Source organism: Escherichia sp. MOD1-EC6162 (assembly GCF_002965125.1).
In the GTDB taxonomy this organism is placed as follows: domain Bacteria; phylum Pseudomonadota; class Gammaproteobacteria; order Enterobacterales; family Enterobacteriaceae; genus Escherichia; species Escherichia marmotae.
The window spans coordinates 1-57671 of record NZ_PTSB01000020.1 but is presented as its reverse complement, the minus strand read 5'-3'; the positions used below and the strand labels follow the sequence as shown (position 1 = coordinate 57671).

Below are 57671 nucleotides of genomic sequence, written 5' to 3'. Positions count from 1 at the left end.
CTGATGGAATATTTGCAGCGCATTCCACAACCTGGCGAAGAAGTACAGGTAGGGGATTATTTGCTCAAAACGTTGCAGGTGGAGAGCCATCGCGTGCAGAAGGTGCAGATTATTCCGCTGCATAAGGAAGATAATTTGGAGTATGAGGTGTGAGGGCATGTAGGCCTGATAAGACGCGTAAAGCGTCGCATCAGGCGTTTCATTCAACCGGGAGAGTATGTGACATTGAAGGCTGTTCCGTTCACTTTATGTTCCTCGCTACTTTGGAACGCTCAAGCCGGTGAACGTGCCAGGGTGGCTCAATCGCCACCACCCTGGCAACCCGGGCTCCCGGCGGTAAATCGCCGCTGGCGCGGTCCCCTCATCTTATTCCTTTCGGCTATCGGGTACGGGCGCGAGGTAACATCCCTGTAAAACGCGCCCTCAGCCCACATCCATGTGGGCTGCCCCGGCCTACAGGAAACGATTCGGCGATTTACAGCCGGACCAACACCCTCGCTGAAATACCTTACTTTTACTGATGATTCATCTTTGCTGAAAGTAATCTACGTGATTGCCTGATAAGACGCTTTACGCGTCTTATCAGGCCTACAAATTATGTCATCTGGAAACTTACATCTTCTCCAGCAACTTCTTCACATCTTTACCATTGCGGGAGTCTTTATTGCGCTCAGCCCAGTCGTTCAGGCGACGTTTGGCTTCGTCCTGTAGCTGTTTACGCAGCAACTGATCCACTTGCAGACTGTAATTGAGTTGCTGCCAGTTGCCATAAACCCGCAGCGGAACCGGTGTTTCTTTGAAGAATTCAACCAGCTTGCTTTCTCCGTTCCAGCCGCCAACGACACGAATATCAAACTGGGTGTCACAGGTTTGCTCTGCCAGATTCAACGTGCCAGCCCCTGTCAGCGCCAGCACTGGCGATTCACCCTGCATGTCGTTTAACGTCACGACGCCATTATTTAGCGTCAAATCCGTCGTAAAACGGTCAAGCCGTGTCACATTATCGAAGTTTTCAGCAGCCTTCACATCACCGCCGTTACGTTCTACCGCCTGCTGGATCATCTGCTGGAAGTTCATCCCTTCCATGCGCGTGTCGGCCATTTCAACATGCGCCTTCCCTTGCCAATTATGGCGGAAATCTTCCGCATCAATGTCAGCACCGGAGAAATCACCGGCCAGCGACATTTTGCCGGTCAACGAAATCGGATAGTTAAACGCCTTCAGAATAGTGCCAATCTCAACGTTTTCCAGCCGGGGTTGAAAGGATATCCGCGGATTTTTTACCGTCGAGTCCAGCGTACCCGGCAGCGAAACTTGCCCACCGTTGAGTTTGCCTTGCAGTTGGATAATCTCCAACAAGCCCGACTTGTTGGTCATTTGCGTGGCGACATCGGTAAAATTCATTCCGCGCCAACGCACGTTATCAGCCTGCAACAATATATCGGCGGCAAAACCTTTTAACCCCTGGTAGGCTGGCTCATCAATACGCGAGGAAATAACGGGACGTGGTAACGTTGGTTGATTCTGCCCCTGCTGCGCAGCACCGATTTCACCGTTAACTGTTTCATTAAGCGGGATTAAGTTATCGAGATTAAGCTGCGGGAATTGCAGTCTTAACAACCATTCCGGCTTCTCTGTCAGCGTGACCTGCGCTTGCCCACTGAGCGTACTGTCGTTAGCGGTCAAATTGATTTGATGAAATGACAGACGTTTATGTGGCTCTTGCCACTGGGCCTGGAAACTCCCCTGCCCCTGAATACCTTGTTTTGGCAAGTCTGCGCCCTGCAACTGCCAGTTAATTTGTTCAATAGCCGCCGTTAAATCTTGCGGATAATCAGAGGCATCCACCGTGCCTTTGAGAGATAACGTGAGATCGCGCTGGTCGCGATTAACCCGCCCGGAGAACTCAAACGAGCCACGATGTTGGGGATCTTGCTCCATTTGCAGACGGATATTGCGAATCGTCACCTGCTCGTCATTTTCATGCTGGAACACCAGCACACTGTCAGCTACCTTCAGGCTGGAGATATCAAACGACCAGCCGCGATCTTCTGACAGCTCCGGCAACGTATTATCGCGCGGCGCAACGGGGGCATCTTCACTCCGCACCGCTTCTGTCTGCGGTGTCAGTTGAATGACTGCGCCTTTCAGCATCACCTGCTTAACGCTCAGTTGATGGCTCAGTAGCGGTAAAAGCGCCACATCAAGGCGCATATTATCGGCTCGTACCAGCGGCTGGCTGGCACCCTGGGCGGTAAGGGACATGCGCCCGGAGAGAATACTAAGTTGCGGCCAGACGTGCCAACGCAGTGGCCCGTCCAACTGCAATTGATAGCCGCTACGCGCAGCAACCTGCTTGACCATATAGTCGCGGAAATCATTCGGATTCACCAGCAACACTAGCGCAGATAACCCGGCCACCAGCACGACCAGGAGTATCATCAGCGTCGTCAGAAATCGTCTCATGGAATCCTCAATGGGCCTGAATTAGTCTTTATCGATTCGACTGGCGACCGCGCCCTGCTGGTTGCGATATTTCGCATCTTCACGGCGGTTGTATGGACGCGCTGCCGGGCCGGAAAGCGGCTCAAAGCTCAGCGCGCCAATTAACATCCCCGGGCGCAGCGCCAACGGCAGTTTACCGGAGTTGTAAAACTCCAGCACAATGCAGCCAGACCAGCCCGGATCGATACGGTGTGCGGTGACGTGCACCATCAGCCCTAAACGCGCCAGTGAAGAACGCCCGTCCAGCCAGCCCACCAAATCAGCAGGCAAGGTTACCGACTCCAGCGTCACCGCCAGCGCCAGCTCACCTGGATGAAGAAAAAACGCCTCGTTTTCATCGAGCACGATCTCATCGCTCATCACGCGATCAAGGGCCGCGCTCACTTCGTCTTTAGGACCGCTCAGATCGATAAACGCTGCCGTGTGGCCCCGGAAGGTACGAAATTTATTGCCCAGGCGCACATCCACCGTCGCGCCATTAATACGCTCCACCGGCGGACGTGGGTTGATCGACAAATGGCCTTCATCAAGCCAGGCTTCAATATCTCGGTCACACAGACGCATGGCATTTTCTCCTTTCGCGCATCACTCCCTTAACGCCTTTTACGTCAAGGGCATACCAGGTTATCACTGAACGGTACACAATTTACCAGGCTTATTCAAAGAACTGACTTATTTTCGCTTTCAATATATCGATCGCGATGCGGTTTTTACCGCCGCGCGGCACGATAATGTCGGCATATTGTTTGGAAGGTTCAATGAATTGCAGGAACATTGGGCGCACGGTTTTTTGATATTGCGCCATCACCGAATCCATCGAACGCCCGCGCTCGTTAACATCGCGCTTGATGCGGCGCATCAGGCAGATATCCAGCGGGGTATCAACAAAAATGGAGAAGTTGAGTTCGTCACGTAAACGCGCATCCGTCAGCAGCAAAATGCCTTCGAGAATGATGACTTTCTTCGGTTCAACCTTCACCGTTTCTTTCATACGCGTATGTTCAACATAGCTGTAAACCGGCAGGTCAATAGCCGAACCACGTTTCAGCGCTTGTAAATGCTCAAGCAGCAGACTGTGATCCATCGCACTCGGATGGTCGTAGTTGGTCTTAACGCGTTCTTCCATCGACAGATGGCTTTGATCTTTGTAGTAGCAGTCTTCCGGAATAACGCCGATGTGTTCATCACCCACTTGTTCACGTAATTCACGATAAAGGGTACTGGCAATGAGACTCTTGCCGGAAGCCGATGCGCCAGCGATACCGATAATGACGCACTGATGAGACTGATCAGTCATAAATTTAGCGACCTGATTAACCTGGATGTTAGGAAGGGGGTGCCGAAGCACCAAACGCGGCAATTATAGGGATTTCATCCGCCTGATACCAGTCGAATAGCGTTGCCGCACATTTAGAGTTAATTGTTGACGATCCATTCCCTGACGCAAATTTAATTGTTTGCTTTTAACGCAATGTGAAAGATGTTATGTCCGGTTGTGCAAATTACCGCCCATTACGTCACTTTATGAACAAACCGCATATAAAATGTAAAACTTTTGTACTAGCATAAACACAGATACTAATGCTGGCGACCTGGCCATATGGATAGAGCGGTAATGAGTAAACGATCACAACGTGTTTTAATTACCCTGCCTCATCCACTGCTTCACCTCGTCAGTTTAGGTTTAGTCTCGTTTATCTTTACCCTCTTCTCACTTGAACTTTCGCAGTTTGGTAGCCAGCTTGCGCCGCTGTGGTTTCCGACGTCCATTATGATGGTGGCGTTTTACCGCCATGCCGGGCGGATGTGGCCGGGAATCGCATTGGCCTGCTCGCTGGGAAATGTCGCCGCATCTGTACTGCTTTTTTCTACCAGTTCGCTCAATATGACCTGGACGACCATCAACATTATTGAGGCCGTCGTGGGCGCAATGCTGCTGCGTAAATTATTACCGTGGTATAACCCACTACAAAATCTGGCTGACTGGCTACGTCTGGCATTTGGCAGCGCTATCGTGCCACCTGTATTGGGCGGCGTGCTGGTTGTCTTGCTGGTTCCAGACGACGATCCACTTAAAGCATTTCTGATCTGGGTGCTTTCCGAATCAATCGGCGCACTGGCGCTAGTCCCGCTGGGATTGTTGTTTAAGCCACACTATCTATTGCGCCATCGCGACCCGCGGTTGCTGTTTGAGACGCTGTTAACGTTATCCATCACGCTGGCGTTAAGCTGGCTCTCGATGCGGTATCTGCCGTGGCCTTTTACTTTCATTATTGTGCTGCTGATGTGGAGCGCCGTGCGTTTGCCACGGATGGAAGCCTTTTTGATTTTTCTTGCCACGGTGATGATGGTGTCGCTGATGTTGGCAGCCGATCCGGCTTTACTCGCCACGCCGCGAACCTATCTGATGAGCCATATGCCGTGGCTGCCATTTTTGCTGATCCTGCTGCCCGCCAACATCATGACCATGGTGATGTATGCCTTTCGCGCTGAACGCAAGCATATTTCCGAAAGCGAAACCCGCTTTCGTAATGCGATGGAGTATTCCGCCATCGGCATGGCGTTAGTGGGTATCGAAGGGCAATGGCTGCAATCCAACAAATCGCTATGCCAGTTTCTTGGTTACAGCCAGGAAGAGCTGCGTGCCATTACCTTTCAACAACTTACCTGGCCGGAAGATCTCAATAAAGATCTGCAACACGTTGAGAAGTTGATCAGCGGTGAAATAAACACCTATTCAATGGAAAAACGCTACTACAACCGTAATGGCGACGTTGTCTGGGCGTTGCTTGCCGTCTCACTGGTACGCCACACCGATGGCACACCACTCTATTTTATTGCCCAGATTGAAGACATAAACGATCTCAAACGCACCGAACAGATCAACAAACGTCTGATGGAGCGGATAACGCTGGCTAACGAAGCCGGTGGCATTGGCATCTGGGAGTGGGAGCTGAAGCCTAACATCTTCAGTTGGGATAAGCGGATGTTCGAGCTGTATGAAATTCCGTCACATGTCAAACCGAACTGGCAGGTGTGGTACGACTGTGTGCTGCCAGAAGATCGCGGGCACGCCGAGAAAGTGATTCGCGATTCATTGCAGGCTCGTTTGCCTTTTAAACTGGAATTTCGCATTACCGTAAAAGATGGCATCCGCCATATTCGCGCCCTCGCCAATCGTGTGCTGAATAAAGAGGGCGAAGTCGAGCGCCTGCTCGGCATTAATATTGATATGACCGAAGTGAAACAGCTCAATGAGGCGCTGTTTCAGGAAAAAGAGCGCCTGCACATTACGCTGGATTCCATCGGTGAAGCCGTGGTCTGTATTGATATGGCGATGAAAATCACCTTTATGAATCCGGTTGCCGAGAAGATGAGCGGCTGGACGCAAGAAGAGGCGTTGGGTGTTCCGCTACTCACGGTGTTGCAAATTACATTTGGTGATAATGGTCCCTTAATGGAGAACATTTACAGTGCCGACACGTCGCGTTCCGCTATCGAACAAGATGTCGTTCTCCACTGCCGTAGCGGCGGCAGCTACGACGTCCATTACAGCATTACGCCGCTAAGTACCCTTGATGGCAGCAATATTGGTTCGGTGCTGGTAATTCAGGACGTCACCGAATCACGCAAAATGCTGCGCCAGCTTAGCTACAGCGCCTCCCATGATACCCTGACACATCTCGCCAACCGTGCCGGTTTTGAGAAGCAGTTGCGGATACTTTTGCAGACGGTAAGCAGTACGCATCAACGACATGCTCTGGTGTTTATCGATCTTGATCGCTTTAAAGCCGTAAATGACAGCGCCGGGCACGCGGCAGGTGATGCCCTGCTGCGAGAACTGGCATCGCTGATGTTAAACCTGTTGCGCTCCAGTGACGTGCTGGCGCGGCTCGGCGGTGATGAATTTGGTCTTTTACTACCTGACTGTAATGTTGAAAGTGCCCGCTTTATCGCGACACGCATTATCAGCACGATTAATGACTACCACTTTATGTGGGAAGGCCGTGTGCATCGGGTTGGAGCCAGCGCAGGAATTACACTGATCGATGACAGCAATCATCAGGCGGCAGATGTGATGTCGCAGGCCGATATCGCCTGTTATGCTTCAAAAAATGCGGGCCGCGGCCAGGTGACGGTTTACGAACCACAGCAAGTTACCGCACATAGCGCACAGGCAGCGATGTCACCCGATGATCCGTGGATGATGATTAAAGAGAATCATCTGCTGCTGATCGCCCACGGCGTCGCTTCTCCGCGAATTCCGGAAACGCGTAATCTGTGGCTGATTTCGCTTAAGCTCTGGAGTCGTAACGGCGAGGTTATTAACGAACTGACATTTCGCCGTAGCTTCAGTGATCCGATGTTCAATCTCGCCCTTGATCGCCGGGTATTGCATGAATTTTTCCAACAGGCAGCAAACGCAGTTGCCAGTAAAGGCTTAAGCATCGCCCTTCCCCTTTCCGTTACCGGTTTAAGCAACACCACGCTGGTGGATGAACTGCTTGAACAACTGGAAAATAGCCCACTACAACCACGGTTATTACATCTGATTATTCCGGCAGAAACCATTTTCGACCACGCAGAAAATATGCATAAACTGCGGCTGGCGGGCTGCCGGATCGTGCTCAGTCAGGTGGGACGCGACCTGCAAATCTTCAACGCACTGAACGCGAATATGGCAGATTATCTGCTACTCGACGACGAGTTATGCGCCAGCGTACAAGGCAATTTGATGGATGAAATGCTGATTTCGATCATTCAGGGTCACGCCCGGCGGCTGGGATTGAAAACCATCGCCGGGCCAGTAACACTGCCGCTGGTAATGGATACGCTTTCTGGCATCGGCGTCGATCTGATTTATGGCGAGGTGATTGCCGATGCCCAACCGCTGGATTTGCTGGTTAATAGCAGTTATTTCGCAATTAACTGAGTATTTTGCCGCCCCCATCGCCTGATGCGTCTACAATTCATCCATTTCGTCGGCCGCCCGGCGACCAGCATCATGCTTCATCTGGTTGCCAGCCTTCCGTATACCAGATATGCAACAGCGCATAAGAACGCCAGGGTTTCCAGCGTTCGGCATAACGGCGGATTTGTGCCGGCGTCATTCCCGGAAATCGCTGTTTAATTAAATAATCATCCGGTAGAAAAACATCTTTCGCTTGCCAGCCGCGCAAGGCGAAATAATTCGCCGTCCAGCGCCCGATTCCAGGAAAGGTTTGCAGCGTTTTCATCGCCTGCTCAACATCACCGGGCATTGTTATCGGTAAGGAACCATCCAGTACCGCATTTGCCAGATGGATCAACGCCTCTGCACGTTTCAGCGGCATCCCCAAGGCTTTTAGCGCCTGCGAATCGGCTGCTGCCAGCCGTTGAGGCGTGGGAAAGCAGATATAATCCGGGAAATCATCCAGACGTTCGCCATAAAGCTGCACCACTTTGGCGGTCAATTTCGCCGCCATCGCCACGCTCACCAGTTGGCCTAAAATGGCGCGCACGCCCTGTTCAAAAGCATCAACACAGCCAGGTAAACGCAATCCCGGCCGCGCCGCGCCTAACTCACCTAACGCCCCATTAACAATCTGCGGATTACATTGCAGATCAAACAGGCGGCTTATTTTCGCCAGGCACTCGGTCGCCACCGATTCTAATCCCGAACTTAAGCTCACTTGCAACGTATTATTTTCGACATCAGGAACCACCGTTATCATGCCCCGATGTTCGCCCACTGCCAGACTGCGGGCATAATAATTGTCAGCGACCGTTTCCACACCGCTCACCGCACGAGTGGCAAGAAATCCCAACATCCACGACCAGTCATACGGCGGTTGCCAGTTCAGGGTATACATTGCATCTCCTTTTTTATCCGCTTTCAGCATAAACGTTATTCAGACGCAGCGCTTTGCTTTCATATTCCGGTTGTCGCGGCGACAACATTTCGCTAAAGTCACGCCCCTTCTTCACCGGCATGGGGATTATTTCGTGTTTATTGGTTTTGATTACGGTACAGCAAACTGTTCAGTAGCGGTGATGCGTGACGGTAAACCACAGTTGCTGAAAATGGAAAATGACAGCTCGCTGCTGCCTTCAATGCTTTGCGCACCAACGCGTGAAGCTGTAAGCGAATGGCTGTACCGCCATCATGATGTTCCGGCAAACGACGATGAAACGCAGGCGCTGCTGCGTCGGGCGATTCGTTACAACCGCGAAGAAGATATCGATGTTACGGCGAAAAGCGTGCAGTTCGGTCTTTCCTCACTGGCGCAGTACATTGATGATCCGGAAGAAGTGTGGTTTGTGAAATCACCGAAATCGTTCCTCGGAGCCAGCGGTTTAAAACCGCAGCAGGTGGCGCTGTTTGAAGATCTGGTCTGCGCAATGATGTTACACATTCGCCAACAGGCACAAACGCAGTTACCTGAAGCGATTACCCAAGCGGTGATTGGCCGTCCGATTAACTTCCAGGGGCTGGGTGGCGATGAAGCTAACGCCCAGGCGCAGGGGATCCTCGAACGTGCGGCGAAGCGTGCCGGGTTCAAGGATGTGGTATTCCAGTACGAACCGGTGGCGGCCGGGCTGGATTACGAAGCGACCTTGCAGGAAGAAAAACGTGTACTGGTGGTGGATATCGGTGGCGGTACGACTGACTGTTCATTGTTGCTTATGGGCCCCCAGTGGCGTTCGCGCCTGGATCGTGAAGCCAGTCTGCTTGGTCACAGTGGCTGCCGTATTGGCGGTAACGATCTGGATATCGCACTGGCGTTTAAACACCTGATGCCACTGCTGGGCATGGGTGGCGATACAGAAAAAGGTATCGCCCTGCCGATTCTGCCGTGGTGGAATGCGGTCGCCATCAACGACGTACCTGCGCAAAGCGATTTCTACAGTAGCGCCAATGGTCGTCTGCTTAATGATTTAGTACGAGATGCCCGCGAACCGGAAAAAGTTGCCCTGTTGCAGAAAGTCTGGCGGCAACGTTTAAGTTATCGCCTGGTACGCTGCGCAGAAGAGAGCAAAATTGCGCTTTCCAGTGAAGTTGAAACTCGCGCGTCGCTGCCATTTATCCGCGACGAACTGGCTACGCTGATTAGCCAGCAAGGGTTGGAGAGCGCCCTCAACCAGCCGTTGGCGCGGATTCTGGAACAGGTGCAACTGGCGCTGGATAACGCCCAGGAAAAACCGGACGTCATCTATCTGACTGGTGGTAGCGCCCGCTCGCCGCTGATTAAAAAGGCACTGGCGGAACAGTTGCCGGGGATTCCGATTGCTGGCGGCGATGACTTTGGCTCCGTCACCGCCGGACTGGCACGCTGGGCGGAAGTGGTATTTCGTTAAATGAAGGATGGCTCAGCAACGGCTTAAATCTGCCTGCACCTGAGCCAGTTTCTCCGCCGCCTGACGTAACGGTTCCAGCAACGGCATAGTCCGTGCAGAAGCATGAAGACGGAAACGCTGCAATTCTGTCGCGCCGACAGTCAACGCCGATTCCAGTCGATGTCGTTTGGCGGCAATTTTCGCCATTACCGCCTGCCTGTCTGCTGGCGTTACCGCTTCATTCGGCCTGAACACAAATCGGCGTTCGCAGCTCGCTTTCCAGTCAATGACAGCCTGGGTCAGATGGTCGCCAAACCCTTTCACTTGCTTAACGCCGCGTCGGGTAACATCCGCCGCCGTTTCAATACCAAAGGAACGTAACGCCGCTTTACGAGCCGTGCCAACGCCTGGAATCGACGCGGTATCAATAAAAAATCCTTCGAGGAATTTGTGCTTCTGGCGTTCCCGTGCTGTGTCATGGAGTGCTGCCAACGCTTGCGTTTCTTCTTCCGGCAGACCGAGAAGCTCGCTCTTCATTTTTTCGAGCATCGTCCGTTTAGCGATAAAACCTTCCAGCCCACCTGCCTGCTGGATCTGGTTAACTAAATGGTCATAGTCCATTTTTGCGCTATTAAACGCCTCACGGCGTCGTTGGACTTCTGCTTTGTACGCTTTGCTTGCCAGACTGCCAATAATCCAGATAGCCGCCAGCACGGGAACCAAAACGATATAGCGCGGTTCCGCCTGAAGACCGCAAAGTAACAGCGATAACGCTGACAACGCGATCTCAATCAGAATGATGTATTTACTCCTTAGTACCCCAACAGGAAGCAGCCTGCCAGTAAGTTGGAAATGTCCCGGTAATGGTAACTGTAATGCTGGCGGTGGCACTGACGCCATTACCATCGCCCAGACTTTCGCCAGCACAAAATTTCCGCCGGTGGTAATGACCTCTTCACCGGGATCAATAAAATAGATAACGCCTTGATTATCGAGCGCACACCACGGGCAGTCAGTTAAATGATCCGGGTAAATATGCATTGCTGAAACGGTACATTTCTTTAACTGTTGGCGTAGAGAATCAAGTGCCGCTACCCATGTTTTTGCCGTCGGACGCGCGGTTGCCACGCCACTTTCGGTGAACGCCTGCTGAAACAGCGCTTCAATATGGGTTGGTAGAATCGATAACGGAATAGATCGTGGCGGCGGTTTTAATCCTCGTTGCTGACTGTCCGACGCGTAGGCATAACGGAAATGGGCAATATCCGTCTCCAGCGCATTACCCGCTTCAGGTATAAGCGGCACACCGGAATAAGGATGACGCCCACCAAATAAGACGTGAAAAATCAGCAACGCAAGGCCAAAATTATCGTGATTCACTGTGCGTTCAAAGCCAACAAATGACGGCAAGCTTTGCAGTTCTGGCGGCGTAAAATGCGACACGCCGACTTCGCATAAATGCAGCGTGCCATTGGCATTAATCTGAAAGGAATCACTGTCGATCAATACAACTTTGCTATCGCGGCCTACCATAAAGCTATTCTGGTTTACGTCACCCACGACATGCCCGTGCTCGTGAATCGTAGCAAAAGATGAAGCTATATTACGCGCAACATAGAGTAGAAAATCCCACGCACAATGAGGGTAACTCTGGCGACGATGTGCCGGGCTATAGATCATATGAATCGGTTCTTTACCTGAAACCTTTGGCATCATAAAACCGATGGTTTTTCCGCCGCGCCCGGCGTGAAGCGTTGCCTGCGGCCAGGCGACATAATTCAGCAACTGCGCATCAACTGTCGCCGCCATAAAGGCAAGTTTGTCCTGTTTTAAGGCGGGTGGCGGCGTGTGATAAATCTTGGCGACGCTATCGACAAACTCCTCAATATCATAAACCGCACCTTCGCCACCTTTGCCCAGTTCACGGTCTGGCGTAACGCACTCGCCAGTAGCGGTATACAAGGTTGATTTCATGGTAACCAAATAGCCAGCGCCAGCGTTTTATCATCGTTCGTGCGTTCATTTACTGCCTCACTGAACAAAAATTGCTTCAATAAATCTGGCAGTAAATCGTATTGTTCAGGCGTAGCTGATTTGAGTCCATTGAAAAATGGCGCAAAGAAAGGCCCATGGGGCACGTTATCCAGCATATTTAATGCCAGCCGTTGAATGCCATCCGTAAATGTTGCCACTTTTACCGCCCGTTCAGTGCAGGTGTAAGTTTCCAGTCTGGAAACGGCATCTTCATCGGTAACGAAGTGCGTCATATTGGCATATTCACCCACCATCGGCATGAGCGGCAGTTGCAGGCCGTGACCAAAATCCACCACCACGCCACCATCGCCAATCTGCATAATCAAGGTGCCGTTAGCCGATGAAATCAATCCCAGAAACGTGCAGGCAAAATCGCGAACCGCTAATTCTTTGGCTTCAGCCTCGGCAAAAAGTCGCTGACGAATAGACAGCACAATATCCGTGGCGAGGACGTCATTAAGCCCCAATTCCCCGCCCTGCACTTTCTGCAACATATAAGCCATCGCTTCATTGACAGCAAGCATCGCGCCTTCACCACCCAGCGACACGCTACCTGCGCCATCAGCAAGAAACACCACCAGTAATGGCTGCTGGTCTTTTAGCCAGACAACCTGCATCTGGCAGGCATCCTGGCAAGGCAAGCCTGAGCTGATGTGCGACGTTCCGACGGCAGATGCATAAACCAGGCGCCAGCTCACACTGACGTCCAACCTTTCGGTGCTTCCAGTACAACTTCCGTTCCCGGCGTGGAACGGGAAACCGAACGTAGCGAACTGGATAACCAACTAAACAATTCGCGGAATTGTAATCCTTGCAGTGTCAAAGGCTGGCGGACGCTGATTTGTGCCAGGGTCTTCATATCAGCCCCCTGAACACCAATGGTGAAAAAAGCAAACTTCTTAGCGTCTTCCCCCTGAAACACTTTGTGGGCGGCAGTCTGCCACTCATCGGTTGGCGCGCCATCGGTGATCAGGAAAATCCACGGACGATAATAGGAGATACCATTGGCACGATACTCCCGCTTACGTTCCTCAACCATATTCAAGGCTTTGGTAATGGCTGCGCCCATGGGTGTATCGCCCTGAGCAAACAGGATGGGTGGGAAAAAGTTAGCGGCGCTGGTAAATGGTTGTTCCACATACACCGGGCCGAAAGTCACAATACCCAGTTCGACTCTTTTTAATGCCAGCGGATCGGCAAGCAGTTCATCGCGAAAGGTAACCAATCCGGCGTTAAGTTCATTAATGGGTTTGCCGTTCATCGAACCAGAAACATCCAGCAGCAAAATGCAGGGGCAACGTGGTTCCGGATTACTGGCAAAATCGCTGGTGGCAAAGGTGATTTGTTCGCTCATAAGAGATCCTTTCTTAGAGAATTATTAAGGTTCGGTATCATACCGACTGCAATAATGAATTAAGAGCAGGTGAAACAACTTTCAGAATTCAGTCCAACTGCGTAGATAATTTTGCTATTCGCCTCGCAAGAACGAGGTCTTATAGATTGACAGTAAGGGGGGAGTGACATACTTTCAGGAGTGAGGGTTGAGCGGGGTTTCCCCCGCCCTGGTAGTCTTAGTAAGCCGGTAAGCTAATGACTAAGAGCACCACGATGATGATCCATTTCATCATGACCCTTTCCTTCTTTAAGGCCCCTTCTTCGGGAGGGGCTTTCCCGTTTCAGCATCCCGCTGAAATCGTCGGCTTACCTCCTTATCGCCATGCACGTAGTCTATCGCTAACCTGCAGATAAAATAGTTTCACATGTTATTACTGGATGCGCGCTCGCAAAGTGCACAACCATTCAGACGATTCGCGAAACTGTTTCATAATTCCTCCATTTTTCTCCCTGATTAGCTGGCTACACTAGTATCATTCCGCGAAACGTTTCAGGAAGAGAAACTCTTAACGATGAAAGGCAGTTATAAATCCCGTTGGGTAATCGTAATCGTGGTGGTTATCGCCGCCATAGCCGCATTCTGGTTCTGGCAAGGCCGCAATGAATCCCAGAGCGCAGCGCCAGGTGCGACGAAGCAAGCGCAGCAGCCGCCAGCCGGTGGCCGTCGTGGTATGCGCTCCGGACCGCTGGCTCCCGTGCAGGCAGCAACTGCCGTTGAACAGGCAGTTCCGCGTTATCTCACCGGGCTTGGCACCATTACCGCTGCAAACACCGTCACAGTGCGCAGTCGCGTTGACGGCCAGTTGATGGCGTTGCATTTTCAGGAAGGTCAGCAGGTAAAAGCGGGGGATTTACTGGCTGAGATTGATCCCAGCCAGTTCAAAGTTGCACTGGCCCAGGCACAAGGACAACTGGCAAAAGATAAAGCCACACTTGCCAATGCCCGCCGTGATTTGGCGCGTTATCAACAACTGGCAAAAACCAACCTCGTTTCCCGTCAGGAACTGGATGCCCAACAGGCACTGGTCAGTGAAACCGAAGGCACCATTAAGGCGGATGAAGCCAGCGTTGCCAGCGCACAACTGCAACTCGACTGGAGTCGCATTACCGCACCAGTCGATGGTCGGGTTGGCCTGAAACAGGTTGATGTCGGTAACCAAATCTCCAGCGGCGATACCACTGGCATTGTGGTGATCACCCAGACACATCCTATCGATCTGGTATTTACTCTACCGGAAAGCGATATCGCCACCGTTGTGCAGGCACAAAAATCCGGAAAACCGCTGGTTGTTGAAGCCTGGGATCGCACCAACTCGAAGAAATTAAGTGAAGGTACGCTGTTAAGTCTCGATAACCAAATCGACGCCACCACTGGCACCATCAAAGTAAAAGCACGCTTTAATAATCAGGATGATGCGCTGTTCCCCAACCAGTTTGTTAACGCCCGCATGTTAGTGGACACTGAACAAAACGCCGTGGTAATCCCAACCGCTGCACTGCAAATGGGTAACGAAGGCCACTTTGTCTGGGTGCTGAATAGCGAAAACAAAGTCAGCAAGCATCTGGTGACACCGGGCATTCAGGACAGCCAGAAAGTGGTGATCCGCGCAGGTATTTCCGCAGGCGATCGGGTAGTGACGGACGGCATTGACCGCCTGACCGAAGGGGCGAAAGTGGAAGTGGTTGAAGCGCAAGGCACAAGCACACCAGAAGAGAAAGCCACCAGCCGCGAATATGCGAAAAAAGGAGCGCGCTCCTGATGCAGGTGTTACCTCCGAGCAGCACAGGCGGCCCGTCGCGCCTGTTTATTATGCGTCCTGTCGCCACCACGCTGCTGATGGTAGCGATCTTACTCGCCGGGATTATTGGCTACCGCACCCTGCCCGTTTCGGCGTTGCCGGAAGTGGATTATCCGACGATTCAAGTGGTTACGCTTTACCCCGGTGCCAGCCCGGATGTGATGACCTCTGCCGTTACCGCGCCACTTGAACGCCAGTTCGGGCAAATGTCCGGACTGAAACAGATGTCGTCGCAAAGTTCCGGCGGCGCGTCGGTCATCACTTTACAGTTCCAGCTAACATTACCGCTGGACGTTGCCGAGCAGGAAGTGCAGGCCGCAATTAACGCCGCCACTAACCTGTTACCAGGCGATCTGCCTAACCCACCGGTTTACAGCAAAGTGAATCCGGCAGATCCGCCGATCATGACGCTTGCCGTTACCTCAACCGCCATGCCGATGACGCAGGTGGAAGATATGGTAGAAACCCGCGTGGCGCAGAAAATCTCGCAGATTTCCGGCGTCGGGCTGGTAACGCTTTCCGGCGGTCAGCGTCCGGCCGTTCGCGTCAAACTTAACGCTCAGGCGATTGCCGCCCTCGGCCTGACCAGCGAAACTGTACGCACAGCTATTACCGGCGCGAACGTTAACTCGGCTAAAGGTAGCCTCGACGGCCCCTCCCGCGCAGTCACGCTTTCCGCAAACGATCAAATGCAGTCTGCGGAAGAGTACCGTCAGTTAATTATCGCGTACCAGAACGGCGCGCCGATTCGTCTTGGCGATGTCGCTACCGTAGAACAAGGGGCGGAAAACACCTGGCTTGGTGCGTGGGCGAATAAAGAACAAGCCATCGTCATGAATGTTCAGCGCCAGCCTGGCGCTAACATTATCTCCACCGCTGACAGCATTCGTCAGATGCTGCCGCAGCTCACTGAGAGTCTGCCGAAATCGGTAAAAGTGACGGTGCTTTCTGACCGCACCACCAATATCCGCGCATCGGTCGACGATACCCAGTTTGAGCTGATGATGGCTATCGCGCTGGTGGTGATGATTATCTACCTGTTTCTACGAAATATTCCGGCAACCATCATTCCTGGCGTCGCGGTGCCGCTGTCGTTAATCGGCACCTTCGCGGTCATGGTATTTCTCGATTTCTCGATCAATAACCTGACCCTGATGGCGTTAACCATCGCCACCGGGTTTGTGGTCGATGATGCCATCGTGGTGATCGAAAACATTTCGCGCTATATCGAAAAAGGTGAAAAACCGCTGGCAGCGGCGCTCAAGGGTGCAGGCGAAATCGGCTTTACCATTATCTCGCTGACCTTCTCGCTGATTGCAGTGCTGATCCCATTGCTGTTTATGGGCGATATCGTCGGGCGACTGTTCCGCGAATTTGCCATTACTCTGGCAGTAGCGATTTTGATCTCAGCCGTCGTGTCGCTGACCCTGACGCCGATGATGTGCGCGCGGATGCTTAGCCAGGAGTCGCTGCGTAAACAGAACCGCTTCTCCCGCGCCTCGGAAAAAATGTTCGAGCGGATAATCGCCGCCTATGGTCGCGGACTTACGAAAGTGCTGAATCATCCGTGGCTGACCTTAAGCGTGGCGCTCAGTACGCTGCTGCTTAGCGTGCTGCTGTGGGTGTTTATTCCAAAAGGCTTCTTCCCGGTGCAGGATAACGGCATTATTCAGGGCACCTTGCAGGCACCGCAATCCAGCTCCTTTGCCAATATGGCCCAGCGGCAACGCCAGGTCGCGGAGGTGATTTTGCAAGACCCGGCAGTGCAAAGCCTGACCTCATTTGTGGGCGTTGATGGCACTAACCCGTCGCTGAACAGTGCGCGTTTGCAGATCAATCTGAAACCGCTGGATGAGCGTGATGATCGGGTACAAAAAGTTATCGCCCGTTTGCAAACGGCGGTAGATAAAGTGCCGGGCGTCGATCTCTTCCTGCAGCCAACGCAGGATCTGACCATCGATACTCAGGTCAGCCGCACGCAGTACCAGTTTACATTGCAGGCCACGTCTCTGGATGCGCTCAGTACCTGGGTGCCGCAGCTAATGGAAAAACTCCAGCAACTGCCGCAGCTTTCTGATGTCTCCAGCGACTGGCAGGACAAAGGACTGGTGGCGTATGTTAACGTTGATCGCGACAGCGCCAGCCGTCTGGGGATCAGCATGGCGGATGTTGATAACGCCCTGTACAACGCCTTTGGTCAGCGGCTAATTTCGACGATTTATACTCAGGCCAACCAGTATCGCGTGGTGCTGGAGCACAACACTGAAAACACACCAGGGCTGGCGGCGCTGGATACCATTCGCCTGACCAGCAGCGACGGCGGCGTAGTGCCACTCAGCTCGATAGCTAAAATTGAGCAGCGTTTTGCGCCGCTCTCCATCAACCATCTGGATCAGTTCCCGGTAACGACCATCTCCTTTAACGTGCCGGATAACTATTCACTGGGCGATGCGGTGCAGGCGATTATGGATACCGAGAAGGCGCTAAATCTGCCAGTGGATATCACCACGCAATTCCAGGGTAGTACCCTCGCCTTCCAGTCGGCATTGGGTAGCACTGTCTGGCTGATTGTCGCGGCAGTGGTGGCGATGTATATCGTGCTCGGTATTCTGTACGAAAGCTTTATTCACCCGATCACTATTCTCTCGACGTTGCCAACGGCAGGTGTCGGCGCATTGCTGGCGTTGCTGATTGCCGGTAGTGAGCTGGATGTGATCGCCATCATCGGCATTATTTTGCTGATCGGTATTGTGAAGAAAAACGCCATCATGATGATCGACTTCGCGCTGGCCGCTGAGCGCGAGCAAGGCATGTCACCGCGAGATGCCATCTACCAGGCCTGCCTGCTGCGTTTTCGTCCGATCCTGATGACCACGCTGGCAGCGCTGCTCGGTGCATTGCCGCTGATGTTGAGTACCGGAGTCGGCGCGGAACTGCGTCGTCCGTTAGGTATCGGCATGGTCGGCGGTCTGGTTGTCAGTCAGGTGCTGACGCTGTTCACCACGCCGGTGATTTATCTGCTGTTCGACCGCCTGGCATTGTGGACCAAAAGCCGCTTTGCCCGCCATGAAGAGGAGGCGTAAGTGAAGTTTTTTGCCCTCTTCATTTACCGCCCGGTGGCGACGATTTTACTGTCGGTTGCCATTACCCTTTGCGGCATACTGGGCTTCCGTATGCTGCCGGTCGCCCCGCTGCCGCAGGTCGATTTTCCGGTAATTATGGTCAGCGCCTCGCTGCCCGGTGCGTCGCCAGAAACGATGGCGTCTTCCGTTGCCACACCGCTGGAACGCTCGCTTGGGCGCATTGCCGGGGTCAGTGAAATGACCTCCAGCAGTTCGCTCGGCAGCACGCGTATCATTTTGCAGTTTGATTTTGACCGGGATATCAACGGCGCGGCGCGCGATGTACAGGCGGCGATCAACGCCGCCCAAAGTCTGCTGCCCAGTGGGATGCCAAGCCGTCCGACTTATCGCAAAGCGAACCCGTCGGATGCACCAATTATGATCCTGACCCTGACGTCCGATACTTATTCGCAGGGGGAACTGTACGATTTTGCCTCGACGCAACTGGCTCCGACAATTGCACAAATCGACGGCGTCGGTGATGTCGATGTCGGCGGCAGCTCGCTGCCTGCGGTGCGCGTCGGGCTGAATCCACAGGCGCTGTTTAATCAGGGCGTGTCGCTGGACGATGTGCGCACCGCCATCAGCAATGCCAACGTGCGTAAACCGCAGGGGGCGCTGGAAGATGACACTCACCGCTGGCAGATCCAGACCAACGATGAGCTGAAAACTGCCGCCGAATACCAGCCGTTGATTATTCATTACAACAACGGCGGCGCGGTTCGTCTGGGTGATGTGGCAACGGTAACCGACTCAGTACAGGATGTGCGCAACGCCGGGATGACCAACGCCAAACCGGCTATTTTGTTGATGATCCGCAAACTGCCGGAAGCCAATATCATCCAGACGGTAGACAGCATCCGGGCGAAATTACCGGAGTTACAGGAGACAATCCCGGCGGCGATTGATCTGCAAATAGCTCAGGATCGCTCCCCCACCATTCGCGCCTCGCTGGAAGAAGTCGAGCAGACGCTGATTATTTCGGTGGCGCTGGTGATTTTAGTGGTCTTTTTGTTCCTGCGTTCAGGTCGGGCGACGATCATTCCTGCGGTTGCAGTGCCGGTTTCGCTGATTGGCACCTTTGCAGCGATGTATCTTTGCGGTTTCAGTCTCAATAACCTGTCGCTGATGGCACTCACCATCGCTACTGGCTTTGTAGTCGATGACGCCATCGTGGTGCTGGAAAACATTGCCCGTCATCTGGAAGCGGGAATGAAACCGCTACAGGCCGCACTGCAAGGCACCCGCGAAGTCGGTTTTACAGTTCTGTCGATGAGCCTGTCACTGGTAGCTGTGTTCCTGCCGCTGTTGTTGATGGGCGGCTTGCCGGGGCGCTTGTTACGCGAGTTTGCCGTGACGCTTTCGGTGGCGATAGGTATTTCACTGCTGGTTTCCCTGACGCTGACGCCGATGATGTGCGGCTGGATGCTGAAAGCCAGCAAGCCGCGTGAGCAAACACGGTTACGCGGTTTTGGCCGGATGCTGGTTGCACTGCAACAAGGCTACGGCAAGTCGCTGAAATGGGTTCTCAATCACACCCGTCTGGTAGGCGTAGTGCTGCTTGGCACCATTGCGCTGAATATCTGGCTGTATATCTCGATCCCGAAAACTTTCTTCCCGGAGCAGGACACCGGCGTACTGATGGGCGGGATACAGGCCGATCAGAGTATTTCGTTTCAGGCGATGCGCGGTAAGTTGCAGGACTTCATGAAAATTATCCGTGATGACCCGGCGGTGGATAATGTCACTGGCTTTACCGGTGGCTCGCGAGTTAACAGCGGAATGATGTTTATCACGCTGAAACCGCGCGATGAACGCAGCGAAACCGCCCAGCAAATTATCGACCGTCTGCGCGTGAAGCTGGCGAAAGAGCCAGGGGCGAATCTGTTCCTGATGGCGGTACAGGATATTCGCGTTGGCGGACGTCAGTCGAACGCCAGCTACCAGTACACGTTATTGTCTGACGATCTGGCAGCACTGCGCGAATGGGAGCCGAAAATCCGCAAAAAACTGGCGACGTTGCCGGAACTGGCGGACGTTAACTCTGACCAGCAAGACAACGGCGCGGAGATGAACCTGGTTTACGACCGCGACACGATGGCGCGATTGGGAATCGAGGTGCAGGCCGCTAACAGCCTGCTGAATAACGCCTTCGGTCAGCGGCAAATCTCGACCATTTACCAGCCAATGAACCAGTATAAAGTGGTGATGGAAGTTGATCCGCGCTATACCCAGGACATCAGCGCGCTGGAAAAAATGTTCGTCATTAATAACGAAGGCAAAGCGATCCCGCTGTCATATTTCGCTAAATGGCAACCGGCGAATGCGCCGCTGTCAGTGAATCATCAGGGACTGTCCGCAGCCTCAACCATCTCGTTCAACCTGCCGACCGGGAAATCACTCTCGGACGCCAGTGCGGCAATCGACCGCGCAATGACGCAGCTTGGCGTACCTTCCACGGTGCGCGGCAGTTTTGCCGGAACGGCGCAGGTGTTCCAGGAGACGATGAATTCGCAGGTGATCCTGATTATCGCGGCCATCGCCACGGTGTATATCGTGCTGGGGATGTTGTACGAGAGTTACGTGCATCCGCTGACCATTCTCTCCACCCTGCCCTCGGCGGGCGTTGGAGCGCTACTGGCGCTGGAGCTGTTTAATGCTCCGTTCAGCCTGGTCGCCCTGATAGGGATTATGCTATTAATCGGCATCGTGAAGAAAAACGCCATCATGATGGTCGATTTTGCGCTTGAAGCCCAACGCCACGCTAATCTGACGCCGCAGGAGGCCATTTTCCAGGCCTGCCTGCTGCGTTTTCGCCCGATAATGATGACGACCCTGGCGGCGCTGTTTGGCGCGCTGCCGCTGGTATTGTCGGGCGGCGATGGCTCGGAACTGCGGCAACCATTGGGGATCACCATTGTCGGCGGCCTGGTGATGAGTCAGCTCCTGACGCTGTATACCACGCCGGTGGTGTATCTCTTTTTCGACCGTCTGCGACTGCGTTTTTCGCGAAAATCTAAAGAAACGGTAACCGAGTAAATGACAGATCTTCCCGACAGCACCCGCTGGCAATTGTGGATTGTGGCTTTCGGCTTCTTTATGCAGTCGCTGGACACCACCATCGTTAACACTGCCCTTCCCTCAATGGCGCAAAGCCTGGGGGAAAGCCCGCTGCATATGCACATGGTCATTGTCTCTTATGTGCTGACCGTGGCGGTGATGCTGCCTGCCAGCGGCTGGCTGGCGGACAAAGTCGGCGTGCGCAATATTTTCTTTACCGCTATTGTCCTGTTTACCCTTGGTTCACTGTTTTGCGCGCTTTCCGGCACCCTTAATGAACTGTTGCTGGCGCGCGCATTGCAGGGCGTGGGCGGTGCGATGATGGTGCCGGTTGGCAGGTTGACGGTGATGAAAATTGTTCCGCGCGAGCAATATATGGCGGCGATGACCTTTGTGACGCTGCCTGGCCAGGTTGGCCCACTGCTTGGCCCGGCGCTGGGCGGACTGCTGGTGGAGTACGCGTCATGGCACTGGATCTTTTTGATCAACATTCCGGTTGGAATTATCGGCGCGATCGCCACACTAATGTTAATGCCGAACTACACCATGCAGACGCGGCGCTTTGATCTCTCCGGCTTTCTGTTGCTGGCGGTTGGCATGGCGGTATTAACGCTGGCGCTGGATGGCAGTAAAGGTACGGGCTTATCGCCGCTGGCGATTGCTGGCCTGGTTGCTGTTGGCGTGGTGGCGCTTATGCTTTATCTCATACATGCCAGAAATAACGCCCGCGCCCTGTTCAGCCTGAAACTGTTCCGCACCCGTACCTTTTCGTTGGGCCTGGCGGGGAGCTTCGCCGGACGTATCGGCAGCGGTATGTTGCCCTTTATGACGCCGGTTTTCTTGCAGATTGGTCTCGGCTTCTCACCCTTTCATGCCGGATTGATGATGATCCCAATGGTGCTCGGCAGCATGGGGATGAAGCGGATAGTCGTGCAGGTAGTGAACCGCTTTGGTTATCGTCGGGTACTGGTGGCGACTACGCTGAGCCTGTCGCTGGTCACACTGCTGTTTATGGCCACCGCGCTGCTTGGCTGGTACTACGTTTTACCATTCGTTCTGTTTTTACAAGGGATGGTCAACTCAACGCGTTTTTCCTCCATGAACACGCTGACACTGAAAGATCTGCCGGACAAACTGGCAAGCAGTGGCAACAGCCTGCTGTCGATGATTATGCAATTGTCGATGAGTATCGGCGTGACCATCGCCGGGCTGTTGCTTGGGCTTTTTGGTTCGCAGCATGTCAGCGTCGACAGCGGTGCCACACAAACCGTCTTTATGTACACCTGGCTAAGCATGGCGTTTCTTATCGCCCTTCCGGCGTTCATCTTTGCCAGAGTTCCGAACGATACACATCAAAATGTGGCTATTTCGCGGCGCAAAAGGAGCACTGAATGAAGTTCTGGCGGCCCGGCATTACCGGCAAACTGTTTCTGGCGATCTTCGCCACCTGCATCGTCTTGCTGATCACGATGCACTGGGCGGTGCGTATCAGTTTTGAGCGCGGCTTTATCGATTACATTAAGCATGGCAATGAGCAACGGCTGCAAATGCTTGGCGACGCACTTGGCGAGCAGTACGCCCAGCATGGCAACTGGCGCTTCCTGCGTAACAACGATCGTTTTGTGTTTCAGATCCTGCGTTCACTTGAACATGATAGCAACGACGATAAGCCCGGCCCCGGTATGCCGCCGCACGGCTGGCGCACCCAGTTCTGGGTGGTCGATCAAAATAACAAAGTGCTGGTTGGCCCTCGCTCACCTATTCCACCGGACGGCACACGGCGGCCTATTCTGGTCAATGGTCTGGAAGTCGGCGCGGTGATCGCCTCCCCTGTCGAGCGGCTGACCCGCAATACCGATATCAATTTTGATAAGCAACAACGGCAAACCAGTTGGCTGATTGTGGCTTTATCTACTTTACTGGCAGCGCTGGCGACGTTCCCACTGGCACGCGGCTTGCTGGCACCGGTAAAACGGTTAGTTGACGGCACGCACAAACTGGCAGCAGGTGATTTCACCACTCGCGTGACGCCCACCAGCGAAGACGAACTGGGCAAACTGGCACAGGACTTCAACCAGCTCGCCAGTACGCTGGAGAAAAACCAGCAGATGCGCCGCGATTTTATGGCCGACATTTCTCACGAACTGCGCACGCCTTTAGCGGTACTGCGCGGCGAACTGGAAGCCATCCAGGATGGCGTACGTAAATTCACGCCAGAGACAGTGGCTTCTTTACAGGCGGAGGTCGGAACGTTGACTAAACTGGTCGACGATCTCCATCAGTTGTCGATGTCTGATGAAGGCGCTCTCGCCTACCAGAAAGCAACGGTGGATCTCGTTCCACTACTTGAAGTCGCGGGCGGCGCATTTCGCGAACGTTTCGCCAGTCGTGGGTTGACTCTGCAATTCTCCTTGCCGGACAGCATTACCGTATTTGGCGATCGCGATCGTTTAATGCAGTTGTTTAATAACTTACTGGAAAACAGCCTGCGCTACACCGACAGTGGCGGTGGCCTGCATATTTCCGCCGAACAGCACGACAAAATGGTGCATCTGACCTTTGCCGACAGCGCACCGGGAGTCAGCGACGATCAGTTACAAAAATTGTTTGAGCGTTTTTATCGCACGGAAGGTTCCCGCAACCGTGCCAGCGGCGGCTCCGGGCTGGGGTTGGCAATTTGCCTGAACATTGTTGAAGCACATAATGGTCGCATTGTTGCCGCCCATTCGCCTTTTGGCGGGGTTAGCATTACAGTAGAGTTACCGCTGGAACGGGATTTACAGAGAGAAGTATGACCGAGTTACCTATCGACGAAAACACGCCGCGTATTTTGATCGTGGAAGATGAACCCAAACTGGGGCAGTTGCTCATTGATTATCTGCGTGCCGCAAGCTATGCGCCGACGTTGATTAGCCACGGCGATCAGGTACTGCCGTATGTGCGCCAGACGCCACCGGATCTGATCCTGTTAGATCTGATGCTACCAGGCACCGATGGTCTGACACTGTGTCGGGAGATTCGTCGTTTTTCTGATATTCCCATTGTTATGGTGACAGCGAAAATCGAAGAGATCGACCGCCTGCTGGGGCTGGAAATCGGTGCTGATGATTACATCTGTAAACCGTATAGCCCGCGGGAAGTGGTAGCGCGCGTCAAAACTATATTGCGTCGTTGCAAACCGCAGCGTGAGTTGCAACAGCAAGATGCAGAAAGCCCGTTAATTATCGACGAAGGTCGTTTTCAGGCTTCGTGGCGCGGCAAAATGCTTGATCTGACCCCTGCGGAATTTCGCCTGCTGAAAACACTCTCCCATGAACCGGGAAAAGTGTTCTCCCGCGAGCAGTTACTCAATCATCTTTATGACGACTACCGCGTAGTGACCGACCGTACCATCGATAGCCACATTAAAAACCTGCGCCGCAAGCTGGAAGCACTGGACGAAGAGCAGTCATTTATCCGCGCCGTTTATGGTGTCGGTTATCGCTGGGAAGCCGACGCCTGCCGCATTGTTTAACGTATCTTTGCCCTCGCGAGGGCTGAATTCCTTGTTTATTAATCCGTCATGCCCCTCTCTGAAAGGAGCTGTCTCTTGATCAGGAGATCTGATCAAGAGACAGCTCCTTTAGGGGGGTATTCCCCTGATTGGCAACCTTATGAATATCACCCATACTTAAATCGTTACATACTGTTTTCAATACGCAATTTCAATCAAGGAGTCATTATGGCTGGTTGGTTTGAACTCAATAAGAGCAGTGATAATCAGTTCCGGTTTGTGTTAAAAGCGGGTAACGGTGAGACTATTCTCACCAGCGAACTGTATACCTCAAAAGCCGCTGCGGAAAAGGGCATTGCCTCTGTGCAAAGCAACAGCCCGCAGGATGAACGCTATGAGAAAAAAACAGCGAGCAACGGCAAATTTTATTTCAATCTGAAAGCCGCTAATCATCAGATAATCGGCTCCAGTCAAATGTACGCCACCGCTCAATCACGCGAAATCGGAATTGCCTCAGTAAAAAACAATGGCGTAAGCCAGACTGTGAAAGATAAGACTTAATTGTTATGCCGGGCGCGGATAACGCGCCCGGTTTTATTTCTAATAAACACTTACTTATTGATGCTAAGGATCAATCCGCGCCATTAAAATAATGGGAAGATAAGTTTCATATCAGGTGAAAGAATTTTTGTTCTTCTTTTTGAACGCCACGTTATTTATTTCCTGCAAGTGCCGAAGAAATTATCGTTATTCGTATCCTTACCAAAACCAGGACGCGACCAGACATTTGCACTGGAGCCAACCCCACCGATTGCGCTACAATGCCCGCCCTTAAAGTGGGGACACTCCCCTAACCGCTTCATCAGGTGAAGCGGATCTGACCTGTCATCAGAACGAGAGAATTATGTTTAAACCGGAACTCCTTTCCCCGGCGGGAACGCTGAAAAATATGCGTTACGCTTTCGCTTATGGCGCAGATGCTGTTTATGCGGGGCAACCGCGTTACTCCCTGCGTGTGCGCAACAACGAATTTAACCACGAAAATCTCCAGCTCGGCATCAATGAAGCCCACGCGCTGGGGAAAAAGTTTTATGTCGTGGTCAACATTGCGCCACACAATGCCAAGCTAAAAACCTTTATCCGTGATCTGAAACCGGTGGTGGAAATGGGGCCGGACGCACTGATTATGTCCGATCCGGGGCTGATTATGCTGGTGCGTGAACACTTCCCTGAAATGCCGATCCACCTTTCCGTGCAGGCCAACGCCGTAAACTGGGCGACGGTGAAATTCTGGCAGCAAATGGGGTTGACCCGCGTGATCCTCTCCCGCGAGCTGTCGCTGGAAGAGATTGAAGAGATCCGCAATCAGGTTCCGGATATGGAGCTTGAAATCTTCGTTCACGGCGCGCTGTGCATGGCCTACTCCGGCCGCTGCCTGCTCTCTGGCTACATCAACAAACGCGATCCAAACCAGGGCACCTGCACCAACGCCTGCCGTTGGGAGTACAACGTGCAGGAAGGGAAAGAAGATGACGTTGGCAACATCGTACACAAATACGAGCCGATTCCGGTGCAAAACGTCGAGCCGACGCTGGGTATCGGTGCGCCAACCGACAAAGTGTTTATGATCGAAGAAGCCCAGCGCCCGGGCGAGTATATGACCGCGTTTGAAGATGAGCACGGCACTTACATCATGAACTCGAAAGATCTGCGCGCCATCGCCCACGTTGAACGCCTGACCAAAATGGGCGTGCATTCGCTGAAAATCGAAGGCCGCACTAAATCTTTCTACTATTGTGCACGTACCGCGCAGGTTTATCGTAAAGCTATCGATGACGCCGCTGCGGGCAAACCGTTCGACACCAGCCTGCTGGAAACACTGGAAGGCCTGGCGCATCGTGGTTACACCGAAGGTTTCCTGCGTCGTCATACTCACGACGATTACCAGAACTACGAATACGGTTATTCCGTTTCTGACCGCCAGCAGTTTGTTGGAGAGTTTACCGGTGAGCGTAAAGGCTCTCTGGCAGCCGTAGCGGTGAAAAATAAATTCTCCGTTGGCGACAGCCTGGAACTGATGACGCCACAGGGCAATATCAACTTTACCCTTGAGCACATGGAAAACGCCAAAGGTGAAGCGATGCCGGTCGCGCCTGGCGATGGCTATACCGTGTGGCTCCCGGTTCCGCAGGATCTCGAGCTGAATTACGCACTGCTGATGCGTAATTTCTCCGGGGAAACCACGCGTAACCCGCACGGTAAGTGATTCATTTCGATTATTTTTCCCGGATAGAAAATTCTTAGAAACCGATCACATACGGCTGCATTTATTAAGGTTATTATCTGTTTCGCTGAAAAACATAACCCATAAAATGCTAGCTGTACCAGGAACCACCTCCTTAGCCTGTGTAATCTCCCTTACGCAGGCTTATTTTTTTGTACCACGCTTTCATCCTGTTCTGACTCCGCCTTTTCTTTTCTGCTCTACACTATCTACAGACCAATCATAAAGGCAGACGACCATGGCAGATTTTCCCGCCAGCTTACTGATTCTTAACGGCAAAAGTGCTGGCAATGAGATATTGCGCGAAGCGATTATGCTGTTGCGTGAGGAAGGAATGACGATCCATGTACGAACCACCTGGGAGAAAGATGATGCCGCGCGTTATGTTGCTGAAGCCCGTCAGCTTGGCGTTGCAACGGTAATTGCCGGAGGTGGAGATGGCACTATTAATGAAGTCTCCACGGCATTGATTCAGTGCGAAGGTGATGACATTCCTGCTTTGGGAATATTGCCGCTAGGTACAGCGAACGATTTTGCCACCAGTGTGGGTATTCCTGAAGCGCTGGATAAGGCACTTAAACTGGCAATTGCCGGTAACGCCATTGCGATTGATATGGCGCAGGTCAACAAACAAACCTGTTTTATCAACATGGCGACGGGCGGATTTGGTACGCGCATTACCACCGAAACACCGGAGAAATTAAAAGCCGCGCTGGGTGGCGTCTCTTACATCATTCACGGCTTAATGCGCATGGATACGTTGCAACCGGACCGCTGTGAAATCCGTGGTGAAAATTTTCACTGGCAAGGCGATGCGCTGGTTATTGGTATTGGCAACGGGCGTCAGGCCGGTGGCGGTCAGCAACTGTGCCCGAATGCGCTGATTAACGATGGGTTATTGCAACTGCGTATTTTCACCGGTGACGAAATTCTTCCCGCTCTCTTCTCAACCTTAAAACCTGATGAAGAAAACCCGAATATTGTTGAAGGCGCTTCGGCGTGGTTCGAGATACAAGCGCCGCATGAAATCACCTTTAACCTTGATGGCGAACCATTAAGTGGCCAACGTTTTCATATAGAAATACTTCCGGCGGCGTTGCGTTGTCGATTACCGCCGGACTGCCCGTTATTGCGCTAGTCAAAAATTTATTCTCTCCTGAACAGGGGTACATCAATTTTTGCCGGATGCGGTGCGAACGCCTTATCCGGCCTACGGGAGGTGTGTTGTTCGCAGGCCAGATAAATGAAGCGTATCAGGCAATCGTAATTTTGCTATCGAGATAAACGTCCTGCACGGCGTTAATCAGTTTCACGCCGTCGGCCATCGATTTCTTGAACGCTTTACGCCCGAGAATCAGCCCCATTCCGCCCGCGCGTTTGTTGATAACCGCAGTACGCACCGCATCGCTAAGGTCGGTTTCACCGCCCGCGGCACCGCCGGAGTTAATCAGCCCTGCGCGGCCCATATAACAGTTAGCTAACTGATAACGCACCAGGTCAATCGGGTTTTCGCTGGTTAACTTGCTGTAAACGCGATCGTCGGTATAACCGTAATTAATCGCTTTATAGCCGCCGTTATTCTCCGCCATTTTTTGTTTGACAATATCCGCGCCAATGGTCGCCGCCAGATGGTTCGCCTGACCGGTCAGGTCAGCGGAAACATGGTAATCGATGCCCTCTTTCTTAAAGGCGGAGTTGCGCAAATAAGCCCACAGCACGGTCACCATGCCCAGCTCATGTGCACGTTCAAAGGCCGCAGAAATTTCTTCAATCTGCCGACGTGACTCTTGCGAGCCAAAATAGATGGTCGCGCCAACTGCCACTGCTCCCATGTTGAACGCCTGCTCTACACTGGCATACAGCGTTTGATCGTAGGTGTTTGGGTAACTTAGCGTCTCGTTGTGGTTGAGTTTGACGAGGAATGGAATGCGGTGAGCGTAACGCCGCGATACCGATGCCAGCACGCCATAAGTTGACGCCACACAGTTACAGCCCGCTTCTATCGCCAGTTCAACAATGTTTTTCGGGTCGAAATAGAGCGGGTTAGCAGCAAATGAAGCCCCCGCGGAGTGCTCGACCCCCTGGTCAACCGGCAGAATAGAAAGATACCCGGTTCCGGCCAGACGCCCGGTGTTATACAGCGTCTGCATATTACGCAGCACCGCTGGCGGACGATTATTGTCAATCATCACGCGGTCTACGTAGTCATGTCCGGGGAGATAAAGCTGGTCAGAAGGAATAGTCATACAACGATGCTGTAAAAGGTTGTCGGCATCTTTGCCAAGCAACTGCGCAATATCTGTCATTACTATGCTCCCGTAAATTCCGATTGGATATCGGCTATGGATTGTCCTGGCCCACCTTTTGCGGGCAATTATAATCCTGGTCGTTATGAGCTATTTTTTCCATCTTTCGGCTGTTTTTTCAGCGTTTCCTGTTGGCACGACTCATCAGAAAAAGTGTTACCGCGGTCAAGATTTCACCATAAAGGTATTTAAAAGGTATCATCAAATGGTATTGTCAGCGCGTACCTTACATTACCTGTCATGAAGGAATCAAAAGATGAAAACAACAGCAAAGCTGTCGTTCATGATGTTTGTTGAATGGTTTATCTGGGGCGCGTGGTTTGTACCATTGTGGCTGTGGTTAAGTAAAAGCGGGTTTAGTGCCGGAGAAATTAGCTGGTCGTATGCCTGTACCGCCATCGCGGCGATCCTGTCCCCTATTCTGGTTGGCTCCATCACTGACCGCTTTTTCTCGGCGCAGAAAGTGCTGGCTGTATTGATGTTCGCTGGTGCAGTGCTGATGTATTTCGCTGCGCAACAGACCACTTTTGCCGGATTCTTCCCGTTACTGCTGGCCTACTCGCTAACCTATATGCCGACCATTGCACTGACTAATAGCATCGCCTTTGCCAACGTGCCGGATGTGGAACGTGATTTCCCACGCATTCGTGTGATGGGTACTATCGGCTGGATTGCCTCTGGTCTGGCATGTGGATTCTTGCCGCAAATGCTGGGTTATGCCGATATCTCACCGACTAATATTCCGCTGCTGATTACCGCCGGAAGTTCTGCTCTGCTCGGTGTGTTTGCATGTTTCCTACCCGACACACCACCAAAAAGCACTGGCAAAATGGATATTAAAGTCATGCTCGGCCTGGATGCACTGATCCTGCTGCGCGATAAAAACTTCCTCGTCTTTTTCTTCTGTTCATTCCTGTTTGCTATGCCGCTGGCGTTCTATTACATCTTTGCCAACGGTTATCTGACCGAAGTCGGTATGAAAAACGCGACCGGCTGGATGACGCTCGGCCAGTTCTCTGAAATCTTCTTTATGCTGGCATTGCCGTTTTTCACCAAACGATTTGGTATCAAAAAGGTATTATTACTTGGTCTGGTCACCGCTGCGATTCGTTATGGCTTCTTTATTTACGGCAGCGCGGATGAATATTTCACCTACGCACTATTGTTCCTCGGCATTTTGCTGCACGGCGTAAGTTACGATTTTTACTACGTTACCGCATACATCTATGTCGACAAAAAAGCCCCCGTGCACATGCGTACTGCCGCGCAGGGGTTGATTACGCTCTGCTGCCAGGGTTTCGGTAGTTTGCTCGGCTATCGTCTTGGCGGCGTGATGATAGAAATGATGTTCGCTTATCAGGAACCAGTCAACGGGCTGACCTTCAACTGGGCCGGGATATGGACTTTCGGTGCGGTGATGATTGCCATTATCGCCGTGCTGTTCATGATTTTTTTCCGCGAATCCGACAACGAAATTACGGCTATTAGGGTCGATGATCGCGATATTGCGTTGACACAAGGGGAAGCAAAATGAAAACAGAACGTATTCTCGGTGCTCTTTACGGGCAGGCGTTAGGGGATGCGATGGGGATGCCCTCCGAGCTTTGGCCGCGCAGCCGCGTCAAAGCGCATTTTGGCTGGATTAACCGTTTTCTGCCCGGCCCAAAGGAGAATAACGCGGCCTGTTATTTTAACCGCGCCGAATTTACCGACGACACCTCGATGGCGCTGTGCCTGGCGGATGCGTTGCTGGAACGCGAAGGCGAGATCGACCCGGATCTGATTGGGCGTAAAATCCTCGACTGGGCACTGCGTTTCGACGCCTTCAACAAAAACGTGCTTGGCCCGACCTCAAAAATTGCGCTTAACGCCATTCGCGACGGTAAACCCGTCGCTGAACTGGAAAACAACGGCGTGACTAACGGTGCGGCGATGCGCGTCTCACCATTGGGGTGTTTACTCCCGGCGCGTGATGTTGATTCCTTTATTGATGATGTGGCGCTGGCGTCCAGCCCGACCCATAAATCCGATCTGGCGATTGCGGGGGCGGTGGTTATTGCATGGGCGATTTCTCGTGCCATTGACGGCGAAAGCTGGTCAGCGATTGTTGATTCTCTACCCTCGATTGCGCGACATGCTCAACAAAAACGCATCACTACCTTCAGCGCCTCACTGGCGGCACGTCTGGAGATTGCACTAAAAATCGTTCGTCACGCCGACGGCACCGAATCTGCCAGCGAACAGCTATATCAAGTGATTGGCGCAGGCACCAGCACTATTGAGTCCGTTCCGTGCGCCATTGCGCTGGTTGAACTGGCACAAACCGATCCGAACCGCTGCGCTATTCTGTGCGCCAATCTTGGTGGTGACACTGACACCATCGGCGCTATGGCGACGGCGATTTGTGGCGCATTGCATGGCGTAAATGCTATCGATCCGGCATTAAAGGCTGAGCTGGATGCGGTTAATCAGCTTGATTTCAACCGCTATGCCACGGCGCTGGCGAAGTATCGCCAACAACGGGAGGCGGTATGAGCGGCACCAGGTTACACACGCTGCTGTCGCAATTAACTACGCGTCAACCGGTGATGGTTGTCGGTGCGGCTGTCATTGATGTGATCGCTGACGCTTACGCCCTGCCCTGGCGCGGGTGCGATATCGAACTGAAACAGCAGAGCGTAAATGTTGGCGGCTGTGCGCTGAACATTGCCGTGACGTTAAAACGCCTCGGTATAGAAGCGGATAACGCCCTGCCGCTCGGTCAGGGGGTGTGGTCGGAGATTATTCGTAACCGGATGGCAAAAGAGGGATTGCTCAGCCTGCTCGATAACGCCGAAGGCGATAACGGCTGGTGTCTGGCGCTGGTTGAACCTGATGGTGAACGTACCTTTATGTCGTTCAGCGGTGTGGAAAATCAGTGGAATAGCCAGTGGCTGACGCGATTAACCGTTGCACCAGATAGCCTGCTCTATTTTTCCGGTTATCAACTGGCCTCGCCCTGTGGCGAATTGTTAGTGGAATGGCTGGAAGGACTGCAAGACGTGACGCCGTTTATTGATTTCGGCCCGCGGATTGACGATATCCCGGATGCATTGCTTGCGCGCATCATGGCCTGTCGGCCACTGGTGTCGCTCAATCGCCAGGAAGCTGAGATTGCCGCCGAACGTTTTGCTTTATCCGCAAATATCACAATGCTTGGCACGCAATGGCAGGAGAAATTTGCCGCGCCGCTGATCGTTCGTCTCGATAAAGAAGGCGCGTGGTATTTCAGCAACAACGCTTCTGATTGCGTTCCGGCATTTCCAACGCAAGTCGTGGACACTATTGGCGCAGGTGATAGCCATGCTGGTGGCGTGCTTGCCGGACTGGCCTCCGGTCTCCCACTGGCAGACGCCGTATTGCTGGGCAATGCGGTAGCGTCGTGGGTTGTCGGACATCGCGGCGGTGATTGCGCGCCAACGCGCGAAGAACTACTCCTCACACACAAAAACGTATAGATCGCTGCGACAGTGGCTGATGCTGTACTCAATAGGCCGTTGCTGTTGGTCAAGCGCCACTTGCTTGATCACCAGCACCGGTATTTTGCTATCTAACTGAATATGTGACTGAAACTCGGCATCCGGCATTCGGGCGCTAACGCGGGAACGGGTGCGCAGGGGAAAGATACGCTGACTGCGGAAATAGTCATAGAGAGAAATACCGATGGCATCAACATCATGAATTAAATGCACTGGAACCCACGACTCTTCTATCGATACCGCTTCTTCATCCACATAGCGAATACGCTTAAGCAAGAAGACATCGCTGCCCGCGGCAATCGCCAGTTGCTGCGCAACTTCTTCGGGACACTTTACCACTCGCTTATTAACCCACAACGTATCGGGTTTTTTCCCACGCAACACCACCTGCTGAGAAAAACCTCGCGCTTCTTTCAACGAGTATTCGAAGATGTTGTTGATCTGCGTTCCGTAGCCACGCGAACGCGTCACCACTCCCTCTTCTTCCAGCGCCTGCATCGCCTTGCGCACCGTAATGCGCGAAACGCCGGTTAACTGACTTAAATCACGCTCGCCGGGCAAAATATTTCCATGCTCCAGCACCCCACTGCGCACGGCATTTTTTACCGTTTCGGCAAACTTAATATAAAGCGGCGTGTTGTCCGCCGCTAAAATACGTTCGTTCAGTTGAGCGATAAGCTGGGTATGCGCTTGTTCCATTTGTCTTTTTCCTGCCGGGGAGTCTGGTAGGAGTATATCACGCACCTATTGCCTTAGCAGTTTCTTCACCGCCAGCACATGTTTGCACGGCCCTCTTTCGCCCTGATATTTACTGAACCATTCACAGGTACAGCGTTCACCATTTGCATCGAGAATGACGGTATGTCGTACCCCACTTCCTTCAACTCGCGCCTCTGTTCTGGCTGGCTGCTGGCTAATAATTTCAACTTTGTTCTCTTGCAGTAATTTATCTGCCCCTTTCAGACGGGGATTCAGAGTCATTATGCGGGAGAGTTTGAACGGCAACTGGCGATAAAAATATGCATTATCGGTAAGGTCATAACCCAGTAATCCCATTGCCGCCAGTTGCGCGGCCAGGGTGTCGGTTTTTCCCAGCCACTGACTGCCACCAGAAGCAAAAAATGCCGGGCTAATGGTCTGGTTGGCCTGTGCATGCTCATCAAAAATAGTCAGCCAACTCTCATCAATCCCCTCATTTAGCGCATCCAGCGTCGCCCCTTCGCCAGAAAATCCACGCCAGCAATCACGAGATAAAGAAAGCGTAAAACGCAGATCGCCAAACCAGAGTTGCCAGGTGGTGGATTGCATATCTGGTTGCGCGAAGACCTGCAAACAATCAGCAAAAGGTAACAAGGGTTCCAGTAAGCGCAGACGATGCAGCCCGCCAATACAAATCGCATTGACTGATTTTACGGGCGAAAACTGTGGTGTCGTACCACGCACCTGTAAATAGTAATCGGTTTTCACCTGCCCTTTGGGTAATGAGCGAAACAGTTGCTGCGCCTGGACTTTTGTGAACTGGTGACCTTTTGCTGATTGCGCAAGATAGACCTGCACACTACTCAAGCCTTTGATCCATTTCACCGGAAGTGGCACTTTGCGTTCAATAACCTTGTGATTTTCCAGATGTAACCCCACCGATTTCTGACCGACGGATAATGTAACATCTCCACTATTGCTTACCCCCGCTAATGCCGAAAGCATGGGCTGGTTAAAATCGACATTGGTCGTGCCGCTTTGTAAAAACTCACCGTTTAAGCCATCGGGCAAAATATCAAGCCGCGCATAAACTCCGGCACAATGAGAAAAGCCTTCAAAACGCACCCGTTCATATCCTGCGCTGACAATAGGATCTTTCAGTAGCGCCAGTTGCGCAGGCGAAAGGTTAAAACTCGACTTCACCACATTGGAAAGTGCAATTAAACAGCGCGCCATCATAAAAGGTTGCCTGACCTGGCCGATAAAAAAACAGGGCGCGTCAGACGCCTTTTGAATCTCGCTGTATTTCGCCAGGCGTAATTCATCTTTACCGTTCGTTTTGTGCAAAGCGGATGGGATGTTGTAACTATAAGTGAGTATCTCTTCCATTTATGACTTCCTTGTAAGTTCGTGTTGCAGCTCGTTGAGCTTTTTATAGTTGGTGATTTTTACCGTACTCAAATGGCTATCCATTGCACTTACCATCTCAAGTAATGCCTGATTGTGGCGGAAACTGATATTGATAAGCGACTGCATGGCGAGATTGGTGAAGCGTTTGAGTGGTGCCCAGCTCTCTTTTTCAAGCTGCCCCAGAATGTCGCCGATATGGGCAGAATTGATACCTTGTGGGTAACGTAGCTTCTCAATCCATAACTCTCCGGCAAGTGCACGGACAGTTTTGTCGGCGTGAAGCATGCAAAAAGCGGTAAGTAGATGACCCATGGGTGAAAGTGGCAAAGGCAGTTCAAGCATGGCCTGAAGCAGGTTAATGATCTCTCTGGCTTCTTTAGAAGCATTTTTAAAATTAATTGCTATGAAGCGCGCCAGCATTGCCTCACTATGCCAGGGGAAAGAGAATAATATTCGCTTTCGATCTGCACTATGCCCTTCAGGAAACCGCATAAAACTATATTCATAAAATAATGTTGAATTTTCATCGTGCCAATAACGGAGAATATCAAAATGGAGTTGCTTATAAACAATTTCTTTATTGGTATATTGATTCTGGTTAACTTTTGTTAATAATTTCCAATCATACTTATTTTTCAATATTTCTACCGGAGTGCCTCGCTTCGCCAATAACAAATTCCCTCTGGTATAAGAATCAACATCGGGTAAAAAAACCTGACGTGTTAAAATTGCAGTAAGCACTAGATCATCATCATTTACGGCGTCCAGAGAAGAAACATTACCAGAGCGCAAGTAGTTCATCAGTTCTGAATATTGGCGGTTAAAATCATTGGGCAACAGGCTTTCTGTGCCTGGAACACATCGCTGTATCGCGAGTTGAAAATCGAATCCGCAAGGTGATTCTCCAGCCTGCTGGTATCGATATAGACGGTCAATTAAAATACGTGGTTCAATAAAACAGGGAAGATGAGTTGGTGTCGAAAGCAACGGTAGGCCGCTTGATTTTTTAAGTAATATAAGTGTGTTTAATAAAATATTAATCCATGGCTGAAATACTGCTTTCGTTGATTTCTGACACTCATTAAATCCCCAATTTAGCTTTTGATACTTATCTTGATGATTAATTAGCTCATGATATTTTTGACATTGCCTGTCAATATTTTCATTGTGATATTTTGTTTGGATAAAATCTGCAAACTCCATAAAGAAACTTGCCAGTATTTTATCGAAACTTCCTTGAGTACCTGACCAGGTATGAAGTGTTTTCAAAGCATTGGCAAAAGCGGGTATCAATTGTTCAATATTGTCTTTATTAATTTGTTCTGAAAAACGTAACAGTGCCGCAGGGAGTTGGTCAAAAGAAAAGGAGTCAAGATTATGAAACGCCCTACCAACCAGGAAAATAAAATCATCCCAGGTTTCAATTTCGGGGATACGATTATCATCACGAATCAGCGGCATAACCGGGTACAATTGTACCGCTTCATCAACAACCATGGGTTTGGTATCAAGAAAGTCAGTTAATAATTCCCGAGCGCCAATAAGTATGTTATCGGCGTAACTCATTAATAGTGAGCTTAGTTCAGGTTCAGTAGGGCTACCGTATTTGGCAATTAATTTTGCTGCTTTATTTTGCAAACTGGCATCTTTATTTATAAAGACTCCCGTCAGATGTTGACAGATTTCCGCCCTTTTCTCGGGATTCTGCTTCGCAAGTTTATCGGTAATGGTTAAGGTGCTATCAACAACGCCTTTGGTCGTTGACGATAACAGTAATGGTAATTGGGTAAGAAACTCATCACGATGAAAATCGTCGTTATCAAGGATCTTTTTGATAGCCTGTAGGGACGTCGTAACAGGTTTACTATGCGGACAACAAAATGTTGCTATGAGTTCATCCTGAAGTTGCAAGCATTCATCACCAGTCGGCTCCAGTGCGCTGAATAATGTGGCATAAAAATTCGTTTGATCTTTATTAAAACCACGATTAACGGCCAGAAGGCTTTCATTAAGAAGGCGGAAGCGATCTAAGCGTTGGTTTTTTGTGTATGTTTTTATAGACTCCAGCCATCGGGTAGAAAGATAGTTCGGATAGTGAAATACTAACCAGATATGCTCTTCAAAATAAAAGGGATACTTTTCCAGTGACTCATGTGGAGGAACTAATGTTTGTGCTATTGTTTCATCCTCCAGAGTCTGACGTTCCAGATACCCCTGACTTAACCATTCGGCTAACTCTTCATAAAATATAAAACCGTAGCCACGTTTATGAGATTCCTGTATATACAAGTTTATAAATTTAGCAAACCATGGTGGACAATACCATTGAAGCACTCTGTTAATAGTATTATTTTGGCGAACTAATTGTGGCGAAAGTTTTTTTATATCATTCCACGTAAAACAACTTAGTATAGCGACACCTAACATATCTAATTGAACAGCAGTAGCCTTATACCGCCCACTTTGTCGGTCAAACTGTTCGTATAACCGTTTTACATCCCTTTTAATCAACGGCACCAACGTATTGCGCAGTTTTTCATCCTGCGTTTTCAAGAAAGCAATAAACTGCTCTGAATTTCCCGACTCAATAATATTAGTGTATTGTTCTTTAATATCGGTCACTCTTCACATCCTTGTAGAGTAAATTCATTAAGATAAGCTATTAATTTTTTATAATTAATGGGGAGTTCTTTGTCACCAGCCAGTGTGATGCAATTCTCAACAATTTTCTTTTGGAATTTTCGTACTGCTGGATCGCTGTTGTGGTTATCAAGATATTCTATAAATCTATTAACCGGAGCATACTTATTCATCAATAAATAAGCAATACATTCAGACAGATAGTGACTGTCTATAAAGTTATGCTGGATAGCCAATTGTATATATTCAGCGGCCAAATTGCGGCTAATTTTTTTCTCAAAAAGTAAACAAACTGCAATGTAGATCCAACCTGCGTGATGAACGTGAAGTTGTTTTTCAAGTAAATATTGCAAAGGGTATAAACATTCTTCAACCCCATCGACTTCGTTTCCCGTTGCTGTATCTGGAACAAAAAAACTTAACCAGCAATCTGGATAATTTGGCACCAGGGATAAATAATACAAAAAGGCCTTCCAGTGACAACACTCATCACGACGGAGACTAATATAGTAATAATGAGCAGGATAAGAGTGAAGACTATCTCTCTTCCCGTAATGAATCACACTGTTATTTAATACCAGTCTGTACCAGGTTTTATATTTATTCTTATCAATTAATATGCGATATGTACAGGTAAATGGTTGGAGGATGCCAGGCCAACTCACCAGCTCTTTGGCGATAGATTCATATTGTGGAAACACCCCGTTTGTAGTTCGGATACGTGTAATCTGCGTCCAGAGTGGTAAAAACGCATCATTTGTTGCCGATATTTCATCAGTGATCCCCAACAAATATTGCACCGCCTGGGCATATTTCCCTGTTAACATTAATGCCTGTTGCTTCACTTCTGCTATTATCTCGCCAGGCAAAATACGATTACAGGCGACAATTAAATCATCAAGATCAACCGGATAATTCTCGCGTTCGTGGGCCAATAATCGCTCCACCAATATTTGCGGCGAAACATAGAACGGCGTGTGACTTGGTGTTGCCAGTAACGTTAAGTGGCAGTTATCACGCAGTCGCGCCAGCACCAGTTGGTTTTGGTTCTGTAAATGCGGTAAACGCCGTTCATGCCACTCTGGCGTTGATGCGTATTCATCATTAAACCACTGCTGAAAAAAATCCCGCAGGCTATAGAGTATTGATGATCCGAGATACTTTTTATGCAATTTTTTATAATAGGGTTGCAATTGTTTTTTATAATCACCAGGAAGTTTATCTTGCAAAGCAATAATCCCGGCATAAAAAATCTCAATATCCAGTTCTTCTTTATTTTCCAACATTTTTCCTGTTTGAAACAACACCCCATCCCAGCTATCAGGAATAATGACCATCTCATGTTGTAGCATGGGAATTACATAACCTTCGCCCAACGGTGAATCACATTGCAACAGTGCCAGTACACTGTGCTTTAAGCTCCCCAACCATGGCTCAGCTAACGCGGCCACATCCTGTGCTGATTGGTATTTCATCATTAATTCAACTGTGCGTAGTTGTAATTTTTCGGTGCGCTGAATTAAGGTGCCAGATACGTTTTTCGCCAGTGTTGTACGATATTGGGGATAGCGTTCTGCCAACACCTCGGCAATATCAAGTGCTAAGAATAATATTTTATCGCATTTTTCACGTCCGCTAATAACCGGAAAATACTGCATAAATGATGAATGGTCAAACTCAGGATGACAGCAAAATGTTTGTATTATCTGAATAACAAAATTTACTACCGTATTATTACTGGCATTCAGTCCTAAAAATAATAATTGCTGGTTAGCAATCCATTCATCCTCTTGCGGGTTAAACATCTTTATTAGACGAATATGCCAGTTAAGGCGATCTTTTTTAAAGTTATTTGTTAATGAAGTTAATAATTCCTTGATTAATTGACGAGGCAGAAGATTTTCCGCAATCAGTTGCATAAACACATCATCCCAGTACTCGGTAACAACACCACACTGATGTGAGTTGTCGGCCTTATGGAAGTGGCTTTGCAAAAGCACTGGGACGTCATATTGCGGGAATGGTAAAATGACCTTTTCTATTACCTGTGAATTCTCCCGCATCCAAACAATTTCATTCTGAGCATTACGAGTATAAATCTCAATGTGAAATAATGCGTTGGCAAATGCTGATTCGTCAAAAATAACCCAACCATGTTTATAGCAGCGCCATAGAAGGCGGATATCTGGGTATGTATGCGGCGTGCGCAAACAATCCTTAAGCACACTATCCAGATAATCAGGAGGGCAATGGGTAAAAAAAGTAATTAGTGCATCGTGTATAGTATGATAACGACTTCTGCTAACTTCATGAAGCAATGTATGTTTCACTGGCCAGCTAACTGGAAACATTTTTTGTTCTGCATAACTGCGAGCACAAACAATTTTTGTCAAAGAGATTACATCGTCTACACATTCACCCAAACAAAGTGATTTATAATCAAGCGTCAACAATTCCTTTAAGGTAGTAATTCGCTCAACTTCGGTTAATGACAATGCCCAGTCTACAATGGCTGAATAATTTTTTTGTTGAATGAGTTCTACAGGTATCATCAGATAGTCTCTTCCATGAAGTTTTATCAATGATACCAGGTTGTTTACCTGTTTTATCAGCCCCCGAAATTCTGATTTTTATAATTTACTTCGTAAGTGTGTCTCCCACAAATGCCTGCAGCTCCTCCACCGTGCCATTAAACACATTAAAATCCACCGGACCATTTACGCCATCCACCTGTCCACGGTCGGAATGCTGCCAGAAATGCCAGGCCAGGCCGTCATTGTCCGGGCGTCGCTGATAATAATGGGCCACCCACCACGGGTATTCATTGAAATATCCCGCCAGATTCGTGTGATAAAACGTCGCCCCCGCATAAATAATCGGCTTTTTGCCCGTGCTCTTTTCAACCATTTTTAGCCACTGACTTACCCGCTTGCGTAATTCTTTTGCCGATAATTTCCCTCGTTCTTCTACGTCCAGCACCGCTGGCAGATCGCCTTGTGAGAAATCCACCGTTTGCAGAAATAATCGCGCCTGAACGGAAGCTGAGACCGACGGAGAAAAATAGTGATATGCCCCGCGCAATAAGCCATTTTTGTGGCTTTGACGCCAGTTACGCGAGAAATACGGGTCTACCAGCTTTTCGCCTTCCGTAGCCTTAATAAAAGCAAACTGTAAGCGGATACCGTTGTCGCGCATTTTTGCGACACGTTGCCAGTCGATCCGCGCCTGCCAGCGTGAAACATCAATACCATGAATGGTGTAATTGGCAGGGATTCGAATAGCAAAAGATTTGACCGGGCGATAACCATAAAAGTGGATGTAGTCTTTAATCTGAATTGCTGTCGACCAGAAAAAATTCACCGTCTGACGAGGATAAATCGCCACGATGGAAATTAGCCCCAGAGCGCAGAACAAGGCGGTGAATTTTTTTCGACTGGCTATTTTTAGCTGCATTGGTTTCATCCCTGAATTTCAGCGCGAACACGCTGAAAAATGCCAAAGCAGCTATAGTATGATGCTCACCACCAGGCGTGAAAGTGGTGAACCGGACCATTCCCGTGGCCAACTTCCAGCGTGTCGGCCTGGGCTAACGCCGCTGATAGCCAGCTTTTTGCTTCCTGTACGGTGTCAGCCCAATTCGTGTGACGCGGACGCAGCGCTGCCAGCGCCGCAGATAATGTACAACCAGTGCCATGCGTGTTTTTGGTCATAATACGCGGTGCGGTAAACCGTTGTTCGCCGTCGCGGGTAAACAACCAGTCCGGGCTTTGCTCATCATCCAGATGACCACCTTTCATCAACACGGCACCACAGCCCATCGCCAATAATTCACGCCCCTGCTCCAGCATTTCCTGTTCATTACGCGCGTGTGGAGAATCGAGTAAAGCAGCAGCCTCCGGCAAATTTGGGGTAATTAATGAAACCTGCGGCAATAATTGACTGCGTAGCGTGGCAACCGCCGAAGGTGAAAGCAGCGGATCACCGCTTTTAGCCAGCATAACGGTATCCAGCACCACGTTTTGGATCTGGTAACGTTGCAGCCGTTCTGCCACCGCTTCAACAATATCCGTCTCTGCCAGCATGCCGATTTTGGTGGTATCGATTCGCACATCGCTGAACACTGAGTCGAGTTGTGCGGCAACAAAGTCAGGCTCAATGCGATACACCGACTGTACACCGCGGGTATTTTGCGCCACCAGTGCGGTGATTACCGAACAACCATAAGCGCCAAGTGCCGAGAAGGTTTTAAGATCGGCCTGAATCCCCGCACCACCACTCGGATCAGTACCGGCAATCGTCAGAGCGTTAACCCGTTTCATGCCTGCACCTCCTGCGTCAGTTGCCAGAGCGCATCAAGGAAATGGGGGATAAAACTGCCCGGCCCTTCGCTTCTGGCGACCGCACGTTCTCCGGCTTGTTTCATCCAGTGGCAGGCAGATGCAACATTTTCCAGCGTATCGCCCGGTAATGCACAACTGGCAGCGACAACTGCCGATAATGCACAACCAGTTCCTACTACTTTGGTCATTAACGGATCGCCGCCGTGAATGCCAACGATGCGACGACCATCGGTAACATAATCTACCTCGCCCGTGACCACGACGACAGCCCCGGTTTCATTCGCCAGTGTTTGTGCTGCGGGTAACGCGTTGGCTGCGGCGTCGGTGGAATCCACACCGCGACCACCATTGGCGATACCAGCTAATGCCATAATTTCAGAGGCATTACCGCGTATCGCCGCTGGCTTTAACGATAAAAGTTCGTGGCAAAAATGACGGCGATATTCGAGTGCGCCAACCGCGACCGGATCAAGCGTCCAGGGGGTTTGGGAGCGTGTTGCCTGTTCTACGGCAGCACGCATCGCTTGTGCTCGTAGCTGCGTCAGTGTGCCTACGTTAATCAGCAAGGCACTGGCGATGGCCGCAAACTGACTGGCCTCTTCGGTTTCGATAACCATCGCTGGCGATGCACCGAGCGCCAGTAAGGTATTGGCAGTAAAGGTTTGCACCACATCATTGGTCATGCAATGCACAAGGGGAGAGTGTTGGTGAAAGAGGTGTAACATGCGCGCAGATTGCGCGGAACTCAGCAGGTCGACTTGCATAGTTTGCTCCTGCCATAACGTGAAGAAGCAATGACCTGATGGTCTGTGACTTCCCTACGCTGGCATTATCCAGATCAGGTGATACGGGTATTTCTCAGCCTTCACGCAGAAGGGCACCCCGAGTCGTTTGGTTGAATCTCTATATTTTGTGCCAGCTTAGGGGAAGTGGCTTGCAGATGCAAGCTCGCCTCCATTAATTGCTTCTTCTCTGTGTACCCCATTTTGTACCCCATAGAAGGAATGAAAAAGAAACAATTAACGACTATCATTCAGATGGTGAAAACCATTGATTATATTAATTAGCTAATTAATATTATTTTTCTAAATTTGATAGGTGAGATAAAAAATGACAGAAACCCAGATCTACGAGAACATTAAGCAAGCCATTAGCAGCGCACCACGAAATAGCCAAACGATGGTAATGCACCTCCAGATGATCAAATATGCTGACCATCTTAAAAAGGTTACGGCAAAAGAGTTTTGTGGAGGTGTAGGATTTAAAGCCAGCTTTGGTACAGAGTTCAGCAAAATGAGAAATCTTACCGAGCGACTCAAAGCTGCTGGACTTGACACCACGAAGTTATAACAAACAAATCATCAATATATTACTTTCGTTTTCCAGACTTACTTGCATATGTTTCTAAGGCCAGAAAGAACAATAACCAACACATAGCTAATACCATAATATTTTCATTTTATATTACACAGAGAGATTTTTAGAGAGTGGAATAGATGAATTCTATTTTATTTTTCACTAAATATTGAATCATAACCCTCCTTATTAAAATGGAATATCAAAGTCTTCATATACTTTGGAATGTTTCTTAGAAAAATATGCCTCAATACCATTTGGTAGCTTTAACCTGTGCTTATAGGCTAACGATGTTGCAAATTCTATAAATGATGCTCCTCCTGTTCTTGTATGCTTCTGCTTGATAATAAGAGAGGCAAAATTTTCTAACACATCCTCCCTATCATTCGTTACCTTTTCATCAAATATTGGTGAAACAGGAGTTTCTTCCGTCTCCCACGGTAAAGGCGCATCCAACCAATCATCAAGAACATCAAAAGAAGGCTGTTTATGGCCTTTAGGTTGTTCCTGTGCTTCTTCTGCCTCAGAAAGATCAGAGAGTGATGATTCTCCTGGGGGAGTAATATGTGCATCTGTGAGAGGTAGCGCACGTAATTTTAAAGGACGTTTTGGAATTCGTTCTCCGACCTCTTCTAAAAGACCGATTTTAATCATAAGACCAATCAATTCATTAACTGTCTTACGGCTACAGCTACAAACTTTACTTAACTTCGTTTGTGTTTCAAAACATATTCCCCCTGATTTATCCCAATCTGAAACATAGCAATATAATTTTTGCATTTCTGCACTAAACTTAACTTTTCCACCACCAACACTTGAGGAGTAGATAAACTCAATCTCACAAAAGTAATGAGGTATATTCAAAGTTCGGTCTTTAATTTCTCCTGTTTGTTTATCAACATACTGGTATTTTTCACGAATCAATTTAATTTTAGACATTAGAATAATCTCCTTATAAATCACGCTTAATGCGCTACTAAAGTGAATGAGGATCATTTACCTTTTTTTGTTTGATATTCTCTGCTGCTTCAGTAATGATTCCTAACATCAAATCACTGACCATAATTTGCCTTTTCTTGGCTTCAGCAAATAAAACCTTGAAGGTTTCAGGGTCAACGTGTAGGTAAGTGCGCGGAATTGGTTTCTTAGTTTCGAGCATAGTTTTCTCCTTCTCTTCTTTACTCTGTTTCAGATTCTTTTTCAGATCCTTTTTCATTTTTTCGCAGTTCATCAATAATTTTTAGTGCTGCATCGAAACATTTTTCACGCTCTGGATAACCACAACGGCGAGCGGTGTTCCTGTGCATCCTTACTTTAAAGCGGTTGATCTCACCACGTTTCCAGGCTTCCACTACATCCTGTGGAGTGAAATATTTCATTAATTAACCTCCTTATTCTATTTGGTTAAAAGAAAAAACACCTTGCAAACCTGACGGCTTCAAAGTGCATTGATTTTGATTATTTATAGAAAAGGAAACTATTCTTATCCCTCTAATACCTATTATTACATAGAAAGAGACATTTGTCAATATCTTTTCATAAAAAGTTGATATTTTTAATGTAGTTACATTTTTTCTTAGCAATTCGTGCTCTTATATGTAATGCTATTCTTTATTACCAGCCAAAATGCGCTAAAACGCGTTCTAACGAAGTTTTGATAAAAGCAATACATTCCCTTATGTAATGGCTGTTTAGCTCGCCAGAAGCTTATTTAAGGGGCTTAATTTGTATTTGTCAGGTATATGAAAAGGTGATGGTAGATATAAGATAGAGAGTTCTTAGATTAGTTACTTTATAAAACGTTCTGTAAAGCCCTGTAGTGAGTTTATATATGTAGACAATGCGTTTCTATTCCCTACCCTGCTTAATGCTGTTAGAGAAGCATTTAGACCCCTTATTTTTAATTAACTAAAGTATCCTCTATACCTTGTGTTATGAAAGACCTCTGAATCCTTCATAAAACACATTATGACGCAAAGAACACTTTTCTAAGGTGATTCCCTTCCTGAATGCTGTTTCTTGCGTCAGAGAGCTACACAGAGAGCTTATAAAGCTATTATTAATAATAAAGTAGATAAAGTAAGTAAGATAAAGTAAGAAGATTAACTAAGATAGATAAGATTAATAAGATCAGAATTCTCTTTCGGTGTCGCCTCTGGCTTTTCCACCGAAAACAATTACACGACTACAGAATGTAGGAAGTGAAATTGTATTGAGGCTTAGTGAAATTACACGAGGAAAGCAGAGTGTAATTGAGCTTTAGCCGCTCTCTCTTCGAAGTAATTACACAACTACACGAATAACAGAGTTATTAAATGTAGGAGGGTAATTAAGAGTTAGAGAGAGTTTACACGTAAGCAATCAGTATGATTGTTTAGGTGATTACTCTTACTGCGCACAGCGCAATAGTATTTCTTCGTGGGCGTTACCGCTAACGATAGTTACACGAAGAAAGAGTAACACTTTGCTTTCGGTGTGAGCGTAACGGGCCAGCCACGAAGCCCAAAGGTAGCGGAGTAAGGCTGCTTGCCAGAGAGTGAAGCAAACGCCGGAAGGCAAAAAGATCATATATATAGATATAAAGAATATTATTATGATCTAATTAATAATATAATATAGTTTTATTTAGTATTATAAATAATATATCTTATTGTGTAACCTTTCGTTACATCCAATCATCTTCCGATGTAACGTATCGTTACTACCGATGTGTAATATCGTTACATTCAATAATTATTCTATGTAACGTATCGTTACTACCAACTTTCTTACAGAGAGCATTTCAGATAGCTGAATGTAACCTCTCGTTACATCCATTTGTCACATAGCACTCTGTGTAATGCCTTTCTATGTGTGTGCCATAATCCCCTATATTCCCTGTGTAAATCATAGAATAATGCTCTCTATTCCCTGTGTAATTCCCTACTAAAAAATCCAATGAAAAGTAGCTTAAAAGTGCAATGTTAACTTTCTTCACTTTTACAGCACTTTCGCAAAGCCTTGTGTAATGCGGCTTACAGAGCACCATCAGAAATTGTTGGCTAAAAATTGTTCTGCTTGTTTCTGAGCGAGTTTTCTCGTTTGTGCAAATTTTAAAATTTATTTTGTTTTTACAGCCTTATTTCGTGTAATGCGTGGCATAGCAAGCCCTTTTCTTGTGTTGTCAAGACATTTGGCAACGTTCAAACATCTGTTTAGAAATGCCAAATTGTTGATCTAACAAATAAACCTGTATAAACAGAACACCATTTAATCTATTCCCCTGTGTATCCATTAGGCATACCAAATGAATACATCTAAATCGAGTAATATTCCGTACCCATAAGGCTTGAAACAGATCAAATGAATACGATATACTCATTTGCATTGGAATAGTGCCAAATCGATACATTAAGGGGATTTTATGAGCAATATCGGCTATAAGCGTGTGAGCACTGTAGATCAGAACACTGATCGCCAGCTTGCAGGAGTAAATCTCGATAAGGTTTTTGAAGATAAGCTGTCCGGTAAAGACACTAACCGTCCAGGCTTACAAGCGTGTTTATCCTATCTGAGAGAAGGCGACACCTTACACGTCCACTCTCTTGATCGTCTTGGACGTAACACCTTAGACATTCTTGCTTTAGTTGAACAACTTAATAATCGTGGTGTAATTGTTCGCTTTCACAAAGAAGGGATCATTGCAGACATTACAAGCGCGATGGGAAAAATGATGCTTACTATGTTGTCGGCAGTGGCAACGTGCGAACGTGAACTGATGTTAGAACGTAAACGAGAAGCGCAAGCCGTCAATCCTACAAAGCGTGGTAAAGGTAAGGCAGTGGATAGAGAAGGTATAAAGAAAGCCCTTTCTGATGGCGTGTCAGTGCGTAAAACCGCCGAGATCTTTAATGTTGCTCCTTCGACGGTACAGCGAATTAAGAAGGAAGAAGAGGAGGCGTAATGCCTCCTTGATATTTGACAGGGACGGTCGGCAGAAATCGGGGCTTGCTGATCTCAGCGTTGAGCGGTTCTTGCAATGGTGCCTAGGTGCTCGCTTGTATTCCCCTTCGACAATCACCACTAAGCCACTTATTGCCTTGTGGAGTGGCCCGAAAATTACTGATATCTTATTGATTCAGTCGATCCCATTTAACCGCAGATACAATTCCCCAATTACCACTAGCATTAGGCCTACGCCACTTCGCGGTTTCCATTCCACGAAGGTATTCGAGAGCTTCATTGAACGAACTGAAACGTTTCTGGGCTGATTTTTCCCCTACTCTAAACGAACCATCGCGAGTACTTGCCAATCCTGGATGAAAACACGACCCATCTGCAGCATAAGGAACAAGTACCTCCTGATCATCAGGTTTCCTTGAATCAGAAGCTAGTAACTGCCAAGGCTCAATACGCAAAGCGTCAGCCAGAACCTCAATTGCATCAAGAGATGCATTAGAGCAACCACGCTCAATTCGACTCATATAACTACGTGCAAAACCACACCGATCTGCAAAGGCCTCTTGGCTTAAGCCAATAGCTATACGGAACTCTTTTACTCGTTGTCCAAAAAGGTATCTCAGATTCTTTCGCATGGCACAAAGATGCAATTTGACGCACCAATTAACCACGCACTAATCGTGACATTTTGAATCAATCATGTATTATTAGCATCACCATCCATTTGACACACCAAGGGAGACAAATGAAAAAACTAGTATTTGCCGCTTTGTTAATTCCAGTAATGGGCCACGCCACAACCTTTTCCTGTAAAGCAATACAGGAAGGTCATATTGACTCGGGAAGTCAGAAAGTTTCTGTAGATTCAACTTTTGATATACAAGATAAAAAAATGACCATAAATCTTGGCGGTAAAACTTGGAGACTTGATTTTGTAGGTCAAAAAAGCATCGCAAAGATGTATGCTACACCTGACGGAGGGGTTGCAGCCACATACATTGACAATGGCAGTATACCGATATTTGTATTACGCCCTTCTAATCCCGATGGAGAGATGGCTGTTTACACATTGAGTATGTGTTCTGAAGTATGATTGATCGGCGTGATATTCACGCCGTTTTTGGGGAAATTTGTATATTGAAAAATATAGAAATAGAACTTTCATCAAGCCTATTTATTAACAGGTAGCAATGTCAGATCGCCATAATGGGCTTGTCTATGGCAATTAGGACATAATGCAATAGCATTTTCCACAGAGTCCTCCCCCCCCTTTGAAAGCCACTCAATATGATGAACTTCTAGAAATGGAGTACCATCTTCCTTTAGAAAAGGAGCATCTCGCTTACAATATTGACATTTTCCATTTGCTCTCAAAAGAACTTCAGCAACTACATATGGGCTTCGTTTATAAACTCGTGTTGTTACTTCGATTAGTTCCGGGATTTTACTTTCTGTCGCTAAAATTTGCTTTCGTTCCACTGAAGATAATTTTGCAGCCGTCCCAACAGCTTCTTCGAAAACCGATTTTACTTGACGATAACGCCACATCCCTTCTAAATCCTGGTATAATTCCCAAATACCGTGCACAGATGGTTGATAGATTTCAAAAATATTTCCACGCTTGAACAATCGGTCATACTTATGATGCCGATGAGTTACATCATCAGTTCGTCGGGCAGTTTTGTTGAAACTCCAGTAGCTCCGCTTACAATTAACTGTATTAGCAATTAAATTGAGCCAAGTATTATCTTTATAAGATGGAAATAGCTTTCTAAGATAATCATCTACCTGCTTAGCCGTTGCAGCCCCACCAAACTGATTAGCAATTATCTGTATGGTAATAGCTCTTATCGGTTGATCGCCATACTTGTATTTTTTGCCTAAATTTTTAACCATAGAAGACTCACTAAGCCTAAATTCATCTTAAGTTATTATTGTAAATTAGTTGTGAAAATTTTTGATCTCAGACAATAAAAATCTACAAATTATTAGCTGGTTATACACTAAGAAAGATACACGAATAACTAAGTCTCCCAACAAAGACCATCGATCACATAACAAACGGTGGAAAGTGGGAATGTGTGCAGATAACGCTGGGTAATCCCTACTCCACTCTTTTCATGACCTACCACCTGTTGCAGATGCGCCAAATTACTCACCCAACCAGCTAAACAAGTAGAAATCATAGTATGCCGGAAACTATGCACCAAGCGCCGCTGCCCATAATCATCAAGATAAGGAATATCAAGCTGATCACGAACATCTGAAAGAACTTTACCTATCTTTGACATATTTCGACCTGAGACTTCCGAAAAGATTTTCTCTTTCCATTGGCGGTTAACAAAATCCAGAAACCCCCACTCAATCAGTTTGGGATGAATCACTACCTGTCTTGTAGCATTCTCAGTTTTACCCAGCCTTCTTTCCGCGATCAGAAGATAGTGCCGCTGGCTATCTTCATCAAATTTGATCTGCGACTTCTCCAGTTTAGCAATCTCACCTCTTCTGGCTCCTGTGTACGCCAACAACAAAGTGATCCACTTCTGCCATCCATCAGGCTGCTTTAGTGCCCATCCTACAAATTTTTTCATTTCTGCTGCACTGTATGCACCAAACCTAGCTTTGGATGGTGCCGCTACTATTCCATCAGTCGGAGACTTAGATAGAATATCTTTGTTTTCAGTCAGAAATGTTTTGAATAACGATTTGTAGATTTTAAGGTGCTTATGTACAGCCTCAGCACCAACTAAATCCTCTGGCAGCACATCATCACATTCGATTAGTTGCTGAATAGTCATTGACCTATACGGTTGCACTACACGCTTTGGTAAGTTTTCGACAGTTTCCATTACTCGCTTAATATCTTGTTTGGTGATTGCCGTTACGTCTGTTTCTTTTCCCAAGACAACAAGCAATACCTCCATATAACGCTCATTTGCCATTGAGATCGATTTTGTCCAATTTCGACCTCTTTCCTCCTTGTACATAGCCCACGCATCAGCAAGTGTTAGCACCTTTTCCGGTTTGGCTGGTGGTTGAAGCTGCAAAACTTCTTTAGAAATATTGTTCAATTGCTGAGGGAGTGGCAACGGAATCATTACGTTACGTGACGAAGCGATCAAGTTTGAAACAAACTTATTAAATTGCGGCAACGGAGTAGCGAGTGATTTAACGAAAGGAATGTGCGGAGTAAGGCCAATCATCAACGCCGATGCTTCGCGATAACTGTCAGTAAAAAGTGATTTTTTGTATATCCGACCATCCGAAAGCCGGATTTGTAGATAGTAATTACCGTTTCGCTGAAATGTGTATGGGAGAGTTCTTGACCTCATAAACGACCCCTTTTTGTACCTTAACAGCATGATTTATGGTCAAAAAGAGATACAACCACATAATTTTCAAGACTATTTTGGCCCCCTACGCTGGCATTATCCAGATCAGGTGATACGGGTATTTCTCAGCCTTCACGCAGAAGGGCACCCCGAGTCGTTTGGTTGCGATGATGGATCGCAGATAAGGATGGTAAGGCCCCGCGCACACGTTGTAAACGAGGAAAAACGGCGATATTACAATAACGTTGTGAAATTATTTTATATAAGAATCCAGCACCTTCAGAACGACATCCAGATCTTCTTCACGCTTTAATTCATCGCCCTGATGAACAATGTGTTCCGTCAGATGGCCTTTAATCACTTCTCGCATCAAGCCGTTTACCGCACCACGAATGGCGGCAATCTGTTGTAGTACGGCAGCACATTCGTGCGGCTCGTCGAGCATTTTCTTGAGCGCAACAACCTGTCCCTGAATCTTACTGGCGCGCGCTTTCAGTTTCTGTTTGTCACGGATGGTATGAGACATGGCAACACCTGGTTAACAAGATAATGAAAAATCATAGCACTATTAATCTACTGGGGGGTAGTATCATGTACTGGGGGGGAGTAGAATCAGGGCGTCGATTTAATACTAAGAATTATTATCATGACCGAATTTACCACTCTTCTTCAGCAAGGAAACGCCTGGTTTTTCATCCCCAGCGCCATCTTACTTGGTGCGCTTCATGGGCTGGAGCCAGGGCACTCAAAAACGATGATGGCAGCGTTTATCATCGCCATTAAAGGCACCATTAAACAGGCGGTGATGCTTGGACTGGCGGCAACTATTTCACATACGGCGGTGGTCTGGTTGATTGCCTTTGGCGGGATGGTGATCAGCAAACGCTTTACTGCGCAGTCAGCGGAGCCGTGGCTTCAGTTGATTTCCGCGGTGATCATTCTTGGCACCGCATTCTGGATGTTCTGGCGTACCTGGCGCGGTGAAAGAAACTGGCTTGAGAATATGCACGAGCATCACCATCATGACCATGAACATCATCACGACCATGATCACGAACATCATCACCATCACGAGCATGGTCAGAGCGACGAGTATCAGGATGCTCATGCGCTGGCTCATGCCAGTGACATTAAACGACGCTTTGATGGTAGAGAGGTCACCAACTGGCAAATTTTGCTGTTTGGCTTAACCGGCGGGCTTATCCCCTGCCCTGCGGCAATAACAGTGTTGTTGATTTGCATTCAGTTGAAAGCCCTCACATTGGGTGCAACTCTGGTCGTCAGTTTCAGCATCGGCCTGGCATTAACGCTGGTCACCGTAGGCGTTGGCGCAGCAATCAGTGTTCAGCAGGTTGCAAAACGCTGGAGCGGATTTAACACTCTCGCTAAACGCGCCCCCTATTTTTCCAGTCTGTTAATTGGTTTAGTCGGATTGTATATGGGAGTGCATGGCTTTATGGGTATTATGAGATAAAACAATCACCTGGGCTTCGTTATCCCTTTAGCCCAGGATGATTCTTAAATCAGCTTATTCCGCTCACTTCTCGCTCAATGAGGATGCTTTTGCTGCATCCTTTCATTTACACTTTTTACGAAATCATGGGATCACTAACAAAATATCTCTTGTCGGTTATATTGTATGGCAGGAAAGATATGCGACTGATTTTACTGATCCCCAAAGTGGAGAGTATATGACCATAAAAAATAAGATGTTGCTGGGTGCGCTTTTGCTGGTAACCAGCGCAGCATGGGCCGCACCAGCCACCGCGGGTTCGACCAATGCCTCGGGAATTTCGAAGTATGAGTTAAGCAGTTTCATTGCTGACTTCAAGCATTTCAAACCAGGTGACACCGTACCAGAAATGTACCGTACCGATGAGTACAACATTAAGCAGTGGCAGTTGCGTAACTTGCCCGCACCTGACGCTGGAACCCACTGGACCTATATGGGCGGTGCATATGTGCTGATCAATGATACCGACGGAAAAATCATTAAAGCCTACGACGGTGAGATTTTTTATCATCGCTAAAAAAAGCCCCCTCGGAGAGAGGGGGAAATGCAGACACCTTATTATTTTTTATTATTAGCCACTTGCTCGTCTTGTTTGTTATTAGTCGTATTTCACGTTGATCAGTGCGGTTGCCTCAAGTGCACCCGATTTAACTTTATTTTTATCGTATACATAGTAACTGGCCAGGACAGGTATATTAATAATATTACTATTTAAAGGAGCTCCGGGTTTATCTGTTTTCCATAATGATGTCGCCGCGCCCTGATCGCCGCTAGCAGAAATTTTGATGGCTGCTTCAGTCCCTTTTGGTGGTTCTTTTAGATCCAAAACAAATCCTACACCATTATCTATGTTGCCACGCAAAATTGTATTGCTTCCTGTAACTAAGTCACTGCTGGAAAGATATACGACCATATTCCGCGATGCTTGTTTTGTGCCGCCGAAAAGATTATCACACTTCAACGTAATTATTCCTTCCTTACTGTTCGCCGTAATCTTTCCCTGACTTCTGAGTTGGGACAAGGCAATATCATCTACTTTTATTATTGTGTTTTCAGGCTTACAGGTCGTATTTTTAGGATAATAGGAAATACTTAACCCAAGCGTAAATGTATCCCCCGCCAGTTTACTGGTGAGATAACTTACACACCAGTTAATCTTCAATGTCTTACAAATGCCCAACCAAAAGTCAATGGATGAAGATGACTCACCGCCAATATTTGCAATCACAGTATCTGAAATAAACCAGGTAGGTTTTCTTTCTCCAGTAAAATCAGGTGTACCTTTGGATATTTTAACCACATAGGGTAATACTGCCTGCGCATTGCTGGATTTCCCAATCGTGTCACTGGTTTTACCTAAAGACTCTATTTTAACCTTTAACTTTTCGCCATTACCAAAAGGTCCAACTTCAACCCAATCACTTTGGATATTTTTATAGACTATTTTATCCGTGCTCGTATCACAAGATATCCCCGTAAACACGACACTTTTACTAAAGGAAACCTCATTCGCTAAAATCTCCCCCACATTAATACTATCAGTAATATTTAATGATGCAGTGGTACGACATCCAGCCCAGGTAAAATTAGCCCATAAAATAAAAATTAGTAACATTCCATTTCTGAAAATCATATTCCACCTCTCACCGACAGATATAATTTTTACTTTCATCAATCTCTTTACCGAAGGTGATTGTGCATGAAAGCCCTTGTTGCTTATCAATTGCCACATTAACCGCTGGTGGTATTTCATTGGTGCGAATAAAAAGCTGACTTCCCTGGCCGACAACGCCAATATTATGACCGTGGATATCATTGACTTCGTAGCCAAATGTTAACGGTTGCCCATCCACTCTTAATGCTTTTATAAACCAGGGTTTGCGTTGATCGGTGTCGAAATTGACCAGAACGACCGCGCCGCGATAAGGGGCGGCAATTTTACGGTTACCGCGTAATTCTGTTTCACTGTCACTTTGCGATACATCCAGCATCAGGTGATTTTCCCGATGAGGAGTTATTCCGTCGTATACCACGACACCATTACGGTTCGTGGTGCGATATTTTTGCCCATTCACATAAGCATCTTTAATTCCCGGCGCATGCATCACGGCAAAAGTTTCAGAAAGACGATTAGCCAGATTAACGCCACCTGACCAGGCGACAATGCCCCCTGAAACACTGGCTCCAGCCTGCCGATAATTACTCGACTGACTATAACTGCCATTCACTGTCGCCACAGGCGCGTTCCAGGTTAAATTCGCCCCTGCTGTCGTTTCATTTCCCTGATGTTGATGACTCAGGTTGACACCATAATTGAACTGATCTCGACTCCCTACTATTCCTGATAATCCCGTATTATTTGAGGCAAAACCCTGATCATCAAACGTCGTTGAGTTAGACATATATATTTGCCGACGAGGCGTCGTAACGTCATCTCCCCAGTCAAAGGGTATCGATATAAAAATATTAAAGCGTTTCTCTTCATGATGATTCTCGTCATATGCCTGACTTGCCGCGAGGGTATAGCTTATCCGTTGCAAATTATTGGAATAACTCAACTGATAATCTTTACTGCTGCCGCTACGCCCCCAGTAATCCCGCCATAAAGTACTTAATGACACAGATCCCCAGCCTTCTGGCATTGACTGACTCATATTGGCGGAAAAGCTATTTTTGCGACCAAAATCATTCTGGTAATAATCGGCAATGTCATAGACATCGTTTTTATCACGACGATAATTATCTTTATTATTTGCCCACACATAATCGTTAAACGTCCGGTAATCACGCGACGAATAACGCCAGGCCGCCAGACCAAAACGTGTCGATGTTTGGCTCAAAAATTTGTTATAAGCAATTTGATAACTTTGCCCGTCAAACACATCACCATTGTCTTGCTTACTGTGCGATTTAGTTGCGTCGACTGAAATTGCGCCAATGCGCGTGTTCCAACCTGTTCCCAGGGTAAACGCGTAGTAATTATTAGCAATCATCGTGCCGCCATACAGCGTCAATAAGTTATTAAAACCATACTGATAACCTGCCTGGACAAAATCACTTTGCTTGCTCGCACCTTCAATATGACTACGGCCCGCTGCAAAATCATATTTCGACACGCCGGGTTGCAGCATATTAGGTACTGCCGCATAAGGCACCAGATATGTAGTAACTGAACCATCGGCTTCCTTAACACTCACATCAAGATCCGCACCTCCGCCCGCTAACTGCAAATCACTAATCGAAAACGGGCCTGGTGGAACCTCTTTCTGATAAACGACAAAACCGTTCTGTTCAATAGTTACCAGCGCGTTACTCTGGGCAATCCCCTGTACCCGCGGGGTAAAATTTTGCTTCGAGTTTGGCAACATCTGCATATCACGAAATAACCGAACTCCGCTGAAGCGAACGGAATCAAATATATCGGCTGACGTGTACATATCACCAATACGCAGCGTGCCGAGAATTTGAGAAAATCCACGTTCCAGATACAGTGTATTGCTTTTCCACTCCCCTGTATTGTTATCTGTTTTGCTAAAACTGGCATCAGAATGCAGTTGCCACCCCAGAAAATTTAACCCGCTGTTAAAACGTACATAGGTACTTTTGCTATTTCCCGACGCTTTATAGTCGCTGTAATACTGACTCACATAATAAGAGGTGTAAACCGCATTAATTCCCCGTTCCCAGTTTTCCGGTGGAACATAGCCACTTTCCAGCTCTTCCACCCAGGCTTGCGGAACACTGAAATCGAGACGAAAAACGCCGATATCCCAGGCATAACTCCCCCCCTGAACAAGTTGCTCTAATGTTAAACATTGCTTGTCGCTGGCAAAGTTATCGGTATTAATACCTAACCGTTTGATAATATCCCTCGATAAACACGTTTCTTGCGGATTATCTTTAACGCTAATTTCATATTTACCGCGCCATTGTTTATTAACATAAATATCGATTTCATATTGGCCAGGCAAAGGTTGATTATCATCCAGACGAATATGAGCAACCTGTTGGTCTTTCATTCCCCCCATCATAAAATGGGTATCAAAGGTTTCTTCAGCCGCATAAGCTTCAATGCCGAGCAATAACGCAACGATTGCTGATGCAAGTGGGGTCATTCTCAACATAGGCAGCTCCTGCAATTAAATTTTGTCACTAATATAGTTGCCATGATCATCAATAATGGTCAGATGCCAGCTATTTGCATTATTATTTTTTACGTTAACACTCTGACTTTCTAATGGTGCAATCATGATAGTTTCATAATTAACTTTGACATTATTGGCTTTTACATCAGAAATCGTTACCCAATTCGCTGAGTCATTTTTTATCACCAAATGATTACCACTGCGATTCACCAGCAATTTTTTAAATATTGCTTTGTTTACCGGTGGGATACCCGCCGGTCGATAAAACAATTTAATTCTGTTTTGCATCGCAAACTTCAGTGCATTCTTGCCTTCTTGTTCTGGACTATTTGGTGGAATATCCAGAATATTCAGATAAAAAATACTCTCTTTATTAGTGGGCAGTTTATTCGGCATGATTTTAATTTTTACTTGCTGCCCGGAATTTGCCCCTATTTTTGCCACTGGTGGCGTTAACATAAAAGGAACCTGGATTTTTTCTGGTGGGAGTGAAGTATCACCATCATCAATCCACGCCTGAAGCAGCGAAGAGCGATCACCCTGATTCATCAACTGTACCATCACTTCTTTTTTTTCTGCCGGGTAAATAATACGTGTCCCGTAGATAACAACTCCGGCATGTGCAGGAAAAACCATCGAAGAGATGAGCAAGGGTAATAATCCTTTCATCTTAATTCCTCTTTAAATTAAAAGGCCGCCATGGGGATAGCGGCCATGCCTATTACCTGGAGAAACTTGAAAATTTATTTAATTATTAATCCTGGGCTACACGCATAACTAAAGAAGATACTACATCACCTGATTGCACTGAGTTTTCTGTCAGTTTCAGATATTTCGCTTTAAACGGGATCGCATATTGACCATCCGCTGTTTTATAATTTTCAATATTAAAAGGTGCAGAAACATCCAGGACATCGCTGTTATCACCTAAATAGAGATAGTAGCCCACGGTATCGTTACTACTGGCTATAGCTTTATCGTTGCCGGTTATTTTATCGTTGGTAATCAACGAAAGTTTTACACCAGCAACCTCTTTCGGACAGCTAATTTTTAACATGCTACTGGTTACACCGACCGCATCATCATAGGTAGAATATTTAGATTTACCATCAAAGACAGTAGTTGGTACAGTCGGCATATTAATACTTACTGAATCACCACCTGCTTCGAATTTACATGGGGACTCTGCAATATTCCCTTTAATGGTTAAAGTCCCGGTATCAACATCAGCAGCAAATACCTCAGCACTCATGAAAAAAGAAGAAAAGACAGCGGCAGCAATAATTGAACGTTTCATAACATGTTCCTTAATAGAATTTATTTTTGGTTGTTAAGAGTCTGTATCTCCTGGGAACAAATTTCTCACGCTTCAAAAGTTACCGCAATGTAAACATATTGTTTTATTGATTTAAAGCAAATTAACTATTGCAATATAAACGCAACAAATAGCTAATGGTATTAAAT

At 48.3% G+C, this 57671-nt stretch carries 47 protein-coding genes and 2 riboswitches (1 of these 49 running past the window's edge); of the genes, 20 read left to right on the top strand and 27 right to left on the bottom strand.

Going from position 1 to position 57671, the window contains the following annotated elements; all coding sequences use genetic code 11:
- Nucleotides 1-153, top strand: the 3' portion of a protein-coding gene (locus A9587_RS16565) for a TerC family protein (RefSeq protein WP_000454698.1). It extends 1431 nt beyond the left edge of the window; the window shows 153 of its 1584 coding nt (coding positions 1432-1584); its start codon lies beyond the left edge, outside the window; the stop codon is at nucleotides 151-153.
- Nucleotides 154-612: 459 nt separating this feature from the next.
- On the opposite strand, the gene asmA is transcribed toward A9587_RS16565, so the two are convergent.
- The 3 genes from asmA to udk all read right to left on the bottom strand — a co-directional run bounded on the left by asmA (nucleotide 613) and on the right by udk (nucleotide 3802).
- Complete coding sequence (gene asmA, locus A9587_RS16560; protein ID WP_061090431.1) at nucleotides 613-2466, bottom strand: outer membrane assembly protein AsmA; 1854 nt, start codon at nucleotides 2464-2466, stop codon at nucleotides 613-615.
- A 21-nt stretch (nucleotides 2467-2487) separates the two neighbouring features.
- Nucleotides 2488-3069 carry a dCTP deaminase gene (dcd, locus tag A9587_RS16555; RefSeq protein WP_105263829.1) on the bottom strand — a complete coding sequence of 194 codons (582 nt, stop codon included), beginning with the start codon at nucleotides 3067-3069 and terminating at the stop codon, nucleotides 2488-2490.
- A gap of 91 nt (nucleotides 3070-3160) precedes the next feature.
- On the bottom strand, nucleotides 3161-3802 hold the full coding sequence (gene udk / locus A9587_RS16550) for a uridine kinase (protein ID WP_000132077.1): 642 nt from the start codon (nucleotides 3800-3802) through the stop codon (nucleotides 3161-3163).
- Nucleotides 3803-4120: 318 nt separating this feature from the next.
- Between udk and A9587_RS16545 the strand changes: the two genes are divergently transcribed.
- Nucleotides 4121-7438: a diguanylate cyclase gene (locus A9587_RS16545; protein ID WP_105263828.1), complete on the top strand. Its 3318-nt coding sequence runs from the start codon at nucleotides 4121-4123 to the stop codon at nucleotides 7436-7438.
- A 70-nt stretch (nucleotides 7439-7508) separates the two neighbouring features.
- Here A9587_RS16545 and alkA read toward each other — a convergent pair whose 3' ends face one another.
- Nucleotides 7509-8357: a DNA-3-methyladenine glycosylase 2 gene (alkA, locus tag A9587_RS16540; protein ID WP_001516641.1), complete on the bottom strand. Its 849-nt coding sequence runs from the start codon at nucleotides 8355-8357 to the stop codon at nucleotides 7509-7511.
- Between the two features lie 133 nt (nucleotides 8358-8490).
- Between alkA and yegD the strand changes: the two genes are divergently transcribed.
- Entirely contained in the window at nucleotides 8491-9843 is a 1353-nt protein-coding gene (gene yegD, locus A9587_RS16530; protein ID WP_105263827.1) for a molecular chaperone, read from the top strand.
- A 12-nt stretch (nucleotides 9844-9855) separates the two neighbouring features.
- Here yegD and A9587_RS16525 read toward each other — a convergent pair whose 3' ends face one another.
- The 4 genes from A9587_RS16525 to A9587_RS24485 all read right to left on the bottom strand — a co-directional run bounded on the left by A9587_RS16525 (nucleotide 9856) and on the right by A9587_RS24485 (nucleotide 13484).
- Nucleotides 9856-11796 carry a helix-hairpin-helix domain-containing protein gene (locus tag A9587_RS16525; protein ID WP_105263826.1) on the bottom strand — a complete coding sequence of 647 codons (1941 nt, stop codon included), beginning with the start codon at nucleotides 11794-11796 and terminating at the stop codon, nucleotides 9856-9858.
- Nucleotides 11793-12554: a PP2C family serine/threonine-protein phosphatase gene (locus tag A9587_RS16520; RefSeq protein WP_064767429.1), complete on the bottom strand. Its 762-nt coding sequence runs from the start codon at nucleotides 12552-12554 to the stop codon at nucleotides 11793-11795. The genes A9587_RS16525 and A9587_RS16520 overlap by 4 nt, the downstream gene beginning before the upstream one ends.
- On the bottom strand, nucleotides 12551-13210 hold the full coding sequence (locus A9587_RS16515) for a vWA domain-containing protein (protein WP_000003146.1): 660 nt from the start codon (nucleotides 13208-13210) through the stop codon (nucleotides 12551-12553). Before A9587_RS16515 ends, A9587_RS16520 begins: the two co-directional genes overlap by 4 nt.
- A 217-nt stretch (nucleotides 13211-13427) precedes the next feature.
- Entirely contained in the window at nucleotides 13428-13484 is a 57-nt protein-coding gene (locus tag A9587_RS24485; RefSeq protein WP_106907789.1) for a type I toxin-antitoxin system Ibs family toxin, read from the bottom strand.
- 279 nt (nucleotides 13485-13763) lie between these two features.
- Between A9587_RS24485 and mdtA the strand changes: the two genes are divergently transcribed.
- From mdtA to yegS, 9 genes are all read left to right on the top strand, one after another.
- A complete protein-coding gene (gene mdtA, locus A9587_RS16510) occupies nucleotides 13764-15011 on the top strand; it encodes a multidrug efflux RND transporter subunit MdtA (RefSeq protein WP_000679018.1) in 1248 nt (415 codons plus the stop codon).
- Entirely contained in the window at nucleotides 15011-18133 is a 3123-nt protein-coding gene (gene mdtB, locus A9587_RS16505) for a multidrug efflux RND transporter permease subunit MdtB (RefSeq protein WP_105263825.1), read from the top strand. Before mdtA ends, mdtB begins: the two co-directional genes overlap by 1 nt.
- Nucleotides 18134-21211: a multidrug efflux RND transporter permease subunit MdtC gene (gene mdtC, locus A9587_RS16500; protein ID WP_105263824.1), complete on the top strand. Its 3078-nt coding sequence runs from the start codon at nucleotides 18134-18136 to the stop codon at nucleotides 21209-21211.
- Nucleotides 21212-22627: an MFS transporter gene (locus tag A9587_RS16495; RefSeq protein WP_105263823.1), complete on the top strand. Its 1416-nt coding sequence runs from the start codon at nucleotides 21212-21214 to the stop codon at nucleotides 22625-22627. It abuts the gene before it with no gap.
- Nucleotides 22624-24027: a two-component system sensor histidine kinase BaeS gene (gene baeS / locus A9587_RS16490; protein WP_000675181.1), complete on the top strand. Its 1404-nt coding sequence runs from the start codon at nucleotides 22624-22626 to the stop codon at nucleotides 24025-24027. Before A9587_RS16495 ends, baeS begins: the two co-directional genes overlap by 4 nt.
- On the top strand, nucleotides 24024-24746 hold the full coding sequence (gene baeR, locus A9587_RS16485; RefSeq protein WP_000137876.1) for a two-component system response regulator BaeR: 723 nt from the start codon (nucleotides 24024-24026) through the stop codon (nucleotides 24744-24746). The genes baeS and baeR overlap by 4 nt, the downstream gene beginning before the upstream one ends.
- Nucleotides 24747-24953: 207 nt before the next feature.
- Entirely contained in the window at nucleotides 24954-25286 is a 333-nt protein-coding gene (locus A9587_RS16480) for a YegP family protein (RefSeq protein ID WP_001516646.1), read from the top strand.
- Nucleotides 25287-25629: 343 nt separating this feature from the next.
- Nucleotides 25630-26991, top strand: a complete 1362-nt coding sequence (trhP, locus tag A9587_RS16475; protein WP_000476033.1) for a prephenate-dependent tRNA uridine(34) hydroxylase TrhP — start codon at nucleotides 25630-25632, stop codon at nucleotides 26989-26991.
- 256 nt (nucleotides 26992-27247) lie between these two features.
- On the top strand, nucleotides 27248-28147 hold the full coding sequence (yegS, locus tag A9587_RS16470; RefSeq protein WP_000753102.1) for a lipid kinase YegS: 900 nt from the start codon (nucleotides 27248-27250) through the stop codon (nucleotides 28145-28147).
- 115 nt (nucleotides 28148-28262) lie between these two features.
- Here the strand turns inward: yegS and fbaB are convergent, their stop codons facing one another.
- Nucleotides 28263-29315 carry a class I fructose-bisphosphate aldolase gene (gene fbaB, locus A9587_RS16465; protein ID WP_000129564.1) on the bottom strand — a complete coding sequence of 351 codons (1053 nt, stop codon included), beginning with the start codon at nucleotides 29313-29315 and terminating at the stop codon, nucleotides 28263-28265.
- A 256-nt stretch (nucleotides 29316-29571) separates the two neighbouring features.
- On the opposite strand from fbaB, the gene A9587_RS16460 reads away from it, so the two are divergent.
- From A9587_RS16460 to A9587_RS16450, 3 genes are read left to right on the top strand one after another with little or no spacing between them, the layout of a single operon-like run.
- Entirely contained in the window at nucleotides 29572-30849 is a 1278-nt protein-coding gene (locus A9587_RS16460; protein WP_105263657.1) for a nucleoside permease, read from the top strand.
- The gene (locus A9587_RS16455) at nucleotides 30846-31850 is read left to right on the top strand and encodes an ADP-ribosylglycohydrolase family protein (protein ID WP_105263658.1); all 1005 of its coding nucleotides are present in this window, start codon (nucleotides 30846-30848) and stop codon (nucleotides 31848-31850) included. The genes A9587_RS16460 and A9587_RS16455 overlap by 4 nt, the downstream gene beginning before the upstream one ends.
- A complete protein-coding gene (locus tag A9587_RS16450; protein ID WP_001516672.1) occupies nucleotides 31847-32812 on the top strand; it encodes a carbohydrate kinase family protein in 966 nt (321 codons plus the stop codon). Before A9587_RS16455 ends, A9587_RS16450 begins: the two co-directional genes overlap by 4 nt.
- Here A9587_RS16450 and A9587_RS16445 read toward each other — a convergent pair.
- The 7 genes from A9587_RS16445 to thiM form a co-directional block, all read right to left on the bottom strand.
- Nucleotides 32786-33532: a GntR family transcriptional regulator gene (locus A9587_RS16445; protein WP_000434029.1), complete on the bottom strand. Its 747-nt coding sequence runs from the start codon at nucleotides 33530-33532 to the stop codon at nucleotides 32786-32788. The two genes, A9587_RS16450 and A9587_RS16445, sit on opposite strands and share 27 nt — an antisense overlap.
- A 45-nt stretch (nucleotides 33533-33577) precedes the next feature.
- The gene (locus A9587_RS16440) at nucleotides 33578-34921 is read right to left on the bottom strand and encodes an SWIM zinc finger family protein (RefSeq protein WP_105263659.1); all 1344 of its coding nucleotides are present in this window, start codon (nucleotides 34919-34921) and stop codon (nucleotides 33578-33580) included.
- Entirely contained in the window at nucleotides 34922-37564 is a 2643-nt protein-coding gene (locus A9587_RS16435) for a DUF6493 family protein (RefSeq protein ID WP_105263660.1), read from the bottom strand. It abuts the gene before it with no gap.
- Nucleotides 37561-40134: a DUF6493 family protein gene (locus A9587_RS16430; RefSeq protein ID WP_105263661.1), complete on the bottom strand. Its 2574-nt coding sequence runs from the start codon at nucleotides 40132-40134 to the stop codon at nucleotides 37561-37563. Before A9587_RS16430 ends, A9587_RS16435 begins: the two co-directional genes overlap by 4 nt.
- 85 nt (nucleotides 40135-40219) lie before the next feature.
- Nucleotides 40220-41035: a glycoside hydrolase family 25 protein gene (locus A9587_RS16425; protein WP_016248945.1), complete on the bottom strand. Its 816-nt coding sequence runs from the start codon at nucleotides 41033-41035 to the stop codon at nucleotides 40220-40222.
- 65 nt (nucleotides 41036-41100) lie between these two features.
- Entirely contained in the window at nucleotides 41101-41901 is an 801-nt protein-coding gene (thiD, locus tag A9587_RS16420) for a bifunctional hydroxymethylpyrimidine kinase/phosphomethylpyrimidine kinase (protein WP_016248946.1), read from the bottom strand.
- Nucleotides 41898-42686 (bottom strand): hydroxyethylthiazole kinase, encoded by a 789-nt coding sequence (gene thiM / locus A9587_RS16415; protein ID WP_001195641.1) that lies wholly within the window; start codon nucleotides 42684-42686, stop codon nucleotides 41898-41900. Before thiM ends, thiD begins: the two co-directional genes overlap by 4 nt.
- Before the next feature lie 34 nt (nucleotides 42687-42720).
- Nucleotides 42721-42817: riboswitch (TPP riboswitch) on the bottom strand.
- Between the two features lie 215 nt (nucleotides 42818-43032).
- Between thiM and A9587_RS16410 the strand changes: the two genes are divergently transcribed.
- Complete coding sequence (locus A9587_RS16410; RefSeq protein ID WP_105263662.1) at nucleotides 43033-43272, top strand: HTH-like domain-containing protein; 240 nt, start codon at nucleotides 43033-43035, stop codon at nucleotides 43270-43272.
- A gap of 195 nt (nucleotides 43273-43467) precedes the next feature.
- Here the strand turns inward: A9587_RS16410 and A9587_RS16405 are convergent, their stop codons facing one another.
- From A9587_RS16405 to A9587_RS16395, 3 genes are read right to left on the bottom strand one after another with little or no spacing between them, the layout of a single operon-like run.
- On the bottom strand, nucleotides 43468-44217 hold the full coding sequence (locus A9587_RS16405; RefSeq protein ID WP_000034849.1) for a hypothetical protein: 750 nt from the start codon (nucleotides 44215-44217) through the stop codon (nucleotides 43468-43470).
- Between the two features lie 37 nt (nucleotides 44218-44254).
- The gene (locus tag A9587_RS16400) at nucleotides 44255-44437 is read right to left on the bottom strand and encodes a hypothetical protein (RefSeq protein ID WP_000894473.1); all 183 of its coding nucleotides are present in this window, start codon (nucleotides 44435-44437) and stop codon (nucleotides 44255-44257) included.
- A gap of 19 nt (nucleotides 44438-44456) precedes the next feature.
- A complete protein-coding gene (locus A9587_RS16395) occupies nucleotides 44457-44657 on the bottom strand; it encodes a hypothetical protein (protein WP_105263663.1) in 201 nt (66 codons plus the stop codon).
- Between the two features lie 2024 nt (nucleotides 44658-46681).
- Between A9587_RS16395 and A9587_RS16390 the strand changes: the two genes are divergently transcribed.
- A complete protein-coding gene (locus A9587_RS16390; RefSeq protein ID WP_000065230.1) occupies nucleotides 46682-47221 on the top strand; it encodes a recombinase family protein in 540 nt (179 codons plus the stop codon).
- Between the two features lie 166 nt (nucleotides 47222-47387).
- Here the strand turns inward: A9587_RS16390 and A9587_RS16385 are convergent, their stop codons facing one another.
- A complete protein-coding gene (locus A9587_RS16385; protein ID WP_001316486.1) occupies nucleotides 47388-47852 on the bottom strand; it encodes a helix-turn-helix domain-containing protein in 465 nt (154 codons plus the stop codon).
- Between the two features lie 110 nt (nucleotides 47853-47962).
- Between A9587_RS16385 and A9587_RS16380 the strand changes: the two genes are divergently transcribed.
- On the top strand, nucleotides 47963-48310 hold the full coding sequence (locus tag A9587_RS16380) for a hypothetical protein (RefSeq protein WP_000737406.1): 348 nt from the start codon (nucleotides 47963-47965) through the stop codon (nucleotides 48308-48310).
- Between the two features lie 77 nt (nucleotides 48311-48387).
- Here A9587_RS16380 and A9587_RS16375 read toward each other — a convergent pair whose 3' ends face one another.
- The 3 genes from A9587_RS16375 to rcnR all read right to left on the bottom strand — a co-directional run bounded on the left by A9587_RS16375 (nucleotide 48388) and on the right by rcnR (nucleotide 51075).
- Nucleotides 48388-49113 (bottom strand): HNH endonuclease, encoded by a 726-nt coding sequence (locus tag A9587_RS16375; RefSeq protein ID WP_000240374.1) that lies wholly within the window; start codon nucleotides 49111-49113, stop codon nucleotides 48388-48390.
- A 128-nt stretch (nucleotides 49114-49241) separates the two neighbouring features.
- Nucleotides 49242-50549, bottom strand: a complete 1308-nt coding sequence (locus A9587_RS16370) for a tyrosine-type recombinase/integrase (RefSeq protein WP_001257775.1) — start codon at nucleotides 50547-50549, stop codon at nucleotides 49242-49244.
- Between the two features lie 66 nt (nucleotides 50550-50615).
- Nucleotides 50616-50711, bottom strand: a riboswitch (TPP riboswitch).
- A 91-nt stretch (nucleotides 50712-50802) separates the two neighbouring features.
- Nucleotides 50803-51075 carry a Ni(II)/Co(II)-binding transcriptional repressor RcnR gene (gene rcnR, locus A9587_RS16365; protein WP_000019944.1) on the bottom strand — a complete coding sequence of 91 codons (273 nt, stop codon included), beginning with the start codon at nucleotides 51073-51075 and terminating at the stop codon, nucleotides 50803-50805.
- A 120-nt stretch (nucleotides 51076-51195) separates the two neighbouring features.
- Between rcnR and rcnA the strand changes: the two genes are divergently transcribed.
- Together rcnA and rcnB are read left to right on the top strand one after the other, a co-directional pair.
- Nucleotides 51196-52023: a nickel/cobalt efflux protein RcnA gene (gene rcnA / locus A9587_RS16360; RefSeq protein WP_000134639.1), complete on the top strand. Its 828-nt coding sequence runs from the start codon at nucleotides 51196-51198 to the stop codon at nucleotides 52021-52023.
- A gap of 217 nt (nucleotides 52024-52240) precedes the next feature.
- Nucleotides 52241-52579 (top strand): Ni(II)/Co(II) efflux transporter accessory subunit RcnB, encoded by a 339-nt coding sequence (rcnB, locus tag A9587_RS16355; RefSeq protein WP_000153060.1) that lies wholly within the window; start codon nucleotides 52241-52243, stop codon nucleotides 52577-52579.
- 81 nt (nucleotides 52580-52660) lie between these two features.
- On the opposite strand, the gene A9587_RS16350 is transcribed toward rcnB, so the two are convergent.
- The 4 genes from A9587_RS16350 to A9587_RS16335 all read right to left on the bottom strand — a co-directional run bounded on the left by A9587_RS16350 (nucleotide 52661) and on the right by A9587_RS16335 (nucleotide 57504).
- The gene (locus A9587_RS16350; RefSeq protein ID WP_001516675.1) at nucleotides 52661-53695 is read right to left on the bottom strand and encodes a fimbrial protein; all 1035 of its coding nucleotides are present in this window, start codon (nucleotides 53693-53695) and stop codon (nucleotides 52661-52663) included.
- A 10-nt stretch (nucleotides 53696-53705) separates the two neighbouring features.
- Nucleotides 53706-56186 (bottom strand): fimbrial biogenesis outer membrane usher protein, encoded by a 2481-nt coding sequence (locus A9587_RS16345; RefSeq protein ID WP_105263664.1) that lies wholly within the window; start codon nucleotides 56184-56186, stop codon nucleotides 53706-53708.
- 15 nt (nucleotides 56187-56201) lie between these two features.
- Nucleotides 56202-56876, bottom strand: coding sequence for a fimbria/pilus periplasmic chaperone (locus A9587_RS16340; protein ID WP_000677379.1), 675 nt, complete (start codon nucleotides 56874-56876; stop codon nucleotides 56202-56204).
- Between the two features lie 85 nt (nucleotides 56877-56961).
- On the bottom strand, nucleotides 56962-57504 hold the full coding sequence (locus A9587_RS16335) for a fimbrial protein (protein ID WP_016248949.1): 543 nt from the start codon (nucleotides 57502-57504) through the stop codon (nucleotides 56962-56964).
- Between the last annotated feature and the right edge of the window lie 167 nt (nucleotides 57505-57671).

What these genes read in the sequence shown, in the direction of transcription:
- A9587_RS16405 (WP_000034849.1), bottom strand. Translation starts at nt 44,217, where the DNA reads ATGTCTAAAATTAAATTGATTCGTGAAAAATACCAGTATGTTGATAAA.
- mdtA (WP_000679018.1), top strand. Translation starts at nt 13,764, where the DNA reads ATGAAAGGCAGTTATAAATCCCGTTGGGTAATCGTAATCGTGGTGGTT.
- A9587_RS16525 (WP_105263826.1), bottom strand. Translation starts at nt 11,796, where the DNA reads ATGAAATCAACCTTGTATACCGCTACTGGCGAGTGCGTTACGCCAGAC.
- A9587_RS16515 (WP_000003146.1), bottom strand. Translation starts at nt 13,210, where the DNA reads ATGAGCGAACAAATCACCTTTGCCACCAGCGATTTTGCCAGTAATCCG.
- A9587_RS16455 (WP_105263658.1), top strand. Translation starts at nt 30,846, where the DNA reads ATGAAAACAGAACGTATTCTCGGTGCTCTTTACGGGCAGGCGTTAGGG.
- mdtB (WP_105263825.1), top strand. Translation starts at nt 15,011, where the DNA reads ATGCAGGTGTTACCTCCGAGCAGCACAGGCGGCCCGTCGCGCCTGTTT.
- A9587_RS16370 (WP_001257775.1), bottom strand. Translation starts at nt 50,549, where the DNA reads ATGAGGTCAAGAACTCTCCCATACACATTTCAGCGAAACGGTAATTAC.
- A9587_RS16380 (WP_000737406.1), top strand. Translation starts at nt 47,963, where the DNA reads ATGAAAAAACTAGTATTTGCCGCTTTGTTAATTCCAGTAATGGGCCAC.
- A9587_RS16440 (WP_105263659.1), bottom strand. Translation starts at nt 34,921, where the DNA reads ATGGAAGAGATACTCACTTATAGTTACAACATCCCATCCGCTTTGCAC.
- A9587_RS16385 (WP_001316486.1), bottom strand. Translation starts at nt 47,852, where the DNA reads ATGCGAAAGAATCTGAGATACCTTTTTGGACAACGAGTAAAAGAGTTC.
- A9587_RS16350 (WP_001516675.1), bottom strand. Translation starts at nt 53,695, where the DNA reads ATGATTTTCAGAAATGGAATGTTACTAATTTTTATTTTATGGGCTAAT.
- A9587_RS16450 (WP_001516672.1), top strand. Translation starts at nt 31,847, where the DNA reads ATGAGCGGCACCAGGTTACACACGCTGCTGTCGCAATTAACTACGCGT.
- thiD (WP_016248946.1), bottom strand. Translation starts at nt 41,901, where the DNA reads ATGAAACGGGTTAACGCTCTGACGATTGCCGGTACTGATCCGAGTGGT.
- A9587_RS16545 (WP_105263828.1), top strand. Translation starts at nt 4,121, where the DNA reads ATGAGTAAACGATCACAACGTGTTTTAATTACCCTGCCTCATCCACTG.
- rcnB (WP_000153060.1), top strand. Translation starts at nt 52,241, where the DNA reads ATGACCATAAAAAATAAGATGTTGCTGGGTGCGCTTTTGCTGGTAACC.
- A9587_RS16375 (WP_000240374.1), bottom strand. Translation starts at nt 49,113, where the DNA reads ATGGTTAAAAATTTAGGCAAAAAATACAAGTATGGCGATCAACCGATA.
- trhP (WP_000476033.1), top strand. Translation starts at nt 25,630, where the DNA reads ATGTTTAAACCGGAACTCCTTTCCCCGGCGGGAACGCTGAAAAATATG.
- alkA (WP_001516641.1), bottom strand. Translation starts at nt 8,357, where the DNA reads ATGTATACCCTGAACTGGCAACCGCCGTATGACTGGTCGTGGATGTTG.
- A9587_RS16340 (WP_000677379.1), bottom strand. Translation starts at nt 56,876, where the DNA reads ATGAAAGGATTATTACCCTTGCTCATCTCTTCGATGGTTTTTCCTGCA.
- A9587_RS16460 (WP_105263657.1), top strand. Translation starts at nt 29,572, where the DNA reads ATGAAAACAACAGCAAAGCTGTCGTTCATGATGTTTGTTGAATGGTTT.
- rcnR (WP_000019944.1), bottom strand. Translation starts at nt 51,075, where the DNA reads ATGTCTCATACCATCCGTGACAAACAGAAACTGAAAGCGCGCGCCAGT.
- asmA (WP_061090431.1), bottom strand. Translation starts at nt 2,466, where the DNA reads ATGAGACGATTTCTGACGACGCTGATGATACTCCTGGTCGTGCTGGTG.
- dcd (WP_105263829.1), bottom strand. Translation starts at nt 3,069, where the DNA reads ATGCGTCTGTGTGACCGAGATATTGAAGCCTGGCTTGATGAAGGCCAT.
- A9587_RS16390 (WP_000065230.1), top strand. Translation starts at nt 46,682, where the DNA reads ATGAGCAATATCGGCTATAAGCGTGTGAGCACTGTAGATCAGAACACT.
- udk (WP_000132077.1), bottom strand. Translation starts at nt 3,802, where the DNA reads ATGACTGATCAGTCTCATCAGTGCGTCATTATCGGTATCGCTGGCGCA.
- A9587_RS16395 (WP_105263663.1), bottom strand. Translation starts at nt 44,657, where the DNA reads ATGAAATATTTCACTCCACAGGATGTAGTGGAAGCCTGGAAACGTGGT.
- baeR (WP_000137876.1), top strand. Translation starts at nt 24,024, where the DNA reads ATGACCGAGTTACCTATCGACGAAAACACGCCGCGTATTTTGATCGTG.
- rcnA (WP_000134639.1), top strand. Translation starts at nt 51,196, where the DNA reads ATGACCGAATTTACCACTCTTCTTCAGCAAGGAAACGCCTGGTTTTTC.
- thiM (WP_001195641.1), bottom strand. Translation starts at nt 42,686, where the DNA reads ATGCAAGTCGACCTGCTGAGTTCCGCGCAATCTGCGCGCATGTTACAC.
- yegS (WP_000753102.1), top strand. Translation starts at nt 27,248, where the DNA reads ATGGCAGATTTTCCCGCCAGCTTACTGATTCTTAACGGCAAAAGTGCT.
- A9587_RS16430 (WP_105263661.1), bottom strand. Translation starts at nt 40,134, where the DNA reads ATGATACCTGTAGAACTCATTCAACAAAAAAATTATTCAGCCATTGTA.
- fbaB (WP_000129564.1), bottom strand. Translation starts at nt 29,315, where the DNA reads ATGACAGATATTGCGCAGTTGCTTGGCAAAGATGCCGACAACCTTTTA.
- A9587_RS16410 (WP_105263662.1), top strand. Translation starts at nt 43,033, where the DNA reads ATGACAGAAACCCAGATCTACGAGAACATTAAGCAAGCCATTAGCAGC.
- A9587_RS16495 (WP_105263823.1), top strand. Translation starts at nt 21,212, where the DNA reads ATGACAGATCTTCCCGACAGCACCCGCTGGCAATTGTGGATTGTGGCT.
- A9587_RS16480 (WP_001516646.1), top strand. Translation starts at nt 24,954, where the DNA reads ATGGCTGGTTGGTTTGAACTCAATAAGAGCAGTGATAATCAGTTCCGG.
- A9587_RS16425 (WP_016248945.1), bottom strand. Translation starts at nt 41,035, where the DNA reads ATGCAGCTAAAAATAGCCAGTCGAAAAAAATTCACCGCCTTGTTCTGC.
- A9587_RS16335 (WP_016248949.1), bottom strand. Translation starts at nt 57,504, where the DNA reads ATGAAACGTTCAATTATTGCTGCCGCTGTCTTTTCTTCTTTTTTCATG.
- baeS (WP_000675181.1), top strand. Translation starts at nt 22,624, where the DNA reads ATGAAGTTCTGGCGGCCCGGCATTACCGGCAAACTGTTTCTGGCGATC.
- A9587_RS16400 (WP_000894473.1), bottom strand. Translation starts at nt 44,437, where the DNA reads ATGCTCGAAACTAAGAAACCAATTCCGCGCACTTACCTACACGTTGAC.
- A9587_RS16445 (WP_000434029.1), bottom strand. Translation starts at nt 33,532, where the DNA reads ATGGAACAAGCGCATACCCAGCTTATCGCTCAACTGAACGAACGTATT.
- A9587_RS16345 (WP_105263664.1), bottom strand. Translation starts at nt 56,186, where the DNA reads ATGTTGAGAATGACCCCACTTGCATCAGCAATCGTTGCGTTATTGCTC.